Annotated in this window: 44 protein-coding genes and 1 tRNA gene (2 of these 45 cut by a window edge); 30 read left to right on the top strand and 15 right to left on the bottom strand. The window is 63.5% G+C overall.

Features of this window, described 5'->3' with window-relative positions:
* Window positions 1-709 carry the 5' portion of a DNA polymerase III subunit gamma/tau gene (gene dnaX / locus HAHE_RS21145; protein WP_338687313.1) on the bottom strand. Its footprint begins 755 nt before the window's first position, so the window shows 709 of its 1,464 coding nt (coding positions 1-709); its start codon is at window positions 707-709; its stop codon lies beyond the left edge, outside the window.
* 56 nt (window positions 710-765) lie between these two features.
* Here dnaX and HAHE_RS21140 point away from each other — a divergent pair, with 56 nt between their 5' ends.
* Window positions 766-1,260 carry a GAF domain-containing protein gene (locus tag HAHE_RS21140; RefSeq protein ID WP_338687312.1) on the top strand — a complete coding sequence of 165 codons (495 nt, stop codon included), beginning with the start codon at window positions 766-768 and terminating at the stop codon, window positions 1,258-1,260.
* Window positions 1,261-1,312: 52 nt separating this feature from the next.
* On the top strand, window positions 1,313-2,767 hold the full coding sequence (locus HAHE_RS21135; protein WP_338687311.1) for a glycoside hydrolase family 75 protein: 1,455 nt from the start codon (window positions 1,313-1,315) through the stop codon (window positions 2,765-2,767).
* 39 nt (window positions 2,768-2,806) lie between these two features.
* On the opposite strand, the gene HAHE_RS21130 is transcribed toward HAHE_RS21135, so the two are convergent.
* Together HAHE_RS21130 and HAHE_RS21125 are read right to left on the bottom strand one after the other, a co-directional pair.
* Window positions 2,807-4,456 carry a transglycosylase domain-containing protein gene (locus HAHE_RS21130; protein WP_338687309.1) on the bottom strand — a complete coding sequence of 550 codons (1,650 nt, stop codon included), beginning with the start codon at window positions 4,454-4,456 and terminating at the stop codon, window positions 2,807-2,809.
* Between the two features lie 111 nt (window positions 4,457-4,567).
* Entirely contained in the window at window positions 4,568-6,925 is a 2,358-nt protein-coding gene (locus HAHE_RS21125) for a PBP1A family penicillin-binding protein (RefSeq protein ID WP_338687308.1), read from the bottom strand.
* A 101-nt stretch (window positions 6,926-7,026) separates the two neighbouring features.
* Here HAHE_RS21125 and HAHE_RS21120 point away from each other — a divergent pair, with 101 nt between their 5' ends.
* Together HAHE_RS21120 and HAHE_RS21115 are read left to right on the top strand one after the other, a co-directional pair.
* Window positions 7,027-8,025, top strand: coding sequence for a S1C family serine protease (locus tag HAHE_RS21120; RefSeq protein WP_338687307.1), 999 nt, complete (start codon window positions 7,027-7,029; stop codon window positions 8,023-8,025).
* Complete coding sequence (locus HAHE_RS21115) at window positions 8,022-9,218, top strand: S1C family serine protease (protein ID WP_338687305.1); 1,197 nt, start codon at window positions 8,022-8,024, stop codon at window positions 9,216-9,218. The genes HAHE_RS21120 and HAHE_RS21115 overlap by 4 nt, the downstream gene beginning before the upstream one ends.
* A gap of 463 nt (window positions 9,219-9,681) precedes the next feature.
* On the opposite strand, the gene hemQ is transcribed toward HAHE_RS21115, so the two are convergent.
* Window positions 9,682-10,512 carry a hydrogen peroxide-dependent heme synthase gene (hemQ, locus tag HAHE_RS21110; RefSeq protein WP_338687304.1) on the bottom strand — a complete coding sequence of 277 codons (831 nt, stop codon included), beginning with the start codon at window positions 10,510-10,512 and terminating at the stop codon, window positions 9,682-9,684.
* Window positions 10,513-10,515: 3 nt separating this feature from the next.
* The gene (locus HAHE_RS21105) at window positions 10,516-11,430 is read right to left on the bottom strand and encodes a hypothetical protein (RefSeq protein WP_338687303.1); all 915 of its coding nucleotides are present in this window, start codon (window positions 11,428-11,430) and stop codon (window positions 10,516-10,518) included.
* Between the two features lie 180 nt (window positions 11,431-11,610).
* On the opposite strand from HAHE_RS21105, the gene HAHE_RS21100 reads away from it, so the two are divergent.
* The 9 genes from HAHE_RS21100 (at window position 11,611) to HAHE_RS21060 (ending at window position 20,215) form a co-directional block, all read left to right on the top strand.
* Complete coding sequence (locus tag HAHE_RS21100; protein WP_338687301.1) at window positions 11,611-11,847, top strand: ferredoxin; 237 nt, start codon at window positions 11,611-11,613, stop codon at window positions 11,845-11,847.
* Between the two features lies 1 nt (window position 11,848).
* Complete coding sequence (locus tag HAHE_RS21095) at window positions 11,849-12,220, top strand: DUF721 domain-containing protein (protein WP_338687298.1); 372 nt, start codon at window positions 11,849-11,851, stop codon at window positions 12,218-12,220.
* A gap of 6 nt (window positions 12,221-12,226) precedes the next feature.
* A complete protein-coding gene (locus tag HAHE_RS21090) occupies window positions 12,227-13,267 on the top strand; it encodes an HAD hydrolase-like protein (RefSeq protein ID WP_338687296.1) in 1,041 nt (346 codons plus the stop codon).
* Entirely contained in the window at window positions 13,264-13,620 is a 357-nt protein-coding gene (locus HAHE_RS21085; protein WP_338687294.1) for a dihydroneopterin aldolase, read from the top strand. The genes HAHE_RS21090 and HAHE_RS21085 overlap by 4 nt, the downstream gene beginning before the upstream one ends.
* Window positions 13,621-13,712: 92 nt before the next feature.
* The gene (locus HAHE_RS21080) at window positions 13,713-14,252 is read left to right on the top strand and encodes a sigma-70 family RNA polymerase sigma factor (protein ID WP_338687292.1); all 540 of its coding nucleotides are present in this window, start codon (window positions 13,713-13,715) and stop codon (window positions 14,250-14,252) included.
* Window positions 14,249-15,745, top strand: coding sequence for a LamG-like jellyroll fold domain-containing protein (locus HAHE_RS21075; protein WP_338687290.1), 1,497 nt, complete (start codon window positions 14,249-14,251; stop codon window positions 15,743-15,745). Before HAHE_RS21080 ends, HAHE_RS21075 begins: the two co-directional genes overlap by 4 nt.
* An 82-nt stretch (window positions 15,746-15,827) precedes the next feature.
* Window positions 15,828-18,893: a LamG-like jellyroll fold domain-containing protein gene (locus HAHE_RS21070; protein WP_338687288.1), complete on the top strand. Its 3,066-nt coding sequence runs from the start codon at window positions 15,828-15,830 to the stop codon at window positions 18,891-18,893.
* Window positions 18,894-19,100: 207 nt separating this feature from the next.
* Window positions 19,101-19,994, top strand: coding sequence for a mechanosensitive ion channel family protein (locus HAHE_RS21065; RefSeq protein WP_338687286.1), 894 nt, complete (start codon window positions 19,101-19,103; stop codon window positions 19,992-19,994).
* 32 nt (window positions 19,995-20,026) lie between these two features.
* A complete protein-coding gene (locus HAHE_RS21060; RefSeq protein ID WP_338687284.1) occupies window positions 20,027-20,215 on the top strand; it encodes a hypothetical protein in 189 nt (62 codons plus the stop codon).
* Window positions 20,216-20,224: 9 nt separating this feature from the next.
* On the opposite strand, the gene HAHE_RS21055 is transcribed toward HAHE_RS21060, so the two are convergent.
* The 4 genes from HAHE_RS21055 to HAHE_RS21040 form a co-directional block, all read right to left on the bottom strand.
* Window positions 20,225-21,295 (bottom strand): glycoside hydrolase family 3 N-terminal domain-containing protein, encoded by a 1,071-nt coding sequence (locus HAHE_RS21055; RefSeq protein ID WP_338687282.1) that lies wholly within the window; start codon window positions 21,293-21,295, stop codon window positions 20,225-20,227.
* Window positions 21,296-21,302: 7 nt separating this feature from the next.
* On the bottom strand, window positions 21,303-21,599 hold the full coding sequence (locus HAHE_RS21050) for a KH domain-containing protein (RefSeq protein ID WP_338687280.1): 297 nt from the start codon (window positions 21,597-21,599) through the stop codon (window positions 21,303-21,305).
* Window positions 21,600-21,725: 126 nt separating this feature from the next.
* Window positions 21,726-22,136, bottom strand: a complete 411-nt coding sequence (locus HAHE_RS21045; protein WP_338687278.1) for an Hsp20/alpha crystallin family protein — start codon at window positions 22,134-22,136, stop codon at window positions 21,726-21,728.
* A gap of 13 nt (window positions 22,137-22,149) precedes the next feature.
* Complete coding sequence (locus tag HAHE_RS21040; RefSeq protein WP_338687276.1) at window positions 22,150-22,506, bottom strand: Hsp20/alpha crystallin family protein; 357 nt, start codon at window positions 22,504-22,506, stop codon at window positions 22,150-22,152.
* Window positions 22,507-22,727: 221 nt separating this feature from the next.
* Here HAHE_RS21040 and HAHE_RS21035 point away from each other — a divergent pair, with 221 nt between their 5' ends.
* From HAHE_RS21035 to HAHE_RS20970, 14 genes are all read left to right on the top strand, one after another.
* A complete protein-coding gene (locus HAHE_RS21035) occupies window positions 22,728-23,198 on the top strand; it encodes a GNAT family N-acetyltransferase (RefSeq protein WP_338687274.1) in 471 nt (156 codons plus the stop codon).
* Between the two features lie 4 nt (window positions 23,199-23,202).
* Window positions 23,203-23,895, top strand: a complete 693-nt coding sequence (locus HAHE_RS21030) for a ubiquinone/menaquinone biosynthesis methyltransferase (RefSeq protein WP_338687272.1) — start codon at window positions 23,203-23,205, stop codon at window positions 23,893-23,895.
* A 130-nt stretch (window positions 23,896-24,025) separates the two neighbouring features.
* Entirely contained in the window at window positions 24,026-25,072 is a 1,047-nt protein-coding gene (locus tag HAHE_RS21025; RefSeq protein WP_425510996.1) for an AAA family ATPase, read from the top strand.
* Between the two features lie 15 nt (window positions 25,073-25,087).
* Entirely contained in the window at window positions 25,088-26,014 is a 927-nt protein-coding gene (locus HAHE_RS21020) for a DUF58 domain-containing protein (RefSeq protein WP_338687268.1), read from the top strand.
* Window positions 26,015-28,834 (top strand): PA14 domain-containing protein, encoded by a 2,820-nt coding sequence (locus HAHE_RS21015; protein WP_338687266.1) that lies wholly within the window; start codon window positions 26,015-26,017, stop codon window positions 28,832-28,834.
* The gene (locus HAHE_RS21010; RefSeq protein WP_338687264.1) at window positions 28,831-31,236 is read left to right on the top strand and encodes a hypothetical protein; all 2,406 of its coding nucleotides are present in this window, start codon (window positions 28,831-28,833) and stop codon (window positions 31,234-31,236) included. Before HAHE_RS21015 ends, HAHE_RS21010 begins: the two co-directional genes overlap by 4 nt.
* Window positions 31,237-31,290: 54 nt before the next feature.
* Window positions 31,291-35,430: a hypothetical protein gene (locus tag HAHE_RS21005; RefSeq protein WP_338687262.1), complete on the top strand. Its 4,140-nt coding sequence runs from the start codon at window positions 31,291-31,293 to the stop codon at window positions 35,428-35,430.
* Complete coding sequence (locus HAHE_RS21000) at window positions 35,427-36,491, top strand: prenyltransferase/squalene oxidase repeat-containing protein (protein WP_338687260.1); 1,065 nt, start codon at window positions 35,427-35,429, stop codon at window positions 36,489-36,491. Before HAHE_RS21005 ends, HAHE_RS21000 begins: the two co-directional genes overlap by 4 nt.
* Before the next feature lie 153 nt (window positions 36,492-36,644).
* Entirely contained in the window at window positions 36,645-37,901 is a 1,257-nt protein-coding gene (purD, locus tag HAHE_RS20995) for a phosphoribosylamine--glycine ligase (protein WP_338687259.1), read from the top strand.
* Window positions 37,898-38,422 (top strand): bifunctional pyr operon transcriptional regulator/uracil phosphoribosyltransferase PyrR, encoded by a 525-nt coding sequence (gene pyrR / locus HAHE_RS20990; RefSeq protein ID WP_338687258.1) that lies wholly within the window; start codon window positions 37,898-37,900, stop codon window positions 38,420-38,422. The genes purD and pyrR overlap by 4 nt, the downstream gene beginning before the upstream one ends.
* Window positions 38,419-39,279, top strand: a complete 861-nt coding sequence (locus tag HAHE_RS20985; RefSeq protein WP_338687256.1) for a hypothetical protein — start codon at window positions 38,419-38,421, stop codon at window positions 39,277-39,279. Before pyrR ends, HAHE_RS20985 begins: the two co-directional genes overlap by 4 nt.
* Window positions 39,269-40,192, top strand: a complete 924-nt coding sequence (locus tag HAHE_RS20980; RefSeq protein ID WP_338687255.1) for an aspartate carbamoyltransferase catalytic subunit — start codon at window positions 39,269-39,271, stop codon at window positions 40,190-40,192. Before HAHE_RS20985 ends, HAHE_RS20980 begins: the two co-directional genes overlap by 11 nt.
* A 237-nt stretch (window positions 40,193-40,429) precedes the next feature.
* Window positions 40,430-46,423 carry an alpha-2-macroglobulin family protein gene (locus HAHE_RS20975; RefSeq protein WP_338687254.1) on the top strand — a complete coding sequence of 1,998 codons (5,994 nt, stop codon included), beginning with the start codon at window positions 40,430-40,432 and terminating at the stop codon, window positions 46,421-46,423.
* A 61-nt stretch (window positions 46,424-46,484) separates the two neighbouring features.
* Window positions 46,485-49,016 carry a cytochrome c gene (locus HAHE_RS20970; RefSeq protein ID WP_338687253.1) on the top strand — a complete coding sequence of 844 codons (2,532 nt, stop codon included), beginning with the start codon at window positions 46,485-46,487 and terminating at the stop codon, window positions 49,014-49,016.
* A gap of 34 nt (window positions 49,017-49,050) precedes the next feature.
* On the opposite strand, the gene HAHE_RS20965 is transcribed toward HAHE_RS20970, so the two are convergent.
* The 5 genes from HAHE_RS20965 to HAHE_RS20945 form a co-directional block, all read right to left on the bottom strand.
* On the bottom strand, window positions 49,051-49,305 hold the full coding sequence (locus HAHE_RS20965; protein ID WP_338687252.1) for a GIY-YIG nuclease family protein: 255 nt from the start codon (window positions 49,303-49,305) through the stop codon (window positions 49,051-49,053).
* Window positions 49,306-49,461: 156 nt separating this feature from the next.
* Window positions 49,462-49,536, bottom strand: a tRNA-Arg gene (locus tag HAHE_RS20960).
* An 81-nt stretch (window positions 49,537-49,617) separates the two neighbouring features.
* Window positions 49,618-51,249: a CTP synthase gene (locus HAHE_RS20955; RefSeq protein WP_338687251.1), complete on the bottom strand. Its 1,632-nt coding sequence runs from the start codon at window positions 51,247-51,249 to the stop codon at window positions 49,618-49,620.
* Between the two features lie 21 nt (window positions 51,250-51,270).
* A complete protein-coding gene (gene kdsB / locus HAHE_RS20950) occupies window positions 51,271-52,011 on the bottom strand; it encodes a 3-deoxy-manno-octulosonate cytidylyltransferase (RefSeq protein ID WP_343218225.1) in 741 nt (246 codons plus the stop codon).
* Window positions 52,012-52,108: 97 nt separating this feature from the next.
* Window positions 52,109-52,354, bottom strand: a complete 246-nt coding sequence (locus HAHE_RS20945) for a hypothetical protein (protein ID WP_338687249.1) — start codon at window positions 52,352-52,354, stop codon at window positions 52,109-52,111.
* Window positions 52,355-52,432: 78 nt separating this feature from the next.
* Between HAHE_RS20945 and HAHE_RS20940 the strand changes: the two genes are divergently transcribed.
* The 3 genes from HAHE_RS20940 (at window position 52,433) to dnaN (ending at window position 57,140) form a co-directional block, all read left to right on the top strand.
* Complete coding sequence (locus HAHE_RS20940) at window positions 52,433-54,019, top strand: sodium:solute symporter family transporter (RefSeq protein WP_338687248.1); 1,587 nt, start codon at window positions 52,433-52,435, stop codon at window positions 54,017-54,019.
* A gap of 453 nt (window positions 54,020-54,472) precedes the next feature.
* Entirely contained in the window at window positions 54,473-55,900 is a 1,428-nt protein-coding gene (gene dnaA / locus HAHE_RS20935) for a chromosomal replication initiator protein DnaA (protein ID WP_338687247.1), read from the top strand.
* A gap of 142 nt (window positions 55,901-56,042) precedes the next feature.
* Window positions 56,043-57,140 (top strand): DNA polymerase III subunit beta, encoded by a 1,098-nt coding sequence (gene dnaN, locus HAHE_RS20930; protein WP_338687245.1) that lies wholly within the window; start codon window positions 56,043-56,045, stop codon window positions 57,138-57,140.
* A gap of 75 nt (window positions 57,141-57,215) precedes the next feature.
* On the opposite strand, the gene HAHE_RS20925 is transcribed toward dnaN, so the two are convergent.
* Window positions 57,216-57,671: the 3' portion of an ABC transporter ATP-binding protein gene (locus HAHE_RS20925; RefSeq protein WP_338687244.1), read on the bottom strand. Its footprint extends 519 nt past the window's final position; only the last 456 of its 975 coding nucleotides appear in the window; the start codon falls outside the window, past its right edge; it ends in the stop codon at window positions 57,216-57,218.

The raw sequence follows: 57,671 nt of genomic DNA, 5'->3' as shown, positions 1-57,671 counted from the left end.
CGTTGGCCTCACTGATCGACTCACCGCAGAAGGCCACGAGCTGGTCGAGCATCGACTGGGCGTCGCGCATGCCGCCATCGGCGCCTTTGGCGATCGCCCAGGCCGCGGACTCGTCGAGCGCGATGCCTTCCTCGGTCGCGATGTGCTGGAGATGGCTGGCGATGATGTCGGCCGGAATCGGCCGCAGGTCGAAGCGCTGGCAACGGGAAAGGATGGTGGCGAGGATCTTGTGCGGCTCGGTGGTCGCGAAGATGAACTTCACGTGCTCCGGCGGCTCCTCGAGGGTCTTCAGCAGCGCGTTGAAGGCCGCGTTCGAGAGCATGTGCACCTCGTCGATGTAGTAGATCTTGAATTGTCCGCTGGCGGGGGCGAAGCGGACGGTTTCGCGAAGCGCCCGGACTTCCTCGACTCCGTTGTTCGAGGCACCGTCGATCTCGAGCACGTCGAGCGAGCGCCCTTCCGCGATCTCGACGCACATCGGTTCGTCCGGATCGAAGTCGGCCTTCGGGCCGCCCGAGCAGTTCAGAGCCTTGGCGAGGATCCGCGCTGTGGTCGTTTTGCCGGTGCCGCGCGGGCCGACGAAGAGATAGGCGTGGGCAAGGCGGTTCTGGTCGATCGCGTTCCTCAGCGTGCGGACGACATGGTCCTGACCGAGGATGTCGTTGAAGGTTCGGGGTCGGTATTTCCGGGCGAAGACCTGATAGCTCACGGGCGCGACTGTATTGGAGTTTGCAGCTTTGTCAGGTTTCGGTTTTCACAAGTGCCGTGAGTGGCGAAACACCAACGATTTTGAGCCAGGCGGAGAAGCGCGAGCGCTATGCCGAGGCGGGGCTGCGGATTGCGGGACTGGTTGAAAATGAACCGGATCGGATCGCGCGGATGGCGGGGCTGGTGGCCGTATTGCATGGCGCCATGCCTCACTATTTCTGGACCGGATTCTATCGGGTCGTGGGTGACTCGCTGGTAATCGGCCCGTATCAGGGGACACCGGGATGCAACCGGATCGGCTGGGGCAGGGGCGTCTGCGGAACCGCTTGGAGAACGGGCGAGACGCAGGTGGTCGCCGACGTCCACGCGTTTCCCGGGCACATCGCCTGCGATGCCCGCTCGGCGAGCGAGATCGTGGTACCGGTGAAGGACCGCAACGGGCGGGTGATCGCGGTGCTTGATGTCGATTCGACCGAGGCGGGCGCCTTCGATGAAGTCGATGCCGAAGCGCTCGAACGCCTTGTGAACCAATGTGTCGCGGGCGCCGTGTGATCGGCGTTTTACCGATCCGAGGGATGTGCTAGGGAACTCGGGTATGGATCGCATGGACCCCCACGAGATCGAAGGCTTGGAACGGCGCGAGCGGCGGCGGCGCGGCTTCCCGTTTTTCCGCCTGGCGTTTCTGATTCTTGTGCTGGCCGGGATCGCGATTCCTTTCACTCCCCAAGGCAGGGATTTGCTGCGCGGAGTGAAGCGCTATCTCGATGCCAGGAACACGCCGGTTGTTCAGGAGCCGGACATTGGTGACATCGAGCGTCAGGTCGAGGCACGGCTGATGGAGCAGTATGAGCAGGATCTGGCGAAGCTCCGCGAAGACTTGGCGGCGGCCCGCAAGCAGGCGGCCGACGACAGGAAGAAGCCCGATGACGAGATCCTGCCCCCGATCAACGAACACACCGCTGCGACTGGAGGTGACGTCCGGAAGCTGAGGTCGGAGATCACCCTGAAAACCGAGGTCAAGGTCACCGAGGGAGGGCTGGCGTCCGACGAGCGGGTCGACGCCGATGCGTATGCCGCCAGCTACACGCTCAACGTGCGGGTGCCGAAGGCATCCAAGAGCCTCGCCGAACTCCAGAAGGTGAATCCCGATTTGGGCACACTGCTGCCGGGGCTCGGGACCATGCTTGAGAAGGCGCAGGTTTCGAGGTGGTTCTACCAGCTCTACGAGAACAAGACGGACCGGTTGAAGCGCAATGCGACACAGCTCAGCGAGCTGCTGACCCGCCACAATTTCTACGACTGCGAGACCATCCTGAACCTGACCCATCCGCAGTCGAAGCGGAAGGTGTTCCTGATGCAGGCCGAGATGGACGTGGTTTCCGACGGTTCCGACGGCGACCGGCTGCCGACGATGCCCGACGAGATCGTCAACTCGACCTACTACCAACCCTTCACCAGCTACGGGTGGCCGAAGAAAACCAAGACGCCGAATCCGATGGTGGCCGGTTGGGAGAAGCGGATCGGCAATGCCAAGCGCGAGCTTGCGGATCCGAATACGACCGCCGCCCGCAAGGCATGGCTGAAGGACCGGATGGAGTATCTGAAGCGGGGCATCCAGGACATGAAGTACCGCAGCTTCCTCGTCGCGGAGTACGATCCCTTCATCGTGATTCCGGTGAACCTGCTCACCGCATCGGGCGATCCATTTGCGCCGCGTGTCGGTGACTACGCGGTCGTGGTTCACGGCAAGACGGTTTATCCGGCGATTGTCGGTGACGGCGGACCGACCTTCAAAGTCGGTGAGGCGTCGTTGCGGATGGCGAAGCAGCTCAACAAGAACGCATCGCCTTACAGTCGTCCGGTGTCCGACCTCAAGGTGACCTACGTGGTGTTCCCGAACAGCCGCGAGAAGAAGAAGGACGCTCCGGACTACGGCAAGTGGCGTAGCAAATGCGCCGAACTGGTGAAGGAAATCGGCGGGCTGGGCGAGGGCGTGGAATTGTTCGAGTGGCCGAACCTCCTGCCCGACCCGCCGAAGACGGAGGAAGGGGAAGAGTAGCCCATTGCCAGTCTCGCCGTTGGCGTATGGCGGACTTGGTTACTTCCCGAGCCGGTTCTCCAGGTCGACCAGGACGCTCTCGAGTTTGGCGTCGCTGGTGATCGGGGCCGGGTTGTCGAAGCCGATCCAGACGACGGTCGAGCCGCTGGGGCCGATTCGGAGCATCCATGCGTCGCGGTCCGAACCGGTGGAGCCGTTGTAGCATCGGCTGCCGCCGATGGTGCGGAACAGCGCCTTCGCCTGATCGGCTGCGTGCTTGGTGATCGCCTGCGAGACTTCCGGCTTGCGCGTGAAGAGGGTTTCGCCGGCGGCGTCGGTGATCCGGGTTACGAAGTGCGGGTTCGGTCGCTTGCCGCCGTTCGCAAGGGTGGCGAGCCCGACCGCGGTTTCCATCGGCGTGGACGCCGCGCTGCCGCGGAACAGATCCTCGGTATCGAGAAACGGGCCGCCCAGCCCGCAACGCTTCGCGATTCTGGCGGTCTCGGTCGGTCCGATCTGGCGCCCGGTCATCAACGGGTTGCCGGGAATCACCCGCTTGCCGCGCTCCGCGGCGGCGGCGGCGATCCACGGTTCGAAGAGAGTCCCGAGATCCCGGCGGGCTCCGGTGCTGCGGTCGAAGCGCGAATCGAGGAAATCCCGTCCGCCGATCATCGCGAGCACTTCACCGGTATCGGAGTCGAGGGTCACGGCCGAGCATTGGACATACGCCGGTGTCGTGCCCGGATCGTGCCGGGCGTGGGTCGGATGTTCCCAGCCGCGGCCTTTTTCCAGTCCGAGTAGAACCTTCGAGAGCTCGGTCTCAAGCCGCAGCTGCCACCCGCTATCGAGGGTGGTGTGGACAATCAACCCGTCGGCCCGGATGTCGGCGGCTTCCAGAATCTTCGAAAGCTCGTCCCGCACCGCGCGGATGGCATATGAGCGCTCGTTCGTCCGTTGCTCTTCGGGTACCAGCTTGATCGGCAACGCCTGGATGCGTTCCTTTTCCGCTTGGTCGATTCGTTCCATTGCGATGAGCCGGTCGAGGACCTCGCTCTGTTGGTCACGTGCACCATCGATGTTGCGAATCGGCGAGAAGATATGGGGGCCGCGGATGATCCCGATAAGCATCGAGCATTCCCCCTCGTGGAGTTCCGAGACGGTCTTGCCGAAGTAGGTGCGTGCCGCTTCCTCGATGCCGTGGCAGCCCGAGCCGAAGTAGATCCGGTTCAGATAGTGGGTGAGGATCTCGTCCTTCGAGTAGCGATGCTCGATGCGCAGCGTGAGCGCGATTTCCAACAGCTTGCGGTGGATCGACTTCGCCCGCATCTCGTAGGTGTTGCGCGCGAGTTGCATCGTCAGGGTTGAGGCGCCCTGGGTGAAATCGCGGTCCTTGATATTGCGCAGAGTCGCCCGCGCCAAGCCACGGAAGTCGACGCCGGAGTGCTCGAAGAAGCGCGCGTCTTCCCGCGCTTCGAGGCAGCTGACGAGAAAGTCGGGCAGATCGGCGCGACGGGCGAGGTGGCGTGCCGATCCCCAGCTCACCTCGACCTGGACCCCGTCGCGGTCGAGGAAAGTCGTGCGTGCGGGGAGCTGCGCGACCTCGTCGAGATCGTACTTCGCCGCCTGCATCAGATAGAAAAACGCGACCGCCGCGACGATGAGGGTGGCGATCAGCGTCAGGCGGAATGCCCAGCGCAAGGGCGTGTGCATCCACTGGGGAAGCCAGGCCAACCATTTCGGTAGCCTTGAGATCGGACGCCAGGTGGACACGCGGGATTGACGAATGAAATCGGGCGATTGTCGATGGAGAAGCCTCTCGGGCTATTCCACCGGCAGCGCGCGGGGGACCGGTTCCTCCACGGGGACGGCGCGGGGCACGTCATTCGACGGCGATACCGGCACGGCCTTCGGTGCGGATTCGGATTCCGGGTCGACAGGTCTCGCCTTCGGCACGTTGTCTCCCGCGATCGATGGATCGCCTTGGTGGATCTGACAGAACGATCCCGGACCCGGAACGAGATCGAGCGGAACGCTGTCGGTGTAGGCCTCACCCGCCTCCTCGCAGCCTTCGGTGGCCCGTTGTCCGGAGGTCCGGCACAGCCTGCAGTCGGTAAAGGACAGCTTCGATCGGAGTCCCTCCGCTTTATAGCCGAGACGATCGGCGGTTTTCATGACCTCGGCCCAGACCGGCAACGCGAGGACGGATCCGTAGCCGCGGTTGATCGTCGTTTTCGGTTGGTCGAGGCCTACCCAGACCGCGCAGGTGAGACTCGAGGTGTAGCCGACGAACCACGCGTCCTTGTAGTCGTTGGTGGTGCCCGTCTTGCCACCGCAGGGCTTGTGGAAACCGAGCCGCTTCACCGAGGCGCCGGTGCCGCGTTCCATCACCTCGTGGAGGATCTGCGAGGTCGTCCATGCCGAGCCGTTGCCTACCGCCTGGTAGGACAACTGCGGATTACTGAACTGGACCTCACCGTTGCGGTCGCGGATCTCCGCGATGATTCTCGGCGGATAGCGTTCGCCGCCGTTCGGGAAGACGGTGAATGCCGAAGCGAGTTCCTCCGGCGACGCCTCAAGGGTGCCGAGGAACGCGGTCGGGTCTTTCTGCAGAGGTTGCTCGAAGCCGACCGCCTCGGCGACTTCGGCCACCTTGGCGTTGCCCGCGTAGTTGCCGACACGGACCGACATCGTGTTGCGCGAGCGGATCAGGCCGTAGGACGCGGGTTGCCAGCCGTTGAACTTGCCGTCGGAGTTGGAAGGCGACCAGCGGCCGGCTCCCTTGACCTCACCGGGCTTCAACGGGTCGTCGCTGATCATCGTGTCCGGGCGCAGGCCGCGCTCGAAGGCGGAGAGGTAAACGAAGGGTTTGAAGGTCGATCCAACCTGACGGCGGGCCTGCGTCGAGCGGTTGAATTTCGACTCGTCGGCGTCGCGACCTCCCACGGTGGCGACGATCGACCCGGTGAGGTTCTCGATGACCACCACGCTTCCTTGGATGTACTTCGGATTCGGCTTCGGTTCGGGCAGGTCCTGCCACGCCGCGCGCGTCTGGTGGGGATAGCCGGCCGATCGCTCGAAGCTGCGCAAGTGGCTGTTGAGTGATTCCTCCGCCTTCTGCTGCACAAGGCTGTCGATGGTGGTCGTGATCTGCAGTCCGCCAAACTCGATGTCCTCTTCCTCGAGGATGCGCTCGAGTTCGCGGCGCACGGCGTCCATCGCCCATGAGTCGTGGAAGACACGGCGCCATTCGGGACGCACCTTGACCTCCTCCGCTTTGGCGGCGTCGGCCTGCTCCTTGGTGATGAATTCGGCATCGACCATCCGGTCTAGAGTCGCGTCCCGCTCCTTGATCGCGTCGGGGATGTCGCGGAAAGGGGAGAAGGCATTCGGTCCGCGGACAATCCCGGCGAGCAGGGCGGACTCGGAGAGGGTCAGGTCTTTCGCGTGCTTCTCGAAGTAGGTGCGCGACGCTTCCTCGATGCCCCGGATCGTGTGGCCCCAGAAGATGCGGTTCACGTAGTGCTCAAGGATCTCCTGCTTCTCATAGTTGCCCTCGATCCTGTAAGAAACCGCGATCTCGAGGAACTTGCGGTCGAGGTCCTGGAGCGGATCCGAGAATGACAGCCAGTCGGCGTTCAGATTGTAGCTGTTTCGCGCCAGCTGCATCGTCAGGGTCGAGGCACCCTGCGTCATGCCCATGTCCTTGACGTTGCGCAGCGTCGCCCGGCCGAAGCCGATCCAGTCGACGCCGCGGTGCTTGTAGAAGCGCTCGTCCTCACGGGCGAGGATGGCGAAAATGAAGTCCTGCGAGATCTTCGAGATGTCGATGATGTCGCGCTTCTCGCCGTGGATCCTTCCGAGTTCCTTGCCGCGGCGGTCGAGGACGACACTGCGTTCGGGCATTTCCTCGACCTTCGCCATGTCGTAGTTACGTGCTCTTGCGTAATAGAACAGGACGAGCGGGATCAGGAAATAGATCGCCAGCAGGGCCGGATGACCGACCAGACGGATCAGGAATCGCTGGAAGCCCGGAAGCGGGGCGGTAATGCGCTGGAGGAGGATCAGCGGCCAGAAAAGCACCAACGTTCCGAACCCGACGCGCTTTCGGGCCGGCTTGCGACGGCGGTTGGAAGAGGAATTCTGGCCATTTCCCTGGGCCTTCGAATTGCGTTTCGGCATCGACGTGGTAGAGGCTAAAGCGAGACGGGCGAAAGTGCCACGGTCAACTTCGGGTGAAGACGAAGCGGCGGAAATGCGTCGCTATCACGAGTGACAAAGCGATGAAGAAATCCGGAATTTTGCATGCGATTGGCCTTTTGGTGCTGCTGGGCTTGCCCTTGGCGGCGCGCGAGCCGGTGGGTTCGCTGAAGGACTTGGTGGAATTGGAGCGCAAGACGCAGACGGTGGCGGAGCGTGTGATGCCCGCCACGGTGGCGCTGATTTCACCCTCGACCGGCGCCTCGGGCTCCGGGGTGATCGTGGAAAAGGACGGCCTGATCCTGACGGCGGCCCACGTGACCGACGGCGCCGAGGAGGTGGAGGTTGTTTTCCCCAACGGCAAGCAGACCAAGGCCAAGGTGCTGGGGTCGAATTTCTCGAAGGACATCGGCATGGCCCGGATCACCGAGGAGGGCGACTGGCCGACGGTCGAACTGGGCAAGTCGAAGATTCTCGAGGCCGGCGACTGGGTCGTGGCGATGGGGCACAGCGAGGGCTACGATCCGGCCCGCACGCCTCCGGTCCGGTTCGGGCGGGTCGTTTCCGAGGGTCCCGGGAACTTTCTCACTACCGATTGCACGCTGATTGGCGGTGATTCGGGCGGACCGCTGTTCGATCTCGACGGCAACCTGGTTGGGATCAACTCGTCGATCGGCGAGTCGCTCGATAACAACAACCACGCGGGGATCGATGGTTTCCGCGAGGACTGGAAGCGCCTGCTCGAAGGGGAGAGCTGGGGCGAACTCCAACTCAACCCCTTGGCCAATCCGGAACGCCCGGTGGTGGGTATCGTGATGGGGCGCGAGCTGCGCGACGGCGGCGTGCCGGTCGACCAGGTCACGGCCCGTTCGCCGGCGGCCAAGGCCGGGATTCGGCAGGGCGACATCATCCGCAAGGTGGACGGAACCCGTGTGCGGGGCGGACGCAGTCTCGGGCTCCTGCTGGCGAAGTATTCGGCGGGCGATACCGTCACTCTCGCCATTCAGCGTGGCCGGGAGCAGATTGAAATCGACGTGGAACTGATGCGTCGCGACCAACTTTTCGAAGAACTCAAACGATGAAGATAGCAGCAACCCTTGGATTGACGGCGGTGCTGGTGGCACAAGCCGTCGCGCAGGATGTGCCGCTCCAGCGGCCGGAAGAGCGGCAGGCGACGCGACAACAGTCGCAGGAGATTTTCGATGTCATCAAACCGCTGGCCCGCGAGGTCTCCAAGTCGACCGTTTGGATCTGGGCGAATCGCCGTCAGGTGGCGATGGGCACGGTTGTCGGTGACGGCAGCCAAGTACTGACAAAGTGGAGCGAGATCGCCTTGGCCCGCACGCCGATCCAGGCGGTCGGTGGCGACGGACGCACGGCGACGGCTTCGATTCTCGGCGTCTATCGCGATGAGGATCTGGCGCTGCTTCAGCTCACCGGTGAAAAGTTCAAGCCGGTCACGTGGAGCGAGGGTGAGACTCCCGGAATCGGACGGTTCCTTGTCGCTCCCGGTCCGGATGACAATCCGCTGGGCCTTGGTGTGGTCGCGGTGGCTGAGCGTCCGCTTCGCGAGTCGGATCAGGCATTCATCGGGATCAGTCTCGACCCGGAGTTCGAGGGTGACGGCGTGAGGATCCGTGAGGTCGATGATCGTGGGGGTGCCGACGAGGCCGGAGTGCTTGCGGGCGATGTCCTGACGGCGATCGGAGAGCGCGAGATCACCAGTGCTTTCGAGCTTCGGAACATCCTTCTCGATTACTCACCCGGCGATGAGATCACGGCCAAGCTGCAGCGCGACGGCAAGCCGCTCGAAGTGCAGATCACGCTCGGCGGCCGGCCCGAGTTTCCCGGTGTCCCGGAAAGTCGTCTGCGCCTGATGCGCCAGATGGGCGGGCCGATCAGTCTGGTCGGCAGCGGATTCCCGCTGGCCCTTCAGACCGACATGCAGTTGAAGCCGCAGCAATGTGGGGGTCCGGTGATCGGTTTGGATGGCGAGGTGGTCGGTGTGACGGTCGCAAGAACCGACAGGACCCGCAGCTTCGTGATCCCGGCATCCCAGATCCAACTCATGCTGGGTCAGAATCCCGTGAGCCCCGCGATGGCCCAATTGCCGACCGAGACCGAGAGGGTTCCCGGCGGCGGTGCCGATCGTCCGCGGCGTCAGGCGGTGCCGATGAATCCACGCGCCGCGGGCCGCCTCCGTCGTCACCTCGAGGAGATGTCCGAACTGCTCGAGCGAATGGAGCGGGAGATGGAGGAAGTCGGCGAGGAGTGATCGCCCGGGAACGGTGGTTGCGGCTTAGTAGTCCGTGGAGTGCTTCCCCCGCCGGATTTCGAGAAGAAATCCAGCCAGCGAAAGAGTCGCTGCCGCAGCAGCAGGCGCTCTGATGAATTGAGCATTGTCCAGCAGGCCTGAAATGAGCGGCGCCCAAGTGGCGATCGCCAGATGCCAGACCATTGCGAAGAGCCAGCCAGCGACAAACCACGGCTTCGAATGCTTACTTAGGACTCTCAAGCCGAAGAACACCCAAATCGCGAAGCCGGGTAGCAAAACGAGGACTCCTATCGGAAAGGCAAGCCACGATGATAGCGTGATCGCCCAATAACCCCCGGCGAGAGCAAGTACACCTGCAACGACTCTAGGAGCGGTCATCGTGACAGGGCAATCTAGGCGAGCCGGTCAAGCATGGGAACTGAGGCATCGAACTCCACGCCCCTCGCTCCAAGCTTCCGCCCTCCTACAGGCAGACCCGTCGGAACAATTCGTCCAGCGGGAGCTGCATGCCGATGTAGAAGTCTCCGAAGTCGGCGTAGCGGGCGGATACTTCGTCGAAGCGCATCTCGTAGACGATCGCCTTGATTTCGATCGTGTCCTTGGCGAGGAGGGTCACGCCCCACTCGTATTCATCGAGTCCGGTCGAGCCGGTGATGAGTTGGAGGATGCGACCCGCGTAGGTCCGTCCGACCCGTGCGTGGCCGCCCATCAGACGTTTCCGTTCCTCGAACGACAGGCTGTACCAGTTGTCGTTGCCTTGGCGGCGTTTCGACATCGGGTAGAAGCAGACGACCGGCCAGTCGGGGAGGACCGGGTAGAGGCGGTGCTGGAGGTAGTGCTCCATTCGCTCATCGAACTCCTTCATCGCGGCGGCGAACTCGGGGCTGTCTTCGGACAGACCTTTCTCGCCCTTGAGTGTCTCTTCGGCGTATTGCTCCGAGGTGGTCGTGTATTCGGATCGCTCGGTCTGTGAGAGATACGAGTAGACCGGACTCAGGATCTCGGGTCCGAGGGAAAGCGTGAGCTGCTTCTCATAGGCGTTGGCCACCTGGAGATCGGGCGTCAGCAGCATGAAGCCGATGTCGGCCTTCGGGGTCGCGATGGAAAAGGTCAGCAGGTGGGTGTCGGGCGTGCTGCGGATCTCCTGGACGAGCTCGGCGAGCTTCGTCTTCGCGGCGCGTTGCTCTTCCTTGTCGAGGAGTGACCACTGGGCGTGGTCGATTTGATAAAACAGGTGCATCACGTGCCAACCTTCGCGGGGCACAAGCGACGGAACGGGGGTGCTATCGGACATGAATCAGTGTCGGTTCGACGAAATCGGTGCGGTGAACAGTGTCTTGAACTCGCTGCCCCGGGCATTGAGTGAAGGTCCCTCCAGGACTTCAGCGGTCCAGCGGCCTTCGCCTACGCGGTAGCCGTTGAACTCGCCGTTCGTTTCAAAGCCGTCGGTGGAGGCGAACTCGAGCGTGTCGGAGCCGTTCTTTACAAAGCGTCCGCCCTCGAACCGGCGCGTCACGCTGTCGCCGACAAACTCGCCGCTGTCATTCTTGTACCACACGCGGAGGACGCCGCTGCCACCGGAGAGGCGGATCGAAATCGCGGGGATGAACGAGACCTCGGGGCGGGTGATGTCGGGGTTGTCGCCGGTCCGAACCGGTTGTCGCCAATAGGTTTCGGCGTCCGTGACTTCGGCGTAGTTGCCCTCGATCGGGAGATCCGGTTGATCGCTCCCGATGCGTTTGGTCGGGACGTCGGAGAACTGGCCGACGATCCACCACACGGCGAGCGCGAGGAACACGGCGGCGAGTGCTCCAAGGCCGATCCACTCCTTCCGGTTCGGAGGAGGGAGGTCATCGAGAAGGGAAGCGGACTTCGTGGCGGCTTCGGGTTCGTCCGGTTCCTCCTCGGGCTCCGGTTCGACCTCGGCAGCGGCCGGAGGCACTTCGGCAGGGCTTTCGGGTGCCGGTTTGGGCTCGGGCTTGGGAATCAGCTCGCGCTCCGGCTTGTGCGGTCTCCGCAGCACGGGGGTGGGGTCTTCCTCCGGTTCCGGAGTCGCCTCGGCTTCCCGTGGTTCGACCGGTGTCGAAGCGATCGGGGCGGGTTCGTCATCGAGATTCCAGAGGTCCTCCTCCGTGGTTTCACGGGACAGTTCCGTCAGCCTCGGCCGGTGTCGGCGCGGCTGGGATGAGGGCGGCTTGGATTCCTCGGACATGGGCGTCGGGGCTGTCTTAGGAATCGCCCGGGGGCTTGGCCAGTGGAAAGCACGGCTGTGGTGGCCGTGTCGACCGCGCCGCCTGCCTGCCGCCGGGGCCGTCTACGGGGGACGAAAAGGTTTGCATGACCGGCGCTACGGCGCGATTTCAGGCACGCAAACCTTTCACCGCACCCCACGATGGCCGACCGCGAAGACAAGAATGAAGAGAACGTCGACGGCAAGTTCTACGTCGACAGCCAGTGCATTGACTGCGACCTCTGCCGGGAGACGGCGCCGAACAACTTCACCCGCTCCGACGACGAGGGCTACTCGTACGTTTTCAAGCAACCGGAGAATGACGAGGAAGTCGGCCAGTGCCGCGAGGCGATGGAGGGCTGCCCGGTCGAGGCGATCGGCGAAGACGGGGACGAGTGAGATGGCCCGGGAAGACCGGCTCGCACGCATCCGCCGCGCGATCCTTCGCGAGTGGCGGGGTGGCGATGAGCCGGATCATCCGGACTCGCGGGTCCACCAACCCACGGACTTCCTCGCCGCGATCCTCAAGCAGGCGAACGCGTCCGAGGGGATCGATGAGGAACGGCTCCGCGAAATGTGGGTCGAGATCGCCGGCGAGTTCGTTGCCCGGCATGCGGCACCGGACTCGCTCAAGGGCGGCTGCCTGACCCTCAAGGTTCTGCAGCCGGCAATGCGGTTCCAACTGGAGCAGATGAAGCCCCGCCTGCTCGCGAATTTGAAGCGGGCAGCCGGTGAAGGCGTCGTCCGCTCGATCCGATTCTCGCTCGGTTGATCCGCCATGTTTCGCGCTCTCATATTCGACTGGTCGGGGACCTTGGTGGATGATCTGCCGCCGGTTCTGGATGCCACGAACCATGTTCTCGGCGTTTACGGGAAACCGCCGATGGACCGTGAGGAGTTCCGTGTCCGCTTCCGCCTGCCTTACCGGGAGTTTTACGAGGAAGTGCTCCCGGGTGTCCCGCTTGAGGAGCTCGAGACGCATTTCAGAAGCGCGTTTTCGGCATCGTCGGCGCCGGTCACCGTCCTGCCCCACGCGAGGGAGAAGCTCGAGTGGTGCCGTCGGCACGGGATCCGGTGCTTCGTGTTGACCAGCATGGATGCCGATGCCTTCCGCGGGCAGCTCGAGGAATTCGGACTGGCTCCGTATTTCGAGGCGACCTACGCCGGGGTTCTCGACAAGCGCGAGCGGATCCTCGGGATCATCGAGAGTCATGGGATCGATCCCGCCGACTGCGCGTTCGTCGGCGACATGGTCCACGATATCGATACCGCCCGGCACGCCCGCATCACCTCGGTGGCGGTTCTCACGGGCTACACCCATCCGGCGCCCCTCGCCGATGCCTTGCCCGACATCACCGTGCAGGATCTCGATGGACTGCGGCGGTTGCTCGAACGGCCGCTCGCACGCAAGGCGCCGGTTGCGACGGTTGGCGCGTTGATCGAGGACGAAGCCGGCCGCTACCTGATGGTGAAGACCCACAAGTGGAGTCATCGATGGGGGATCCCCGGCGGAAAGATCAAGCGGGGTGAAAGCTCGGAGGACGCGCTCCGGCGGGAGATCCGCGAGGAGACCAATCTCGAGATTGATGAGCCGAGGTTCGTGATGGTGCAGGACTGTATCGATTCCGAGGAGTTCCAGCGTCCCGAGCATTTCCTGCTGCTCAACTACGTCGCTCGCCGTATTTCCGGTGAAGTGGTTCTCAATGAAGAGGCGGAGGAATTCCGCTGGGCGGATGCCGAGGAGGCACTCCGGATGGATCTCAACCAACCGACACGTGTGCTTCTCACGGAAGTGATGCGTTCCACCCAGCAGGCATGAACAGCGGCGTGATCAAGATCCGGGGATTGGAGGTGGAAACGAGGATCGGTGTCCCTGAAGAGGAGCGTGCCGAGTTCCAGAAGCTCCTGATCGACATCGACATGGTTCCGGGCGCGGCTTTCTTCGCGATGGGTGACGATGTTGCCCGCACCATCGATTACCATGCGGTTGCGGTGGAAGTGGTGTCCCTCGCAGCAACCGGTGAGCGGCGGTTGATCGAAACGCTGGCCGACGAGATTGCGGATCACGTGCTCGAGCGCCATGCGGCCCGCGAGGTGAAGGTGAGGATCCGCAAGTTCATCCTTCCGCAGACCGAATGGGTCGGAGTGGTGCTGAGCAAGGCCGCCGAATAGGTGGTGTTCGGCGCCTCAAAGGAGAAATTGCGGAGTTTTTTGACCTGCCATGCTAATCAACGGGGCGGGACGCCTATGTTCCAGCAGCTTCCGTGAATCCCGAGTCCAACATCGACGCCGAATTCGTCACGCTCCTGACGGATCACCAGTCCGTGATCCGGGGGTTCGTGATCTCGCTTCTGCCCGGTGCGCCGGACCTCGATGACGTGATTCAGAAGACCAATCTCGTCCTCTGGAACAAGCGGGGTGACTTCGAGATGGGGAGCAATTTCTGCGCGTGGGCGCTCACGGTCGCGCGATTCCAGGTGCTCGCCCATCAGCAGGCGCTCCGCAAGAGGCACTGGATGACCCTCGATGACGATGTGGCTTCGATGCTGGCGGAAGACTTCGCAGGGAACATCGGTCGCGATTTCTACAACGAGCGGGTCGACGCGCTCCGAACCTGCCTCGGTGAGGCGAGGGAGAGCGACAGGGAGCTGCTGATGGCCCGCTACTGGAGAAAGACGCGCCTTCAGGACTTCGCGGTGACCCACGGGCGGTCGTTGAGCGGACTGCGGGTCCAATTGTTCCGGCTTAGGGCGGCGCTGAAGGTTTGCATCGAGAACCGTTTGGGAGGGGAGGGAGCGGCATGAACTCCAGGCATCCCGGCAGGCGGAAACTCGAACAACTCCTCCAGGACTTCGAGGACAGCAACATCTCGTCGGCCGATCACCGGCAGTTGATGGATCTGTTGCGCGGCGAGCCGGAACTGCGGCTTGCCTACCTGAAGCACATGGCCGTGGCGACGGGCTTGCACGAGGTCGCCGAATCGTGGGCCGCGACTCACGGACCTCCGGCACCCGAAACCCACGAGGCCCGCGAACGGCGGATCCTGAAGCGCTCGTTCCTTGCTGCGGCTGCGGTGCTTTTCCTGCTGCTGGCGATCGGCAGCGTGATCGCGATCCGCGAGCGACTGCAGCCGCCGGTGCGGATCGTTGAAGGTCAGGGCAGCCTCTGGATGTTCGAGTCCGGGGGTGTTGGAGAAGATGGGGAGTTCGTGCCGGGAACGATGCTGCTGGTTGACAATGGCTCGCTCGAGATCACGACCCGGACCAAGAGCCGCATCGTGCTCGAAGGGCCGGCGAAGCTTGAGCTGCGGGGTGAGAAGTTGGCGAGGTTGCACGAGGGCAAAGCGTGGTTCGACATCTCCGAGCGCGACACGGGCTTCACCGTCACGACCGCCCGTGTCCGGGTGGTCGATCTCGGAACGCGTTTCGGAGTGGTATCGTCTGACGGGTCGGATCTGGTGCAGGTGGACTCGGGGCGGGTAAGGATCGAATCGCTTAGCGAAGGCCCGGCACCCCTTGAACTCCATGGCGGACAGGCAGCACGAGCGAACGTCGTGGGGCGGAGTGCTCCGGAAGCCTACGACCCAGATCTATTCCTCTCGACTCCTGCGCCAGCCGAGGATCCGGCAGTGTGGGCCTATTATCCATTCGATCACGATTGCTCAGATCAGTCCGGATCGGGGCGTGATGGCGCTTTGGTCGACAACAAACCGCACGGCAGTTCCAAGATCTCGAGGACCGGCAATGACTTCCGTTTCGGAGGAGGCGCGTTGGATCTGGGGTCTGACCGTGACTTCGTGTCCGTCCCTTCGAAGACTTTCAGTTCGGGTTCTCCTTACGCTGTATCTTTCTGGGCCCGCAAGGCGCCCGGCGATCAGGGGCAGGCGTCATGGTGGGACATGGTCATCGGAGTGCGTGGATCCAAGGACTTCTTCATCGCGCTTGGGGATGCCAACGGTGATGACGGGCGGACAGGGTTGCGCTGGCGTGGGAATACGGAAGCGCCCGGAGCCCGTCAGGCGGATTTCGACGCACCGGACGACAGCTCATGGCATCACCATGTGATCATCGCGGACGGGGCAGGCTCGCTTTCGTACTACCTCGATGGGATTCAGAGGGAGACCGCCGAGAATGTTGAGACCGGCTTCGGCTTCGATTCGATTGGCGATGCCTATGGCACAGGACTCGATGTCGATTTTCACGGACAAATCGACGAGGTGTGGATTTTCGAGGATTCGATCGGTCCCGGGGTGGTGCGGTCGCTGTTCCGCGGATCTCACCGGCCGGGGGATCACTGAAAAAAAGTCACGATGGAGGCTAATCATCGGGCACCTGTGCTTATTCCACAGGTAGAGTGACCAAAACCCATGTGTCCGCCTGATGAAAACCCATTGTCTTCCCACACTTGTAATTCCGTTCCTTGTCCAGTCCGCCATCGCCGGGGTCTGGGCCCACTTTCCCTTCGATAGCGACTACGCCGACGTCTCGGGCAACAGCCAGAACGGCGCTCTGATCGACGTCGATACCATTGGCAACTCCGGCATCACCACCTCCGCCGGAGACTTCAAGTTCGGTAGCGGGGGGCTCGACCTGAGTGCTGACCGCGACTACGTCTCGTTTCCCTCCAAGACCTTCAGCTCGGGAACGGCCTATTCGATCGCCTTCTGGGCCCGCAAGGCCGGGGGCGATACCGGCGGCGCCGCCCAATGGGACATGGCGATCGGCCAGCGGGACGGAACGAACTTCTTCGTCGCCCTCAACGATGCCAGCGGCAGCGGCGGCAGGACGGGGCTGCGGTGGCGCAGCAGCGACGGCACGACCGGGCGCAATGCGGACTTCGCGGCGGCTGACGACACCGATTGGCACCACTATGCGATCGTCGCGAGCGGCACCACCATCACCTGCTATGTCGATGGTGGTCCGGCACAGGTCGCGACCGGGAAGAGCACCGGAATCATTCTCGATACGATTGGCGAGGCCTACACGGCCGGCAACGACTTCGATTTCCACGGCCAGATCGACGAGGTGTGGATCTTCGACCACGCGCTTGGCGAACTGGAAGTCGAGGGGCTCTTCACCGCCAACGACACCACTGCGGCCTTGCCCGAGCGGAGCCTGCATCATCGCTACGATGGCGACTTCACCGATTCAGGTCCGGAGGGGCGCGACGGTACTGCGGCCGGTACCGCGGCGCTGACCTCGGATGTGGGCGAAGTGGTGTTCGGAACCGGAGCGCTCGAACTGGACGGGGTTTATGGATCCCAGGTGGATGTCGACGAGTTCTACTTCCTGGACAGCGAGGCCTGGAGCATCTCGTTCTGGGCACAACGCGCTGAGAACGGGGCGAACAAAGGAATGGTGATCGGTGCCGCGACCGACACGCAGAATTTCCTTTGGCTCAACGACAACTTCACCGGCCTCCGTTTCCGGTCCGATGGCAATGTGACCTACAACTTCACGGTTCCGCAGGACACCGCCCTCCATCATTACGCTTTGGTTGCGGACGGAACCGGAAACCTGAGCCTGTTCCGTGACGGTGAGTTTGTTGAAACTGTCAATCAGGGTGACTCGTCATTCAGGATCAACAGCATCGGTCAGGGATACACCTCCGGTCTCGACTACACCTTCCAAGGGATCCTTGATGAGGTGCGGGTGTTCGAAGGGGCGATCACCCCGACCCAGATCGACGGACTCTATGCGAGCAACGATCCGGACGCGGTGCAGCCCCGGACCCTGCACCATCGTTACGACGGCGACTACACGGATGCGTCCGCGGGCGGCCGTGACGGAACGCCTGTGTGGGATGCCCTGATCACAGCCGATCCGCTCAAGGTCGTGGCGGGATCCGGAGCGCTGGAGGTCGACGGTCTCTATGGAAGCCAGGTCAATTTCGACCCGATGGTATTCCTTCCGTCGGAGCCGTGGAGCGTCACGTTCTGGGCGCAACGGGCAGAGCTTGGCGGTCAAAAGGGAATGGTGATGGGCACGAGCACGGACACCCGAAATTTCATCTGGCTTAACGACAACTTCACAGGCCTCCGCTTCCGTTCGGAAAGTGGTTCGACCTATGACTTTACTGCCACACAGGACCTCGGTCTCCACCACTACGGCCTCGTCGCGGATGGAACCGGCAACCTCACCTTCTATCGCGACGGCCAGTTCGTTGAGACGCTGAATTCGGGAGACACCGACTTTAAGATCGAGTGCATCGCCCAAGGATATACCTCGGGGCTGGATTACACCTTCCAGGGAGTCCTCGATGAGGTCCGGGTTTTCGATAGCGCGCTCATCGCGCAAGACGTCATTGACATCTATGATGCGGAGAATCCGGGGGGTGGATCCCCGGTCACGAAGGTGAATGTGTTCCTCTTGGGCGGTCAGTCGAATGCCGACGGGCGAGCCGATCCGGCGTCGCTTCCCGCCGGTCTTCAGACGCCCCAGTCGGACGTTGACTTCTACTACAAGGTGGATGGAGGCGGGAGCGCCCTGACGACCCTCCAGCCGGGTCTCTCGGAGACGAGCCAGTTCGGTCCCGAGGTCACCTTGGGCCGCCGTCTTGCCGACCTCTTCGGCAACGGGCCCGAAACGCGCACCGCGCTGGTGAAGTATGCCAACGGCGGAACCAACCTCGAGGTCCAATGGGCCGGGGGAGGTGACAACACGACCACCGGCGATGGGCCGGAGTACGTGACGTTCCAGCAAACGGTGACCGACGGATTGGCGGCACTCGCTGCAGCCTACCCGGGGGCATCCATCGAGATCTGCGGCATGGTCTGGCTGCAGGGTGAAAGCGACATCAACGGAGGATTCCACAACAACTACGAAACCAACCTGACGAACTTCATCGCCGACGTCCGCGCCACCTATGGTAGTGACCTTCCGTTCGTGATCATTCGTTTGTCCGACGGCCAGAGCTCGCTCGATGCCGGTCGGCTTGCGACGGTCCAGGCGGCAATGGATGCGGTGGCGGCCGCCGACCCGCTGACGAGTGTTGTCAATACGGATAGCTTCGGTGTGAAGGGAGACAACCTGCACTTCGATGCCGCCGGTCAGCAGTCGATCGGTACGGCTGCCGGTGAGGATCTGGTCTACTTCAAGTGGATGTTCGACACCTTCTCCCCGGCCCAGATCGGTGCCGGTGCCGCGACCATGTCCGGAGATGGGGACGGCGACGGCCAGAGCAACGAAGACGAGTGGGTCGCCGGAACCGATGGGGCCGATCCGTTCTCGTTCTTCGCGGCACAGATCGCACCTGCCACAGGTGGCTTTGATCTCAGCTATCCGACCGCCGCCGATCGAAACTACTCGGTGGAGGAATTCGATCCGGTGCTCGAAACGTGGTCCGAGATTCTCGCCCCGCAAACCGGGTCGGGTGGAACCGATACCCGCACGGTGCTGACCGGTGATCCGCTGCATATCTACCGGATCCGGGCGACCCTCCCGTAGCGGATTGGTGGCCTCCGATTGAAAGATCGCAACGGTTCGCCGGCCGTTGCGGTCTGCACGGCTCTGGGCGGAATGCACGGTGATGGAAGGGCCGGTGCGAATCTCCGCCATTCCGCTTCATCGGCTGCAGCCCTGTCGGGACGGGGTATCCCGGGCCACCACATTAAGGGGCCGGTAACTGGCTCGGGATCCGCTGGAGATCTCGGCATGATTTCTTTCGAGAAGACGCTATCCACCCTGAAGGAGACGCTCTCCGAGCAGTGGACCGGGTTGGTGAGTCAGGTGCCCAATCTGGTGGCGGGGCTGGTTGTCCTGCTCGCGACATGGATTGCGGTCTTCGCGTATCGGAAGTTGGTCCGTCGTGCCCTTCGTGGTCGGTCGATGAGGGACTCGCTGAAGGAACTGATCGTCACCTTCGGTAAGGTCGCCATTTGGACGCTCGGGGTGCTGATCGCCGCGATGATCGTCTTCCCCGATCTCACACCTTCGAAGGCGCTCGGCGCGGCCGGCTTGGCGTCGGTTGCGGTCGGACTCGCGTTCAAGGACATCTTCCAGAACTTCTTCGCCGGCATTCTTCTGCTATGGCGCTTTCCCTTCGAACCCGGCGACTTCATCGAGTGCGGCGACGTGTGCGGGCGGGTCGAAGACACCCGATTGCGGATGACGACGGTCCGCAGTCTCACAGGAGAACTCGTGGTGGTTCCGAACTCCCAGCTGATCGGCAACCCGCTCGAAGTTCTGAATGACCAGTCGCTCCGGCGGACAACGGTGGAGACCGGAGTTGCTTACAAGGAGGACCTCGACCGGGCACTCGAGTTGATCGAGGGCGTGCTCAACCGCTGCGACAGCGTCGACAAGGACCGGCCACACGACGTCTTTGCTTCCGGTTTCGGCGACAGCAGCATGAACATCGATGTGATCTATTGGACGGATGCCCGGCCCTATGAGCAGCGGCGCAGCAGGTCTGAAGTGATCACGGCGATCAAGTCGGCCCTCGACGAGGAAGGTATCGAGATCCCGTTCCCGTATCGCACGCTGACCTTCGACGAGCCGCTGCCGATACTCAGCAAGCGGCCGAGGAAGGAAAGGGTCCCGGCCTGAGGCGGATCGGAACGAGCAGCGTGATCAAACCTATGCAGGCGAGTCTGTTCTGGAGATGGTCGGAGGCCGATCCGAGCAAGGGTGAAACCCTCTACATTCGCGGTGGTGCCAAGTCCGCCAAGGGCGAGAGTCGCACTGCCGAGAGGAAATCGATTGCGCCCCGTGACGGCGAAACCTTCGGAGGTGCCGACGGACGGGGCGAGCGGAAGCGGCCCGCCTAGGTCTCCGGCTCAGTAGTCCGCAACCGGGGAGTTGGCCACGGCCTCATCACCAGTGGCGGGGACCTCCGCCGCGAGTTCGGCGATCTTCTCGCAGGTCTTGCTCCACTTGTCCTCGTCCCAGACGAGCGGGGCGTGGAGCTTCTTGCGGAACTTCTCGACCCGCTTTTCGGCGTCGGCCGCGACGTTGCCGGGGAGTTCGGAGATCAGGTGGGCGGCTTCGTCGGCGCGCTCCATCCGGTGGCAGATCATCGCAAGATCATTGCCGGCATGGATGGCTGCGGGGACGTCGGAATTGTCCGGGAAGCGGTCGGCGATTGCGCCCATGTCGAGGTCGTCGGTGAGCACGAGATGGCGATCGAATCCGAGTTGCCCGCGCAGGAAGCCGTTGATGATCTTGGGCGACAGGGAGGCCGGAAGCTCGGGGTCGATGGCCGGGAAGCTGACGTGGCCGACCATGATCGCATCGAGTTCGGGCATGAGCGCCGTGTAGGGGATGATGTCCTCGGCGAGCAGATCCTTGATGGTCGCATTGGAGGATGGCAGATCGTGGTGGGGGTCCACCTTGGCCCGACCGCAGGCGGGGAAGTGCTTGGCGCAGGAGCGGAGCGAGCGTTTGCGCATCCAGCGGTTCCACATGCCGGCGTGGTCGATCACACGTTGCGGGTCGCGACCCCAGCACCGGCCGCGAAGCGCGTTCGAGGCGCCGACATGGTGATCGAGGTCGAGCACCGGCGCGAAGTTCAGGTTGAATCCGAGCAAGCGCAGGAGGTCGGCGGTGTAAGCGCCCGCATTGGCGATGTTCACCGGGTTCCCTTGGGCGGCGAGGTCGTTGGCGGACGGAACGACCGGGGCGATCTCCTTGGTGCGGGTGACCCGGCCGCCCTCCTGGTCGATGGCGATGATCGGGTCGAGGGTGTGGAGAGAACGCAGCGAGTCCGTGAGCTCCCGGGTTTGCTCGGGGCTGACGATGTTGCGCGAAAAGAGGATGTAGCCGGCCGGTTGGAGCCGCTCAAAGCGCTTGCGCTCGGTGTCGCTCAGTTCCGGCCCCTCGATGCCGAGGAGGAGTAGGTTGCCGTTCATGGACGTCTCAGTGTTCGCCTTCGCGGGCGAGCATTTCCTCTTCTTCCTCGTGGGAGTGAATCTGCAGGTTGACCTGGACGTCGGCGCGCTCGGCGGCTGCCTTCACCACACCGCGGATCGACGAGGCGCTGAAGCCGTTGCGTCCGATCAGGAGGGCGACGTCCGAGCGCTCCAGGACCAGCTTGAACCGGAGACGCTTGGGGCCGAGTTCGGCGACCTTCAACTGCGCCCGCTGGGGGTGCTCGATGAACTGGACGGCGATGTATTGGAGAAAGTTCCGGATCTGGTCCGTGACAACCTGCATGGATCGAACATGGACCCTCCCGGAGCGAGTAGCAACGGTGGAGGCGATTTGTCGGAAAAATGGGAACGCCCCTCGCGAACCGCCCCGATGAGGGGCCGATCGGAGGGGCGCTGCCGAAGGACGAAATCAGAGAATCTCGATCTTCTTCGGTTGGGCCGCTTCGACGAGCGGGACCGAAGCCCTGAGAATTCCCGCTTCGAGGGTCGCGCGGAGTCCGGATCCGTCAAGCGATTCGCCAAGCCGGAGCTTCAGGCGGTAGCCGTCGGGCGCGGGTTGTCCGTGGATCAGACGCCCGTCGTTTGCTGAACCCGGACGACGCGCTTCGAGCACCAGGTGGGAGCCTCGGACTTCGAGTTCCAGCGCCTCCTTGGTGACGCCCGGAAGGGTGACCTCAAGTTCGACGCCATGGTCGGTCCGGCGGGCATGCCACACGGGGGTGACGTAGGAGTTCGAGGACCCGTCGCGAGTCGCTACGGTGGTTTCGACGGTCGATGCCTCCGGTGCGGAAGCTTGGCAGCAAGTGGTTTCGTGATTCATGGATGATTCGGGGTTAGTGGATTTCGATGCGTTGGACCTCGGTCTTGGTCTCTGCCTTCGGGAGACGCAGGGAGAGGACGCCGAGGTCGAGTTTGGCGGTGATGTTCGCGGTATCGACCAGCTTGCCGACCGGCAGCTGGTAGGTGGCCGAGTCCTTCACCCTGAGTTGCAGTTTGCCTTCCTTCGCCTCGAGTTCGATGTCCTCGCGGGCGATGCCCGGAAGGTCGACCTCGAGGGTCCAGCCGTTGTCGTCCTCAAGGACGCGGAGGTCATTCGGCGCGCTTTCGAACCGACGGAAGGCCGAGTCGAAGAGACGTCCGAATTCGTTGAGCCATGGGCTTGTGTTGCGAAGATGTTGTGCAAGGATCATGGTAGTAGTGATGTTCGCCGAAAGGGATCGCAGTCGAGGTGCCAAGTGGGTTCCTGGGAGGAGAAGTGGCCTATTATCAGGGAGTTGGAAAAAGGCGGGCGAGCCAAACATATGCAACTAGATGAAACAAATTGTCGCAGTTGTGACAGGATGTCGGGTTGGAATGTCACGGGCCGGAATTTGGCATTTGGGCCGGGCTGGAGGATGGGCTAGGAAAGCGCATGATCGACATGCTGGTGCGGCTCTATGCGCTTCCGGAAAGCGCGGAGCTCTATGCGAACGTGGACGCTCAGGGGATCAACCTGCGGCGGGCGCGGGCTTTCGAGTTGCACACCGTCCGGGACTTCGTGCGGGAGCACTTTTCCGCCAAGTGGGTCAGTGAGGTGGAGGTAGCCATGACCCGCCAGCCGATTGCCTGCTTCATTGCCACGAAGGACAAGGAAGTGCTCGGCTTCGCGTGCTACGACACGACGATGCGCGGCTTCTTCGGGCCGACCGGAGTCAGCGAGGCTGCACGGGGTACGGGCATCGGCAAGGCGCTTCTGTTCAAGTCGCTTGAGGCGCTTCGCGAAACCGGCTATGCCTATGCGGTGATCGGTGGCGTCGGTCCCCGCGAGTTCTATGAGAAGGCATGTGGGGCGATCGAGATCCCCGGCAGCGACCCCGGGACTTACACCGACCTGCTACCCTGACGAGATGGGGGAGGGAACGATCCAGGATCCGGGTTACGTGCGCGATGCCTTCGCGCGGATTGCCGACCGATACGTGACGACGAATCACGTGTTGAGTCTCGGCACCGACATCCTGTGGCGGCGCAAGGTCGCCCGGATTGTCCGGGGCTGGAAACCTGACCGCGTTCTCGATGTCGCGACGGGCACCGGCGACCTCGCGCTTGAGATTCAGGATGCCTGCCCGACGGCGGAGGTGGTTGGCAGCGACTTCTGCGCGGAGATGCTCGAGCATGCCAAGGAGAGGGGGCTGGCAAAGACGCTGGTTGCCGATGCGTTGGCCCTGCCATTCGAGGATGCGTCATTTGATGTGGTCACCGTCGCCTTCGGGCTGCGCAATATGGCCGACTATGCCGCCGCGCTGCGGGAAATGGGGCGCGTCCTGCGGCCGGGCGGGCATCTGCTCGTTCTCGATTTCTCGCTTCCGGAAGGGCCGCTCCGGCGACCCTACCGCTGGTATCTTCACAAGGTGCTTCCGAAGCTCGCCGGCTGGCTGACTCGCCAAGCCGATGCCTATGAGTACCTCGCCGGATCGATCGAGGAGTTCCCGATGGCGGGCGAGATGTGCGGGCTGATCGAGACCTGCGGATATCAGGATGCCGAAGCGGTCCCGCTAACCTTCGGGGTGGCGAGCATTTATACGGCGGAGTCGATCGGGTAAGGGGCGATCTTGCAGGTGGGAAGATGCGCGATCGGAGTCGCGCGGTCCGGTGTGGGGTGGTTCGGCCGGCGGCTGACCGGGGGCGGTCAGGCCTACCTTTGGAGTGGGATCGCGTTCTATCCGAAAGGAAATGCAAGGTGCTGTTGGAGGGAGGCGTATGCCCCGGGATATGAGCACTGACGACAAGGCGGCGGTGGAGAAGCTCCACAAGGTTTACGGTTCGATGAAGGAGCAGGTCGGGCGGGTGATCGTCGGCCAGGAGGAGGTCGTCGAGCAGGCCCTGATGGCGATCTTCTGCAAGGGGCACGCGCTGCTGGTCGGCGTGCCGGGGCTGGCCAAGACCTTGCTCGTTTCCACGCTTTCGAAGGCGCTCGACCTGAGCTTCAAGCGGGTCCAGTTCACGCCGGACCTGATGCCGGCCGACATCACCGGCACCGACGTGCTCGAGGTCAATCCGGAGACCGGCCACCGCGGCTTCCGGTTCGTCCACGGCCCGATCTTCGCCAACCTGATCCTCGCCGACGAGATCAACCGGACGCCGCCCAAAACGCAGGCCGCCCTGCTTGAGGCGATGCAGGAACGGCACGTGACGGTGGGCGAGCATACGCTCGATCTTCCCAAGCCGTTCTTCGTGCTGGCGACCCAGAACCCGATCGAGCAGGAGGGCACCTACCCGCTGCCGGAAGCGCAGCTCGACCGGTTCCTTTTCAACATCGTGGTCGACTATCCGACCGACGAGGAGGAGCGCGAGATCATCCGCCGCGTGACCAGTCCCGGTGGCGAGGAACTCGGGCCGATGATGAATGCCGAGGAGATCGTCCACCTGCAGGAGGTCGTGAAACGGGTGCCGGTCGGCGACCACGTGATCGACTTCGCGGCCAAGCTGACCCGCGCGACACGGCCGAAGGAAGCTTCCGCTCCGGAGTTCGTGAAGGAGATGGTCGGCTGGGGTGCCGGACCGCGGGCGGGCATCAGCCTGATCTCCGCGGCCAAGGCCCACGCGGTGCTGCGCGGACGTTTCCATGCGACGACCGGGGATGTAGCGGCTGTGGCGAAACCGGTGCTGAGACACCGGGTGCTGACGACCTTCAACGCCGAGGCCGCGGGCGTGACCAGCGACCAGGTGGTCGAGCGGTTGCTCGAAACCCTTTCGCCGAAGGAAGAGATCGCGGTCTGACCGGAATCGACGCTCATGAGCGATCTGAAGTTGCCCGAGTGCATGCGCTTGCTGCCCGTCGAGACGATGGGCGTGATGCGCCGTCTCGAGTGGTATGCCCGGAAACGGAAGCAGGGAACCCTGACCGGACGGCACACGTCGCCCGACAAAGGGTTCTCGGTCGAGTTCGCCGAACACCGCGAGTATGCGCCGGGCGACGACCCGAAGAATCTCGACTGGCGGGTGATGGCGAAGAGCGATCGCAATGTCATCCGTCAGTACATCGAGGAGACCAACCTGCGGGCGATGCTGGCGGTCGATGTCTCCGGTTCGATGCGCTACACCGGAGACCATGCGGCCCAGTCGGGAGGTGTCGCGCTTTCGAAACTCGCCTACGCCAAACACCTCGCCGCGGCCCTGGCCTATCTCTTCGTCAAACAGGGCGACGCGGCGGGTCTGGTGACCTTTGACAAGGCGGTGAAAGGCTTCATCCGCGCGGGCAGCCGGCCAAGCCAGGTCCGGCGGATCCTCGAGGAACTTCACGAGGTGAAGGCGGGCGAGGACACCGACGTTGGCGAGGTCCTGCATGGGGTGGCGGAGCGGATCCCGCGACGTGGCCTCGTGATCCTGATCAGCGACCTGTTCGACGATCCGGACAAGATCATCGAGTCGCTTCACCACTTCGACTTCCGCCAGCACGAGCTCGTCATTTTCCACCTGATGGCGGAAGAGGAGCTGACCTTCCCGTTCCAGCGCTTCCAGAGGTTCCGGGACCTTGAAGGGATCGAGGAAATGCTGCGGATCGACCCGCGAGCGGTGCGGGCGGCTTATCTGGAGAAGATCCGGGATTTCGTGAAGCGGATCGATGCGGCCTGCGGGCGTCTGCGTGCCGATTATGTGGCGGTGAACACGAAGGTGCCCTTGAGGGACACGCTTCTCAGATACGTGGGAGGGCGGAAATAGATGCTGTTTCTGAACGCATGGTTGCTGGCCGGGTTGGCGGGGGTGGGGATTCCCATCCTGATCCACCTCGTGCGCAAGCAGGCGGCGAAGCCGATCGACTGGGGCGCGATGCGTTTCCTTTTCGACACGCTCGTCGTGCGGCGTCGCAAGATGGAGTGGGAGGACCTGCTCCTGATGGCGGCGCGTTGCCTGCTCCTCGCACTGGTCGCCCTTGCGGTGGCCCGGCCGTTCGTGCCGCCGGACTCGAGCGTGCCGTGGATGTTCGTCTTGCCGGCCAGCCTGCTCGGGATCGCGCTCTTCGGCGGCTCGTTCGTGCTCTCCAATGCCAAGTGGCGCTGGCTGATCCGCGGCGGGGCGATGCTGCTCTTGCTCGCGGTGGCGGGGATGATCTGGCTGGAAAAGCAGCTCAACCTGAAGCGCTTCGAGGCCAGCGGTCGGCGTGACGTGGCTTTGGTGATCGATGCTTCCGACTCGATGACGATTGCCGATGCAGGCGGCAGGACGATCTTCGAAAGGGCTGTGTCCGAAGCAAGGGATCTGGTCAATGAGGCGCCGAGAGGTACGGCGTTTACCGTGGTTCTCGGCGGGCCGGCGCCGCAGGCGGTGACCGCCGCGCCCCTGACCCATAGGGCCGATGTGCTCGGGGTGCTCGAGGGATTGAAGCCGGTTGGCGGAACCTTCCGCGCCCACGACGCGCTGGGGATGGCCACGGTTGCCCTCAACGAAGGGCTGAATGCCTCCAAGGAGATCATCGTTTTCACCGACGACCAACGCCACGGCTGGAGGCTGGACAATCCGGGCTCCTGGGACGGTCTCGGCGAGGCTTGGGAAGGCATGACGGCCAAGCCGAAGCTCCTGCTGCGGAGCTTCGGAGAGCCGGAGTTGTATCGCAACGTCGCGCTGGGGAATTTCGAGCTCTCGCGAACGGTGGTCGGCACCGATCGCGAGGTCGGCATCTTCGTGACAGTCACCAATGCCGGCGAGGAGCCCGTGACGCCTGGGCCGGTGGAACTGGAGATCGAAGGCAAGATCGCCGGAGAACAACCGGTCGGCCTGCTGGTTCCGGGGCAGAGCGAAACGGTCGGCTTCCGTCACAAGTTCGCGAAAGCCGGTCCGGCGATCATCCGGGCGCGGATCGCGGCGAAGGATGATCTTGGGGCTGATGACCGGCTTGAGCGGGTCGTGGCGGTACGCGAGCGGCTGCCGGTCCTGATTGTTGACGGCAATCCGACGGGCGGCTTCTTCGAGCGGGCGTCGGGCTACACCGCGCTCGCACTCGCTCCGGGGCAGGCACTCGCGGGCGGGAGTGGCGGCAAGTATCTGATGGATCCCGAGGTGATCTCGGCGGCGAGCCTGCGGGCGGACGATCTGGAAGGGCGCGACGTGGTCGTGCTGGCCGACGTGGCCCGCTTGCCCAAGCCGGTGGCGGAGCGCCTGGCGACGGAGGTCGCCAATGGAGCCGGGCTGGTGACGATCGCCGGTCCCCGTGCCGAGGGAGCGTTTTACAACACGTGGCGGGGTGCCGCCGGTCCGGTGATGCCGATGCCGGTGGGTGAGGAGTCGGTGGAGGTCGACGGCTTGCGGTTGGCGCCTTCGACCTATGTCCATGAGGCGCTCGAGATGTTCAAGGAGTCGGGCGATCTCGACGAGGCGTTGGTCCGCCGGTGGCGGAAGCTGGGCGACCCGGTCGATGGTGCCGCCCAAGGTGCTGCGTTCGCGAACGGCGACGCCTTTCTCGGTTCCCGTGTCTACGGCAAAGGTCGTAGCTTGATGGTTTCATGCGCCTTCGACGCCCGTGCCGGAAACCTGCCGGCCAAGCGGGCCTTCGTGCCGTTGGTTCACGAGCTGGTGACGTGGGCGGCGGGCGGCGGGATCTCGCTGAATCTCAAGTCGAACTGGAGCCCCAGCGTGGTCGTCGGGCAGGGTGGCGGCGGGCTTTCCGCTAGGTATTTCAGGAGGCGGGGCGACAAGGCGGTCCTCGAAAGGATCGATCCGGGGATCGACTTCCGCTGGATGAACGAGAAGGCCGGCAAGCAGTTGCCGCTCGATGACTTCCGGGTCGAGTGGGAGGCGACATTGGTGCCGCCGGTGAGCGGGACCTATGTGTTCGCCGTCGAGGTGGATGATGAGTTCGGTCTGAAGATCGGTGACGGTCCCCGGATGCGTGCCGGTGTGGGGAAGAACGAACTGGGGCGGGTGACGCTCGAGGCCGGTGTGCCGGTTGAGTTCAAGGCCGACTACCGTGAGGATTCCGGCGAGGCGTATGTGCGGCTTTTCTGGACGCCGCCCGGAAAGGCGGAGCAGATCGTGCCGGCCAATGTGTTCGTCCCGGTTCGGGATGCGACGGGCGAGATTCTGAAAGTGATCGACCCCGAGGGTCTTGCGCGGGAGGCGAAGGTTTCGGCAGGCCGCCGGGGCGAGGAACTGGCCATCGGTGGTCCGGCGGTGCCCGGGATCTACGAGGTGGAGGTTGGGGACATCGGTGCGACGTGGCTCAACGGTTGGAAAGGAGGAACGCTCCCGGTGGCGGTCGTCCGTGACGAGGTGGAGAGCCGGTTTGAGTCGATGGATAAGGATGATCTTGAGGTGATGCGTTCGAAGCTGGTCGTCGTCGAACCCCGATCGGTGGACGACATGCTGGGGGTGCTTCAGGGCAAGGGCTTCGGGCGGGAGATTTGGAAGGTTGTGGCGATCGCTGCCTTTGTCCTTTTCCTGCTCGAGAGCATGCTGTCGCGATGGGTTTCGAAGTCCCGCCGGATGGCGGAGGACGTGAGGGTTGAGTTTGGTGATCAGCCTGCTTGGGAAGGAGGCCGGCGATGAAGCGGGTCTTGCGTTTTCTTGCGGTTGCCGCGCTGGCGTGGGGTGTGCTGTTCGGAGCCAGCCAGTTTGTCCGGCTCGCGCCGGGTTGGCCGTTGCTCGCGGTCGCGCTGAGCATCGCGTTGGCGGTCGAACTGATCCTCGATCTCGGCCGCTACGAACGCGCCGCGGTTTCGCCCCAGCGGGCGCGCTGGATTACGGCCTTGCGGCTCGCCGCGCTCGGAGTGCTGGCGTGGATTCTCCTCGAGCCGACCTGGGTGCGCACCGTGACCCGCGAGAACGAGCGGGAACTCGTGGTGGTGTTCGATGATTCCGCATCAATGCACCTGAAAGACGACGGCGAGACCTTGAGCCGGATCGAGCAGGGTGAGCAGGCGGTCGCGGATGCCGAACTGGTCGAGCAGCTTTCCGAGCTGATGCGGGTCCGGACCGTGAGGGCGGCCCGGAGCGTTCGCGACGACTCCGAAGTCGATGCCGGCTGGAACCAGTCGACCGATTTGGCCGCGGCATTGAATACCGTGCTCGAACAAGTGCCGCCCGACGAACTTGCCGGTGTGGTGCTGGTCACCGACGGCCGCCACAACCGGCCGGCCCGGGTCGAGGAGGTCGCGCGTCGCTTCGGGATTCTTGATGCGCCCGTCGGAGTGCTCGCGACAGGCAGTCCGAAGCCTCCGAAAGACGCCGCGGTGCTTTCCGTTCGGGCGCCCGAGGCAGTCCATCTCGGTGACCGGATGCGGGTCACGGCCGAGCTGAAGTTTGACGGCTACAAGGGCAAGACCGCCAAGGTCCGGCTGCTGCGTGAGGGCCAGATGCTTGAGGAGCGCGACGTCAGAATTCCCCAGGAGAATCACCGGGAAGAGGTGCGCTTCGCCCAAATTCCGGAAGCGGGCGGTGTCGGCGATTTCCGGGTCGAGATCGAAGGGCTGGAAGGCGAGCGTTTCGACGACAACAACGGCTGGGATTTCGAGACCTCGATCACCGACGCGCGGACCAACGTGCTCGTCGTCGATGGCCATCCGCGTTGGGAATTCCGCTATCTCCGGAACCTGTTCTACGGCCGCGACAAGTCGGTGCACCTGCAGTGGGTGCTGACGCATCCGGACGGCATTCTCGGTGCGTCGAACGACAGCGTGGCGGCGTCCGCATCCCGGCCGTTCGGCGAAGCCCAGGCGACCGAGTTGCCGAAGAGCGCGGAGGAGTGGAAGAAGTTCGATGTGATCATCCTTGGCGACGTCTCCGACGAGGTGATCGATGACGACACGTGGAGGGTGATCCGGGACTGCGTGAACGAGCGGGCAGCGCTACTGGTGATGGTATCGGGGCCCGAGCACATGCCGCACGGAATCATCTCGGAGGTCGGAAGGGGGCTTGTGCCGGTGGACGTCGAGTGGGGCGCGCGAACCTACTTCAGCACCGGCGGCGAGCCGTTCCGGATCGGAATGACCGGTGCGGGGGTGCGACATCCGGTGACGCAGCAGGCCGATGGCGCGATCGGCAACGAGGCGCTGTGGGCCGGGTTCCCGGAAATGCGTTGGCGGCATCCGGTGCGTGGCGTGAAGGAAGGCGCGGAGGTTTTGTTGTATGCCGAAGAAGGCTCCTCGGACTCCGCAGCCGGCGAGGCCGGGCTATCGGCGCGGCTCGATGCTTTGGCGCGCCGACGTGAACGCGAGGCCGAGCAGGCATTGCTGGTCACCCGGCAGACCGGCAAGGGCAAGGTGGCCATGCTGCTGACCGACCGGACGTGGCGCCTGCGGGTGGGATCCGGCGACGTTTATCACCATCGGTTTTGGGGCAATCTGGTCCGCTGGGGCGCGGGGCCGACTTTGAGGTCCGGCGGCGCGCGGGTCCGGCTTGGCACCGACCAGCTCACCTATACCCCGGACGACAAAGTGAGGCTGACCGTGCGGCTGCGCGATGCCGATCTGAACCCGGTCTTCGAGGAGGATCTGGAAGCTGAGGTGCTGCGCGACGGCGAGCAAGTAGCGACCGTTCCCTTGCGGCCCGTCGAGGGCTCGAACGGGCTGCACGAGGCCGAGGCGGGTCCGTTTGACGAGTCCGGCAAATACGAAGTCCGGATCCGTGGTGGCCGGGCGGATGATCTGATGCGGGAGGATGAGGTCACGGAGTTCGGCGCCGGATTTCGGGTCGTCGGAGCCCGCGGGCCGGTGGAACTTGCCGACACCACCCTGAACCTGCCGCTCCTGCAGACGGTGGCCGACCTGTCGGGTGGCAAGGTTTGCGCGCTTGAGACCGCCAAGGAACTGCCGGCGCTTTTCCTCGGTGAAGCGGAGGAAAAGGAGGAAGTCCGCGAGACCTCGCTTTGGGACCACTGGGTCGTTCTTTCGCTGTTTGCGGGCCTGTTGACGGTCGAGTGGCTGCTCCGGCGAGGCGGCGGATTGCCCTGACGACCGAAACCGTAGACAATTTCTTTTGTTCCAATGCCAAATGAGGAGGAAGCCATGCGTAACACCGAAATGAGCGGATCGAGTCGTCAACGGATCGAAAGCCGCCTCGCGGGAGTGCGGGCGCGCATCCGGCGGGCCCAGCTGACCCGCGGGCTGCTGGTCGTCGGGTGTGTGCTTTTGGGCGGTCTGATCGTCGCGATGGCGATCGACCTGATTTTCGCCCCGTTGCCAATGGCGGCCCGTTGGTGCGTCTTCGGCGTCTGGGTTGTGGCCGTCCTGATCGCCGCCCAGCGGGGATTCTCGCCGCTGCTGAGGAAGATCGGCCTGGTCAAGATCGCGCGCTGGCTGGAAGGCCGTCATCCGGAGATCGAGGAACGCCTGAGCACGGCGCTCGAGCTCGCCGGTGACGGACGCGTCTCGCCGGAACTCATGGACGCCTTGCTTGAGGCGGCGGAGACCGACGCGGGAGCGGTGGATGCCGGTGCCGAGGTCGATGCGGTGAAGACGACCCGCAAGTGGCGGTGGCCGGTCGTGGCTTGCCTCGTTGTAATCATTGCGGCGTTGGTCCTGCGACCCGCCGAGACCATGCGTCTGATGGCGCGTGCGGTGGCTCCGTTCTCCGATGCCGGAACGGTCGGCGCGGCGAAGTTCGAAATGGCGCCGGGTGACATCGAGGTGATCGAGGGCGATCCCGTGGAGATTTCCGCGAAGTACGACGGTGATGGTAGCGAGGTCGAGCTGATGATGGAGCTTGAGCGGGGAGAACTGCTCACGCAGCCGATGGAGCCGGTGGACGGCGTATGGGTGTACCGGCTGGATCCTGCCCGCGAGTCATTCCGTTACCGGGCACGGTCGGGTAGGATCGAGAGCGATGCGTTCAACGTGACCGTATGGCCGCAGCCGCGCCTCGTGGATCCGGTCATCCGGCTCGAGTATCCGGAATACACGGGCTTGTTGCCCAAAGAGCGTCCGGTTGCGGGTTCGGTCGAAGCCGTGGTTGGCACGAAAGTCCGGGTGGTTGCCGGAACCAACACTCCGGTGGAGTCGGCATGGTTGGAGATCGATGGCGAGAAGAAGGTCGAAGGAGAGGTCGAGACGACCGCATCGACCGGGAGGGTGGCATTTGAATGGGATCTTGCCGCGAGCGACAGCGGGCAGGCGGCGATCTGGCTGCGGCACCGGCTGGGGCGCGAGGTCGGGGCTCTGGGTTTCGAGATCAAGGCGTTCGAGGATCTTGCCCCAGTGGTGAAAATCCTCAGTCCGACGCGACGGGAGCTGAAGGTGCGGCCCGACGAACGGATCGATTTCCGCTATGAGGTCACCGAGGACTTCGGGCTCGCGAGCGTGATGGTGGAGACGGAGGCCGGCCGCAAGGGCCGGATCGAATTGGCGCAGGAATTGCCGGAGCGGTTTGGTGCGCCGGAGACGATGCGTTTCCGCGGCAGCGCGAAGGTGTCGGTCGGCGAGCTTCGCTCGAAGCTCGACGACGCCCGTGAAATCCATGTGCGTGTCAAAGTGGCGGATGCCCGACCCGAGGAGCTGGGAGGTCCCGGCCGCGGTGAGTCGGAGTGGATCATTCTCCGGGTCAACGAACGTGCCGAGTCACTTGCGAGGCAGGAGCTCGATGCCGAGCATGAGGATGCCAAGAAGACGATCGAGGAGGCGATCAAGGCGACCCGCGAGGCACGCGAGCGGATGGATTGGAAGCGGGAAGAGTTGCTGAACAATGAGCAACGGCCGGATGTGGACAACATCCGTGAGCAGGTGGCCGAGCGTCTTGCGGAGGCGAAGGAGCAACTTGAGGAGCTGGCCGACCGGATGGAGGAAGGGATTCATGCCGCAAAGGCGGATGAAGTACGGGAAGCATCGGAGATGGTTGAGCAGGCGCAGGAGGATTTCGAGGAGGTCGCGTTGCAGGATGACCGCGAGGCGAGGCAGGAGAAACTCGATGCGGCGAAGGAAGAGGCCGAGGAGGCGATCAAGAAGATGGAGGAGGTCCGGGATGCGGTGGAGCAGGACAAGCCGAAGGTCGACGATCTCGCCAAGGTCGAGGAGCTCGCGCAGCAGCAGCAGGAGCTTGCCAGGCAGGCGGCGGAACAGGCCCAGAGTCCGGAGGCGGCTCCTTCCGAAGAGTGGCAGCGGGAGCAGGAACAGATGCAGGCGTCCTTGCAGCAGGAGGTTCAGCAGCGGCCCGAGGCGCTGAGTGAGGCGCTTGAAGCTCAGGCGGAGGCATCCGAGTCACTGGCCGATCAGGCACGCGATCAAGCGGCCGCCCAAGAGGAGCTCGAACAACTCGCGGAGGCGGCTGCCGAGGCTTTGAAACCCGATGCCGAAAGCTTGCGGGAGCAGTTGGCGCAGGCGCAGGCGGAGTTGGCGCAGGAGGCCAGCGAACAGGCGGCGGAGGCCGGTCAGGAGCAGAGTGCCGCAGCCGAGAATTTGCCGCAGGCGGCCGAGCAGGCTCAGGAAGCCGCCGAGGAAGTGGCGTCCAACGATCTGAAGGAGGCGGCGGAGTCCGGGAAGCAGGCGGCCGAGGAGATGAGACAGGCAGCGGAGGCCGCAGCTGAGGCGTCCTCGGAGCAAGGGGACATGTCGCAGGAGCAGGCCTCGAATGAGGGTGAGAGTGCGGGCGAGGAAGGCGCGCAGGAGCAGGCTTCGAATGAAGGTGAGACTGCCGGTGAAGAAGGCGCGCAGGAGCAGGCTTCAAATGAAGGTGAAAGTGCGGGCGAGGAGGGCGCGCAGGAGCAGGCTTCAAATGAAGGTGAAAGTGCGGGCGAGGAGGGCGCGCAGGAGCAGGCTTCGAATGAGGGTGAAAGTGCGGGCGAGGAAGGCTCGCAAGAGCAGGCTTCGAATGAAGGTGAGAGTGCGGGCGAGGAAGGCTCGCAAGAGCAGGCATCCAATGAAGGTGCGGATTCCGGCGCACCGGAGGAGGGCAGTGCCGCCGCCGAAGAGCAGGCGCGGGGTGAGGCCTTGGCGGAGATGGCCGAGCGTCAGGAGCATTTGGCGGAGGCGGCCGAAGCGCTCGCTGAGGGGAACCTGGAAGAAGCGGCCGAACATTTGCAGGCAGCCAATCCGGAGCCTGAGCAAAGTCCGCTGGCCGAAGCGGTTCGCGAGGCTTTGGCCAACGAGCAGGCTGCGATTGCCCACAAGGCCCGTGAGCAGGTGGCCGAGGCCCGTGAGGCGATGAGTGAGCTGGCGGATACCCTACCGGAGTCCGCAGCGGCCGCGCAGGAAGCGAGCGAGGCTCTTGCGGGTGAGGAGTCGATCGGCGAAGCGGCCGAGCAGGCGGCGGAGGCGGGCGAGTCCCTTCAGCAGGCAACCGCCGACGCGGCCCAGGCGGCTCTTGAGCAGGCGACATCGGAAGGAGTCGGCGAGGCGATGGAAGCTCTTCAACAAGTCGCCGAATTGGCCGAGCTCGCGGAGCGGCAGCAGCAGGTAGCGGAAGCGGCAGAGGCATTGGCCAATGGCGATGTCGGCGAAGCCTTGGAGCAGTTGCAGGAAATGGCGGCAGCGGAAGCGGCCGAGCTCGCGCAGGATATCGGCAGTCTTCCAGAGATGTCGGGCAGCCCGCTCGGTGAAGCCCAGCAGCAGTCGGAGCAAGCGAGCCAGGCGGCGCAGGCAGCCGCCCAGCAGGGTGCGGAAGGTCAGCAAGGCCAGGCTGCGGCCCAGCACGGTCAGGCGTCGGAGCAGATGGCGCAAACGGCCGAGGCACTCGATCAAGCTGCCGAGCAGTTGGCGCAACAGGCGTCGGAAGCAGCAGGGCAGCAGGGGAATCCGAATCAGGCGCCGATCGGCAGCGCAGAGATGGCCGAGGCGATGAGCCAAGCCTCGCAGGCGGCATCGAGTCCGAGCGCCGCACAGGCTGCCCAGCATGCCGCTCAGGCCGCGCAGGCCCTTTCCCAAGCGGCGCAGGCCGGTCGCTCGAGCATGCAGGGTCGGCCGCCCTCGCAACCGGGCCAGCCAGGGCAACCCGGACAGCCGGGTCAGGAGCCCGGTCAGGACCCGATGGAAGGACCGAGGCCGGAAGAAGCGGATCCCGGAGTGCCGCCGGAGTTGGCGAAGCTCGGGATCAGCGCCGAGGACTGGGAGAAGATCCAGGCCAGCCTGAAGTCCGATGTCGGCGTCGGTGGCGCGGCCGGTCTACCCGAGGACTACCGGTTGCTGGTGAAGGAGTACTTCGAAGGAATGACGAAATGAGTTTTGCGAAGCGGATGATCGGATGCGCAGCCGCGGTCGTGCTGGCCGGGGCGTCGTCGATGGCGCAGGGACCGGCTGACCCGGTCTTCGCCGAGTGGCAGGACCGCGTGGAACCCGCGATCGAGGATGCGCTTGAATTCCTTTCGCGGATGCAGCGTGAGGACGGATCGTTTCCGGAGAATTACGGCGATTCCACCGGAGTTCCGGCATTGGTCGGAATGGCGTACCTCTCGATGGGTCATCTGCCCACCGAAGGGCCGTACGCCGAGCCGTTGAACCGGTGCATCGACTTTGTGCTCGCGAACCAAACGCGGGAGGGGCTTTTCGAGAAGGGACACGCGGGAAGCGGCCCGATGTACGCGCACAACATCGCGACCCTGTTCCTTTCCGAAGTCAGCGGCATGGTGGATCCGGAGCGGCAGCGGAAGATCCAGAAGGCGCTGCCGGCAGCTCTGAAGCTGATCCTCCGGGCCCAGCAGGTCCCGAAGAACGAGAGGAACCAGGGCGGCTGGCGTTACCATCCGGGTTCCCGCGACAGCGATACCTCGTGCAGTGGCTGGGCGTTGATGGCTTTGCGTTCGGCCAAGCTGAATGGTGCGCCGGTGCCGGACAAGGCGATCGCGGATGCGGTGGCGTATCTCGAAAGGCATCAGGACGAACGGCAGGGATGCTTCGGCTATACCGGTCGCGAGGATCATGCCAAGACGCTGACCGGGATGGGGCTGCTGTGTCTGGAATTGTGCGGGCGTCACGGAACGCCGGAGACGCAGAAAGCGGCCGACTATGTTCTTCGTACTTTCCGGGGGTTGCCCGGAGGCCAGTTCGAGACCTACGGCATCTACTACAACGCCCAGGCGATGTTCCAGGTCGGCGGGCGGTATTGGGCGGAATTCGCGCCCTGGCTCTACGAAACCTATCTGCCGCAGCAGCGGGAAGACGGTGCGTGGGAGAGTCGCGAGGCCGGCAGGATCTACGGCACCTCGATGATGGTGCTCGCCTTCAGCGTGCCATGGCGCCAGCTGCCGATCTACCAGCGCGACGAGACGGTGGACGAGGAATGAGGCGGCGGACCGCGCGAGCCCACTCGCGCCCTGCTTCAGAGGACCGGGCTTGAATGATTGCGCGACTGGGGTCGCGCGGTCCACGGGCGTTGACCTTTCGACCTTTCGATTCGGGGTTGATGCGGGCAGCGGGATCGGGGAGAAAGGGCGCGGATGAAGATTCTGGTGGTCGGAAAGGGCGGGCGCGAACACGCGCTGGTGCGGGCATTGGTGGAGTCCCCGGGGGAGCACGAGGTGTTCTGTTTTCCGGGGAGTGACGCGATTTTCGAGCTGGCGAAGCCCGTCGAGGCCGACGGGCTGGAGTCGCTGGTCGGGTGGATGAAGGCGAACGCGGTCGAGCTCTGCGTGGCCGGGGAGGAGAGCTATCTGGTGAAGGGTGAGGGACTGGCGGATCTCTGCGAAGGGGCCGGCATTCCCTGCTGGGGACCGCACAAGCAGTCGGCGCAACTCGAGGCGTCCAAGGAGTTTGCGAAAGGTTTCCTCGAGCGGCATACGATCCCGACCGGCAAGGCTTCGGCGGTCGCCAGTCTGGAGGAGGCCCGGGCCGCGATCGGCGGCGGATATCCGGTGGTACTCAAGTTCGACGGTCTCGCTGCCGGGAAGGGCGTCGCCGTTTGTCTGGAGGAGTCCGAGGGCGAGGCGTTTCTCGACGAGGTATTCGTGCAGAAGCGATTCGGCGAGGGCCGGGTGCTGGTGGAGGAATTCCTGACAGGCCCGGAAGTTTCGATTTTCGCGGCTGTCGTCGACGACGGCTATCTCGTCTTCACCCCGGCCCGCGACTACAAGCGGATCGGCGAGGGAGATGCCGGAGCGAATACCGGAGGCATGGGGGCGGTCGCGAGCCGACAGCTGATTCCTGCGGAGGCATTGGAGCGCATCGAGAAAGAGATCGTCGCGCCCACCGTGGCGGGTCTGGTTTCTGAAGGTTTGCCGTACCGGGGCTTCCTCTACTTCGGACTGATGATGACACCCGACGGTCCGAAGGTGATCGAGTACAACTGTCGCTTCGGTGACCCCGAGTGCCAGGCGGTGATGCCGTTGGTGAAGGGGGATCTCGCGGGCTTCTGCCTGGCGGGCGCAAAGGGTGACCTGGATCTGTCGAAGATCGCGTTCGATGAAGGCTGGAGCGTCTGCGTGGTATTGGCATCCGCAGGCTATCCGGAGAGTTCGCACAGCGGTGATGTGATCTCGGGCCTGGACACCGTCGGTGGCGCCCGGGTTTACCATGCGGGAACGAAGCTCGGGCCGGAAGGCTGGGAAACCAACGGCGGTCGGGTGCTTGCGGTTGTTGCCGGTGGAACCGATCGCGAATCGGCGGTAAGTTCGGCCCACTCGGCGGCGGACCATGTGCGGTTCGACGGCATGCAACGGCGCCGCGATATCGGAATCCTCCACTTTGAGACACCATGAGCGGAACCCTCGGCCCCAGTGAGATCGCGGACGGAGTCGAAGCCTTGGCGGATGCGATTTTCCAGCGTACGGGCGATGACAACGTCGCTCTGGTCGGGATCCGCAGCCGCGGTGACGAAGTGGCCGAAAGGATCCGGGAATTGCTGAAGTCGAAGGGCCGCGAGGTGGACTTCGGAACCCTCGACATTTCCCTCTATCGTGACGACTACGAGCACCTGCACCAGAACCCGAAGCTGCAGGGCAGCGACATCGAGTTCGAGGTCGACGGAGCCCGGGTGATCCTGGTCGACGACGTGCTTTTCACCGGGCGGACGATCCGCGCCGCACTCGATGCGCTCTCCGACTACGGCAGGCCCGCCCGGGTCGAACTGGCGACTCTGATCGATCGGGGCCATCGTGAGATGCCGATCCAGCCGGACTACGTCGGCATTCCGCTCGAGACCGCCCGCCATGACCACGTTTACGTGTCGCTCGTGAAAACCGACGGCGAAGACAAGATTGAGATCAAGCCCGCGACGTGAGTCCGCTTCCCGAACGCCGCAAGACCCCGGAGGAACTCGCGGCCCTGCGGGAGTCGCTGGGCATTTCGGCGGACGGACCGCCGCCAGGCGCCCCGGGAGTGCGCCGGGAGGAACCGGCTGAGGAGGAGGGCGCGGCCGATGAGTTGAAGGCCGCGGTGTTTGAGAAGGCACCGGTTCCGTCTGCGGAGGAGCAGCAAATCGAATTGGCGCGTGAGTCTCTTCCCGCCAAGCAGGAGAAGCCGGTCGAGGAGCCGACGCCAGAGCCGGAAGCGGTCGAAGAACCGCCTGCATCCGAGGCCGTCACCGAACGGTCGGCGAAGGAGCCCACCGTGCCGCTGAAGGCGCCGAAAGCGGTGGGAACGCATTCTTTGAGGAAGTCTCGCGGGCTGGTGGTCGATCAGCCCAAGCAGGTCCGGCATCGCGAGGACGGGTCGCTACCCGTCCGGCGCCATACCGATGAGGAACTGACACGACTGCGTCGGATCGAAGCGCCTGCCAACGAGGCGCCGGCGATGTATCTGGCGAAGCAGACCGCACCGTTGCCGGTGGTTTTGCTGCTCTACGGACTCGCGTTGATCGGGGTTTCTGTCGGGGTTCTCGACCTGCTCTGGATTTCCAAGTCTCCGATCATGGACCTGCCATTCGGGTGGCTGCAGGAGTTTGCCGCGGCGGAGTGGCGGACGAGGGCGGTATTCATCACGTTGGCTGCCACCGCGGGCATCCTGCTGCTGGGAGCGGCGTGGATCTCGCTGCTGAAGAAACTCTCGATGCACCACGCCGGATTCCTGACGATCATCGCGGTGCTTGTCCTTGTATTCGGAACCCTCTACTTCTTCCCCGAACTCCATGGCGCGTAAGGATCTTCTCGAACTGGCCAGCCTCTCCCGCGAGGAGATCGATCGGATTCTCGATCAGGCGGTGCCTTTCAAGGATCTGTTCACCCGCTCGGTGAAGAAGGTTCCCGCACTGAAGGGTAAGTCGGTGCTGATGCTCTTCTACGAGCCCTCAACCCGAACCCACTCGTCCTTCGAGGTCGCGGCGAAGCGGCTGTCGGCCGACGTGACGAACTTCGACGTGTTCCAATCCTCCGTGGTGAAGGGAGAGTCGGTTCGGGAGACGGTTGAGACCCTGCAGGCGATGCGGACCGATTTCATCGTCGTCCGGCACAAGCGCAGCGGACTGCCGGGAATGATCGCGCGCCAGACCAAGGCGAGCGTGATCAATGCGGGCGATGGTGCCCATGCACACCCGACGCAGGGATTGCTGGATGCCTTTACGGTCAAGGAAGTCATTCCGGCACCGGCGGGAAGGAAGGTGCTGATTGTCGGTGACATCCTCCACAGCCGGGTCGCGCGTTCGACGAGCAGCGTGTTGAGACGCTTGGGAATGGAGGTCGCGTATCTCGGTCCCGGTTCGCTCGTGCCGAAAGCCTGCCCTGATGGAGTGAGACGCTTCACGGACTACAACGAGGCGATGGCATGGAAGCCGGACGTCGTCTACCTGCTGCGGGTCCAGATGGAACGGCAGGACGTGCAGTATTTTCCCAGCCTCCGGGAGTATCACCGGGTCTACGGAGTGACGCCGGAGCGTCTCAAGCGTCTCGATGATGAAGGAATCTGGCTGATGCATCCCGGTCCGGTGAACCGCGGTGTCGAGCTGTGCGACGAGGCCCTCGACTACGGGCGCAGCCTGATCAATCGCCAGGTGGAGAACGGGATCGCGGTCCGGATGTCGGTGCTCTATTCGCTGAAGCCGGGCGGCGAGGAGTAGGCGGGCGGTCAAGGTAGGGACAAGCGCCCTCGCTTGTCCGTAGTGAGGTGGAAACCAGGGTAATCTGGATGGACCGCGAGCTTCAGCTCGCCCCGTCGGTCCGGCTCCCCGGGGTTCCGGGGCGAGCTGAAGCTCGCGGTCCATGGAGAGGAGTTTTCCCTAATCTTTTCCCGATTCAGGTGTCACAACCTTTGTGTTTGCTGCCAATGTGGCAGGGAGACCATTCCCAGAGAATCGATGAAGAGCAGAGTGTTTCGTTGGATCGTATGTGTCGGGTGCCTCGCTTTTCCGCTGATGGCGGCGGATCGGGAGAAGGAATGGAAGGCGGTCGAGAAGGCCTTGGAAAATGACCAGCCGAAGACGGTGGTCCAGCTGCTGGAGCCGATCGAGAAGGCGGCCATGGCGGAGAAGAAGTGGGGCGAGGCCGGCAAAGCGATGGTGATGCGGATGCTGCAGCAGGCGCGGATCGACGGCGGCACCGCGAAGGCGGTGAAGGCGATCGACGAGGCGATGGCGACCGCTCCCGGGGAGCTCCAGCCGGTCCTGCGGGTGCTCTCGGCGGAGTGGCTCTTTCGCCACTATCAGCAAAACCGCTGGCGCTACATGGGGCGCAGCGAGGCGGACGACGAGGGTGATGACATCGAGGCATGGAGTCTGGCGCGAATCCTGACCGAGATCGATACCCGGCTGCAATCGGCGCTCAAGGATGCGGAGGCTCTGAAGCAGATGCCAGCTGCGGAGCTCGAAGGTTTGCTCAGCAAGTCAACGCTCGGTGACGGGCTCAGGCCGACAGTCTTCGACTTCTTGTCCTATGAAGCGGCCAAGTTCTACTCGCTCGGGGAAACCGCGGCAGCGAAGCCGGAGGATTCGTTTGAGATTCTGGAGGACTCGCCAGCCCTTGGTGCAGTCGAGGACTTCCTCGCATGGAAGCCCGAACCGGAAGACTCACCGGCGGTCCGGGCGATCACGCTCTATCAGAACCTGTTGACCTTCCATCAAGAGGATGAGGATCCCTCGGCCTTTCTGCATGCCGATCTCGAGCGTCTCTCCGCAGCCGGAAGCGCGATGGTGGGTGAGAAGTCGGACGAGCTCTACCGCAAGGCTTTGGAGGGATTTGCCACGGCCCACGCCGAGCACCCCGAAAGCTCCCGCGCCCGCTGGATGCTGGCACAAAGTCTCCTCGGTGAGGACGAAACGAAGGCGGCACACGACACGACGGTGGCCGGTCGGGATGCGTTTCCCGAGCATCCGTTCGGAAAGCTTTGCGGGAACGTCGCGGCCCAGCTGGAGCGCAAGGAGATCTCGCTCCAGACCCAGACGCAGTGGTCGCCGGCTGGCGAGGAGATCCGGGTGAGCCATCGCAATCTGGACCGGGTTTGGTTCCGGCTCTACTCGCTCAATTTCGAACCGAACGAGCGGACGATCAGCGGGGATCCGATGCCGAACAGCAAACGGTTTGAGGAGATCCTGAAGGCCAAGCCGGTTCTGGAGTGGGATTCGGAGCTGCCTGATGGTGGAGACTACGCCACCCGGACGACATGGCTGAAGGCTCCGGAGGAGTTTCCCACCGGATACCACATGCTGGTCGCAAGCTCGGAGGAGGGGTTCGAGATGGGGAAGAACGCGATCGCCCGCGTTCCTCTCCACATATCGCCGCTCGCGCTGGTCGTTCGTCGGGGTGCCGGTGCCGGAGTTGATGGCTTCGTGACCGATGCCGTGACCGGAACGCCGATCAAGGGAATCGAGGTCGGGGCCTGGAGTGTCCGCGACAACGGAAAGGGGACCGTTTCGAGTAAGGCAGTCACGGGTGAGGACGGGTATTTTCGGTTCAAGAACGCCAATCGCCAGGTGCTCGTCATGGCGAAGAGGGATCTCGAGCGGGCGGTTGCCCGCGCTTGGAGCGGGGGCGGCGAGCGTTCCAAGACCCGGCCCTACGAGCGGATCGTGTTCTTCACGGACCGGTCGATCTACCGCCCCGGCCAGACGGTTCACTTCAAGGGAGTGTGGTGCAAATCGGATCCGGCCAACGGGAAGTATGGAGCCGTCGCCGGCCGAAGCGGGGATGCCGTGATGCGCGATCCCAACGGTGAGGAAGTGGCGAAGCTGAAGTTCAAGACGAACGGCAACGGTTCGTTTTCCGGAAGCTTCACGGCTCCGGAAGGAAGGGTATTGGGATACTACCAGATCCGGGCCGCGAACGGCAGCGGAGTGGCGAGGTTCCGGATCGAGGAATACAAGCGGCCGAAATTCTTCTCCGAAATCGAGCCTGCGAAGAACGAGGCGAAACTTGGCGGAGAAGTCGAGGTGGTGGCGAAGGCCGAGGCCTACACCGGCGCGGTGGTCGATGGCGCGAAGGTGACGTGGCGTGTGACCCGCCAGGCCCGCTGGCCCGACTGGATCCGCTGGTGCTGGTGGTATCAGCCGCCAAGCAGTGGGGCGGAGGAGATCGCTCATGGCGAAGGCGAAACCGATGCGGAGGGTCGCTTCGAAATCAAGTTCACCGCGAAGCCCGACCTGACGGTGCCCGAGGACACCGAGCCGGTCTTCGACTACCGGGTCACGGTGGATATCACCGATGGAGCCGGCGAGACCCGGAGCGCGACCCGCACCATCTCGGTCGCCTACACCACGCTACGCGCCTCGATTCGGGCAAAGGACTGGCTGGTCAGTGATGAGGACATCGAGTTCACCCTGCGCACCGAGTCCCATGACGGAGTCGCGAGGGCCGCGGAAGGGGGGGTCAAGATCCACCGTCTGGAAGAACCGGAAGTCTGCCCGCGCCCGGAGTATTCGGGATACGGCCCGAGGGGTGAGGAGGAGTCCCCTCATCCATCGATCGATCCCGACGACTGGAAGCTTGGCGAAGTGGTCGCCGAAGTGCCTCTCAAGACGGAGGCGGGAGAAGGCGAGAAAGCGGGCACCGCCACCTTCAAGCGGAAACTCGAGCCGGGCGCCTATCGTCTCGTGTTCGAGACCAAGGATGCGAATGGCCGAGACGTTAAAGCGTTCCGGGGTATCCGGGTGTTCGATCCGGAGGGTGACGACTATCCGACCATGCAGCCATTTGTCGTGACCGCTCCGACTTGGACGGTTGAACCCGGAAAAGAGTTCCAACTGCTCTGGGGAAGCGGGCACGAGAAGGCCCGCGCGTTGGTCGAGTTCTACTCGGATGGTAATCTTCTCAAGCGTGAGTGGTCCGCGCCGGGACGCACCCAGCAGACCTTCGGCTTCCCGATCGAGGAGTCGCTCCGTGGTGGGCTGACGGTGGTGATCCAGCAGGTGACGATGAACCGCTTCCACGAAGAGACCCATCCGATCGAGGTGCCGTGGACCAACAAGCGGCTGAAGCTCAGTTGGGAGCGGATCGTGTCCAAGCTGGAACCCGGCGTGAAGGAGACATGGACCGCGGTGATCGAGGGCGCCGATGGCGAGGCGGCTGCCGCGGAGATGGTCGCGACACTCTACGACGCCTCCTTGGATGCGTTCGCTCCGCATGGGTTCGGAAACCTGAGCGGGTTGCTTCGTCGGGAGAGCGGGGTGTGGCTCGGAAACCAGTTCAGCTCCAGCTCGCGCGGGTTCGACATGATTTCCCAGTACCCGGGCATCGAATGGTATCGTCTGAAGGATCCCTATCGGGAGTTCGCTGTGGGCGGCGGAGGGTTCCAGAGTCGTCGGAGAAACGCATGGGCGTTTGGCGATGGCGGTGGAGGAGGTGGAGCGGTGTTTGCCCGTGGAGGTGCGGTTGACGCCACCATGCTCAGTGAGGAGATGGCCTTTGAGGCCGCGCCGATGGCGGCCATGGACATGGAGGGTGCCGACGGATTGGCGAACGCGGCTCCCGGTGCGGCGCAGGGTGGGATGGCGAAAGCGAAGCGCGAAGGTGGTGCGTCCGACGACGGAGGTGGTGGCGATGCGGATGCTCCCGTTCCGGTTCGAACGAACCTCAACGAGACCGCGTTCTTCTTTCCGGATCTCGTCAGCGGCGAGGATGGCAAGGTAAGAATAAGCTTCACCATGCCGGAGGCTCTCACGACCTGGCGTTTCCTTGGCATGGCGCATGACAAGGACTTGCGGAGCGGCCTGCTCGACGGGGAGACGGTGACGGCGAAGGATCTGATGGTTCAGCCGAATCCGCCGCGCTTCCTCCGGGAAGGGGACGAACTGGAATTCACGGTCAAGATCAGCAATCTGAGCGATGCCGTGCAGAAAGGGACCGCACGCCTCGCGATCGACGATGCTGCTACCGAGGCGAGCAGGAATGAGGCTCTCGGGATCGACGCGGAGACCCGGGACTTCGAGGTGGCGGCCAAGCAAAGCAAGACCCTGAGCTGGCGGGTCAAGGTGCCGGATGGCGAAGGGTTTCTCCGCTACCGCGCGACCGCTTCGACCGGAAACCTGAGCGACGGTGAGGAGGGCTGGCTGCCGGTGCTTTCACGGCGGATCCTGGTGACCGAGTCGATGTCGCTGCCGATTCGCGATGCCGTCACGAAGGATTTCAGGTTCGACAAGCTCCTCGACAGTGGGAATTCGGACTCGCTGGAGAACCGGTTTGTCCATCTGCAGGTCGTCTCGCAACCCGCATGGTATGCGGTGATGGCGCTGCCTTACCTGATGGAGTTCCCCCACGAGTGCTCCGAGCAAACCTTCAACCGCTACTATGCCAATGCCCTTGGCCAACACATCGCCGATTCGGATCCCAAGATCCGGCGGATTTTCGACCTGTGGAAGGGCACCGACACCCTCGACAGTCCTCTGCTGAAAAACGAGGACCTGAAGGGGATCATGATCGAGGAGACTCCGTGGCTCGCGGACGCGAAGAACGAATCGGAGGCAAGGCGGAGGGTCGGCCTGCTCTTCGACGAGAACCACATGTCGAACGAGTTGGAGAAGGCGATGCGCAAGCTGAACGCCATGCAGTTGCCCAACGGTCTCTGGCCATGGTTTCCCGGCGGCAGTGGCAGCGAGTATATCACGCTCTATATCACGACCGGCTTCGGCCGACTGCGGGATCTCGGCGTGCCGACAGACATCACTCCGGCATTGAAATCATTGGGAGCCCTCGATGCGGAGCTGACGCGAGTTTACCATCGGATTTCGAAGGAGGATCTGGAGAAGAACCATCTTTCCCCGTGGGTCGCCCACCATCTCTACACACGGACACTTTTCCTCAAGGACAAGGCCCTGTCGAAGCGGGATCAGGTGGCTTTCGACTACTTCGCAGGCCAAGCGAGGGAGAACTGGACGACCCTTGGCAGCAGAATGTCTCGGGGACATGTCGCGATGGCGCTCCATCGTCTGGGCGAGAAGCAGGTGCCGGGTCTGATCACCCGCTCACTCAAGGAGAACGCGACCGTCGATGAGGAGCAGGGGATGTTCTGGAAGGATGCCGAAGGCGATGGCTGGTGGTGGTGGCAGGCGCCGATCGAAACGCAGGCGATGATGATCGAGGTGTTCCGCGAGGTGGATGGCGACGACAAGGCGGTCGATGACTGCCAGGTCTGGCTGATCAAGCAGAAGCAGGTTGCCGACTGGAAGACGACCAAGGCGACATCGGATGCGGTCTACGCCTTGCTGATGGGTGGACGGGACCTGCTTTCCTCGGATGCTTTGCTCCAGGTCAGCCTTGGTGGTGAGAAGGTCGAGCCGGGCAAGGTGGAGCCGGGAACCGGCTTCTATGAGCAGCGGTTCGTGGCGGATCAGGTGAAGCCGGCGCTGGGTGAGATCGAGCTGGTCAAAACAGACAAGGGGGTGAGCTGGGCGAGCCTGCACTGGCAGTATCTCGAGGACATGGCGAAGGTGACGAGCCATGAGGGCAAGCAGCTCCGGCTTGAGAAGCAATTGTTCGTCCGCCGCAATACGGAGAAAGGGCCGGTCCTTGAGCCGGTGAAGGGAGTGCTCGAGGTCGGCGATGAATTGGTCACGCGCCTGGTCCTTCGTAACGATCGTGCGATGGAGTTTGTCCACCTGAAGGACCAGCGGGGCAGCGGCACCGAACCGGTCAACGTGCTGAGCGGCTACCGCTGGCAGGACGGGTTCGGCTACTATGAGATGACCCGGGACACGGCGAGTCACTTCTTCATCGATCGTCTGCCGCCGGGCACTCACGTCTTCGAGACCAGCGTGCGCATCCAGCACCGCGGTAGCTATCAGACCGGGATCGCCGAGATTCGCTGCATGTATGCACCCGAGTTCGCCGCCCACAGCGCGAGCCTGCAGGTTGAGGTGAAGTAGGAGTCGCCTATGCGGGCGCTGCTGAAGGATGCCAGGCATCGCAGGCGTAGAACGGATGTTCGTGAAGCCTGCCTGCCTGTCCTTCTTCCTTTCGCTCCTGTGCCCGGTGTTCGGGGAGTTCGGTCCGTTTGTCGAACCACAGACGCCCTTTCTGCGCTCGGCCCTTGTCACGGAGGAAGGCAAGGAGGTGAACCGGACCCGCCGGGGGGTGTTGGTGCCGATGGGTGAAGGTGTCTGGGGTTGTTTTGATCCCGACCTGTTGCGCTGGGCGTTGTTCTGGAAGGTGCCGGAGGGTGAGCCGCCGATCACCATGGATTCGATGGCGGCGATCTCGTATCCCGATCAGAAAGCCAAGGCTGGCCGGCCACCGAAACCGGTTGGGAAGCCCCTGATGCACTCGCCGGAGCTGCCGGGGGTGTCGTCCGGCGCCCGGCCTTCGCCCGATCCGCGGACCCGCCACCTCGTCGGTCGAGACGATCCGGTGGGGCCGCTGCCGCGAAACTTCGGACGCTGGATGGGAATCAGTCTCAGCGGTTCGACCCCGGTGTTGCACTACACGGCCGGCGGGCGTGAGGTCAGCGAGATCGTAAGGTTTGAGAAAGGATCGATCGACCGATTGATCCAGGTCGGTCCGGGGAGGGGAGAGCTTTGCTTCAGGCTCGAGGCTGATGTCGCCGGAGCCGATGGGCCGACGCGGGGAGTCCTCAGGAAGGGGTCGTTGCCGGTCGTTCAAATCGCGGGTGAGGGTGTCCGTCTGTCGGCCGGGCGGGAGATCGGGACTTGTCTCATTGTGGGGCCCTCCGAGGAGGCTCAGACCGCCAGAGTGGTGCGGTCGCGACAGGCCGTCGATCTGGCGGAAGTCGAGTTTCCGACTCTGCAAGTGGCACGGCCGATGTTTCCCGAGGCGATCGAAGTCGAGGCGTCGGCGAGCCGGGCGGATGGTCCTTTCGATCTTCGGCCGATTTCGATTCCGATGGAAAATGTCCAGCGTCGCGGGATCCGGCCGATGGATCTCGCGTTCCTTTCGGACGGAACCGCCCTGCTGTGCGGCTTCGATGGAGACATCTGGCGGATCTCCGGAATCGATCAACCCGTGGCCCGCTGGATGCGGGTCGCGACAGGGCTGTTCGAGCCGACGAACATCGAGGTGAACGTCGATGACGAGGTGTTTGTGTTGGGGCGAGACCAGATCACCCAACTCGTCGACACCGATGGTGACGGTCACTACGACGTTTTCCGTAATCGCTCGGATGCCTTCGAGCAGACCCTGCATACCCGGGACTACGCGATGTCCATGGACCTCGGTCCCGGCGGATCGTTCTATGTTGCCAAGGGAGGGATTGTCGAAATGGGGAATGGAGCATTCAACGAGCAGTCCCTTCACCGGAGTTCGGTGCTTCGGATCGACCCGTCAGGGGATCGGGCGGAGGTTCTTGCCGACGGATTGCGCCTTCCGTATGTGGGCGTGAGAAGCGACGGATCCGTCTTCGCTTCAGACCAGCAGGGGCACCACGTTCCCAGTACGCCGCTGTATCGCATCGGCTTCGACAATCCGTCTTTTGGCTATGATCCCGGTCGCTTCGAGAAGTCGAAGCCTATCGTTGAGCCGTTGCTCTGGTTTCCCTATCAGGTGAATCGTTCGGGGGCGGGGTTCGCGACCCTTTCCGGGAGAGGTTTTCCCGACATGGACGGTGTGTTTGCGCAGGTCTCGTGGAACGGGCGGCTGTTTCCCGTGGAGACTCCGGAAGTCGGGGTGCCGTTCGGCTGGAATCTGCCGGTCCAGTTCTCCTTTCCGACCCTCAATGGCGCGAGTCATCCGGAGACCGGCGAGTTGTTCGTGGTCGGGCTCGGGATCTCCGGATACAAGCCGACCACTCCCGGCCTCGAAGGGATCGCCGGCTTGCGCCAACGCGACCCGGTCGCGGTACCCTCGTCGCTCGAAGTCGCGGAGACAGCGATCCGTGTCGGGTTTCGCAAGCCAATGAGAGAGGACCGTCTGCCGACGGTCGCATCACTACGGTTCTGGAACATCCAACGGACCGGGAAGTATGGATCGGGACACTTCCGTTGGGACGGGAAGGCGGGGGAGCATGAGTTGACTCCTCAAGCGGTGCGGTTGAGTGACGACCGGCGCTTCCTGACGATCGAGGTTCCGCCGGTGTTTCGGTCCGACATCATGAGCCTGACCTTGCAGTTGATGGAGACCGGGAGTGCCAAGGTCCGCACCATTGATCTCTACGCCCGACCGATCCATTTGCCGAAACCCGACGGCGGTGATCTGGCCGCGATCGTGAAACGGGAGCGCACCGACGCGAAGCTTCAACCGGGCGATGCGGGAAGAGGCAAGGAAGTCTTCGCTCGCTATGGATGTGTCGGCTGCCATTCGCTAACGGGCGAGAAACTTACGGGTCCGGCCCTGAACGGGATCGCGAGCCGACAGGCCGACGGCTTGGACGGATATCTCCGGGAATCGATTCTCGATCCCAGCAAACAAGTAACCGAGGGCTTCGAGCCCGCGATGCCATCCTTCGAGGGAGTGATCCGGCCGCAGGAACTCGAGGATCTGGTCGCCTACCTGACGGAATTGAAATAGGGCTTCGGGAGTTCGTAAGCCGAGGTGCTGGTCGTCAGTCCGCAGATTCCCAGAGTCTGCGCGAGGCGGAGGCACGTCCGGAGCCGGTTTTGAGGTAGAATTCGAACTGGATGGCTTGATCCTTCGTCGAAAAGGCGAGGTAGGTGACGAGCTTCCACGGGCGGTAGTGAGAGGTGTGCTTGGCCCCACCTTCTTTGTGTCGTTTGAGACGTGTTTTCAGGTCTGCGGTAGAGCCGATGTAGGTTCGAGCTTCATCTCTCTCGGACCGAAGGAAGTAGACATAGTCCATGGGCGATCCGAACCGAGAAGCCCTCCTCCGCCAAGGCTACGGCGGGCAGCCTTCGCCAAGACTTCGGGTCATGAAGTGTCTCAGCGCCGTGGCGATTCCATACTCAGCTCCCGCAAACGAGGGGGGCTGGCTTGCCAGCTGAAGCCTGGCGTAGGCTGGCGGACCCGGCAGGAATCGAACCTGCATCTGCGGCTTCGGAGGCCGCCATTCTATCCGTTGAAATACGGGTCCTTTTCTGCGGGGAGCCATGTCCCGCGCGGGCGGGATTGGTAAGGTCCGTCCCGGTTCTTGGCAAGGAGAACCGTCCGGGTCCTATTTCGAGGCCGCCAGCTCGGCGTTGGCCCGCTCGAGGGCGGCCGCGATGAATCCTGAGAACAGCGGATGGGCCTTGTTCGGCTTCGACTGGAACTCCGGATGGAACTGGGCGCCGATGTAGTAGGGATGGTCCGCGATCTCGACAATTTCCACCAGCCCTTCGGCTGCGGAGACCGAGGAGATCACCAGACCCGCTTCCTGGAGGCGGTCCTGGAAGTCCGAGTTGAACTCGTAGCGATGACGGTGCCGTTCGTGGATCCGCTCCGCTCCGCCATACAGGTCGGACGCCTTCGTGCCGGCGAAGAGAATGCTTTCACAGGAGCCCAGTCGCATGGTCGCTCCCATGTCATCGACACCCTTCTGCTCCTCTTGGAGGCAGATCACGGGATACTTCGTTTCCTTGTCGAACTCGGTCGAGTTGGCACCGCGCAGCTTGCAGACATTTCGCGCGAACTCGATCGTCGCGATCTGCATGCCAAGGCAGATACCAAAGTAGGGGATCTTGGTCTCGCGCGCATACCGCGCCGCGAGGATCTTGCCCTCGATGCCGCGGTCGCCGAATCCGCCGGGAACGAGGATGCCGTCGACATCGCCGATCACCGACTTCGCGCCATGGTCCTCGATCGCCTCGGCCTCGACACGGACGATGTTGACCTTGGTGTCGTGCTTGGCACCGGCGTGAATGAGCGATTCGTAGATCGATTTGTAGGCGTCCTGCAGCTCGATGTACTTGCCGACCACCGCGATGGTGATCCGGTTGCGCGGGTGGATGACCTTCTGGACGAAGGACTCCCAATCCTCGATCGCGGGAGCGGGCGTGTGACCAAGCCCGATCTTGTCGACGACGAGTCGGTCGATCTTGTCGCGCCGCAGATCGAGCGGGCACTCGTAGATCGTGTGCGCGACGTCGCGGAACGCGACCACGTTCTTCTTCTCCACGTTGCAGAACATCGCGATCTTCCGCCGGTTGTCCTCGTCGAGATCGGCCTCGGTGCGGCAGATGATGATGTCCGGCTGGATACCGATTTCGCGCAACTTGGCGACCGACTGTTGGGTCGGTTTCGTCTTCACCTCGCCGGCCGCCTTGATGAACGGGAGCAGGGTGACGTGGATGAAGCAGACGTTCTCCTTGCCCACCTCCAGGGCAAACTGTCTCAGGGCCTCGAGGAAGAGCAGGCCTTCCATGTCCCCGACGGTTCCGCCGATCTCGGTGATCAGCACGTCGACTTCCGGATTGTCGTCGGTGACCTTGTGCAGGCGCGCCTTGATCTCGTCGGTGACGTGCGGGATGAACTGGACCGTCTTGCCGAGGTATTCGCCCTTGCGCTCCTTGCGGATGACCGAGTCGAAGACCTGTCCGGACGTGAGGTTGTTCATCCGCGAGAGGACGCCGGAGGTGAACCGCTCGTAGTGGCCGAGGTCGAGGTCAGTCTCGGCACCGTCGTCGAGGACGTAGACCTCACCGTGCTGGTAAGGCGACATGGTGCCCGGGTCGACATTCAGGTAGGGGTCGAACTTCTGCATCAGCACCTTGAGGCCGCGGTGTTCAAGCAGGGTGCCGATCGAGGCGGCGGCCAGCCCTTTCCCGAGGGAGGACACGACGCCGCCGGTGACAAAGATGTATTTCATGGAATGCCGGGTGAGCTGGGATCAGTGGGTAGCGGAAGAAAGGAGGCGTTCGATGTGGTCCGCCTGTTCGGGAGTGTCAACGCCCGGGGAGGTGTCGTCGGTCGGAAGCACCTTGATGGAAGCGCCGTTCTCGAGGGCGCGGAGCTGTTCGAGCGACTCGGCGCGTTCAAGGGGGGACGGCGGCCATGTAACGAAGCGTTCGAGGAAACTACGGCGATAGGCGTAGATGCCCTTGTGACGGAGCACCGCTAGGCCGTCGACAGGATTCCGGAAGTAGGGAAGCGGGGAGCGGGAGAAGTAGAGGGCCCGGCCGGAAAGGCTGATGACGACCTTGACGACATTCGGGTCGGCGACGGCGGGATCGGCGGGGTCGAGAGGATTGGCGGCGGTCGCCATGTCGAGCTCTGGATCCCCGGCCATTGTCGCGGCGAGTTCGTCGACGAGTGCGGGATCGATCAGTGGCTCGTCACCCTGGATGTTGACGATATGGGTCGCGTCAGGGAGCCCGGCGACGGCCTCGGCGAGGCGGTCGGTGCCGGTCGGGTGGTCCGGGGAGGTCATGACGGCCCGCGCTCCGAATCCCTCGGCGGCGGCGAGAATGCGATCGTCGTCGGTCGCCACAAGCAGGTCATCGAGCCTCGAACATTGGCGGCAGCGTTCCCAGACGTGTTGGATCAGCGGCTTTCCGGCGATGACGTGGAGCGGCTTTCCGGGGAAGCGGGAGGACCCCCAGCGGGCTGGGAGAATACCGGTGATATGGATGCCGCTCGGGTTCGGTGTCACTGCGAATGCGGGAGACTAAGGGGACCGCTCGCGGCGGGGCAAGAGCCGGATGTCTAACGAGTGAGAAAGGTGCGGATCAGTGGCCCGACCAGCTCCCGTCCGACTCGATGAAGCGCAGGGCCTTGTCGAAAGAGCACCCGCTGAGGAAATGCTCAAGGCGCGGGTGGAGATGGCCGCGATGCCCCTCGTGCCAGCGGCTGATGTCTTCAGAAACGGACTGCAGCGCCGCGAGCTGGCCATCCGGGTCGCGGTCCCGGAAGTCGTGGTCGGCGATGAGTTCGAGCCGGTGGCGGAGGAGTTCGGCCAGTTCGGGATGGATCATCGGGCGAGGATGGCTGGAGGGCCGGCCGCTGGCAAATCGGACGTGGACGGATCCGCAGCCGAACCCGTAGCGTGCGCCATGCTGATTGGGGCGATCGAGACGCACTTCACGGGCTGGGACTGGGCGGTGGTGGCGTTCTACATGGTCTTCACCACGTGGATCGGCCACGTCATGAGCGGCAAGGCGGCGACGGTGAAGGATTTCTTCCTCGGGGGGCGCTCGATGCCTTGGTGGGCGGTTTCCGGTTCGATGATCGCCACCGAGATCAGCGCGCTCACCTTTATCGGAGTCCCCGGGGGCGTCTATGCGGCCCAAGGTGACTGGACCTACCTGCAGTGGGGCATCGGTTCGATCATCGCCCGCTTCATCGTCGGCTACTGGCTGGTCCCGCTCTACTATGCCCGGGAAATCTACAGCCCTTACGATTTCATGGGAAACCGGCTGGGCGAGCCGGTTCGCAAGCTGGTGACGCTGCTTTTCTCGCTCGGGGCGATTCTCGGCCAGAGCGTGCGGGTGCTGGTGACGGCGGTGATCCTCTACGCGGTGACCGGCTGGAGCATGACGTGGTGCATCGTCGCGATCGGCGTCTTCGCGCTGGCGTGGACCCTGATGGGCGGCATGCGGACGGTCATCTGGACCGACGTCATCCAGTTCGGCGTCTTCTTGCTCGGCGGGGTGCTGGCGCTCAGCTGGCTGGTCAGCCACCTGGGATGGGACGAGATCGTCGCGGTCAACCGCGGATTCACGACCCCCGAGGGCGTCGCGGTCGACAAGATGCGGATCTTCGATTTCACGCTGCCGTGGGAGAACTCGCTGCTGAACTACACGTTCTGGGTCGGGGTGATTGCCATGCCGTTCCAGAATCTCGCCGCCTTCGGGACCGACCAGCTCAACGCCCAGCGGATGTTCTGCTGCGGATCCCAGCACGAGGCCCGCAAGGCGATGCTTTGGAGCAGTGTCGCGATCGCCACCACACTCCTGATGCTCGCGGTCGGTTCCGGTCTGTTCGCGTGGTATCAGATCAAAGGCCTGACGCCGGATGAGGCAGCCAAGTTTGCCGAGGACCCGAACAACGTCTTTCCGGTCTGGATCGTCACCGTGCTTCCGCCGGGACTGACCGGTCTCATTCTCGCCGGTGCTTTCGCGGCGGCGATCTCGAGCCTCGACTCGGTGCTGGCCGCCCTTTCCCAGACCACGCTCTCGGCGGTGCTGGGGCGGGAGAAGGTCGAAGCAGAGGAGGGGAGTGCCCGGATGGTGAAGCTGTCCCGCTGGACGGTGGTGATCTGGGCGATCTTCCTCACCAGTTTTGCGGTCTGGATGGCGGCAAGCCGGAAGGATGCCGAGGACAAGAACCTGATCGATCTCGCCTTCGGTATGGTGGCTTACACTTACGGACCGCTGCTTGGCATCCTGCTGGCGGCCATCCTGCAGGGCCGGCGCAGCTTCATCGGGATCGTGATCGGTGTCGTGCTCTCGATGGCGCTGGTCGCGTGGGTGCGTCCCGAATTGCCCCGCTTGCTCGAGGCGCTGCAGATCTCTCCGGAAGCGCTGGTTCAGAGCCGTCCCCAAATTGCTTTCCCGTGGTTCTACCCGATCAATGCCATCCTGACGCTGGCATGCTCGATGCTGCCGATCGGTCGGATTGAGCGCGACACCGATTCGTGAAATTGCGGCTTTGATGGTCGCTCGTGACCCCAGTCTTGGCGCAAGACGTTGAGGAAGAGTCGGGTTTGGTTCGTCTTGCCCGGCTGAAGGCTGCGCAGAGCTTCCGATGATCAAACCTGTCTATCCGACTGTGACGGATTTGTAAGTTTTGGATCCACCGTAAAAACACCCGTAAAAACACGAAAACCAACTGGTTGATTTGTAGGTGTTCCGGTGGCTGGCGCGCATTTCATTCGGAGAAATGAAGCAAATCCAGCGTCAAGATTTTAAAAATCCGAAACCGTGGAACGCTTGTGGAAAGGCACCGAACTGCATCAATTGTTAGAGTGGGATCAAAAGGTTTTCCATCCGGGGTGCCCGTTCCTTTAAAGCTTTCACCCCGGTCGCCGCGGAGCATGTGGTCCGATGGTCAGACGCCGGGAAAGAACCCTTATTTTTAGAGCACGGAAACAGATGGACCAGGCGGGAGCGTTGGCAAGGTCGGATGACAACAACGGGTCGGAGCAGACGGCGGAGGATTGGCTCGGAGTCTGCGAGAGACTGAGTGGATTGGTCAGCAAGGATGCGTTCGAGCGTTGGTTTCGGGCGTCACGTTTGGGCAAGGTCGAGGACCGCACCGCTGAAATTCTTCTGCCGAACGAAATCCACCATGTGTGGATCGAAACGAACTACCTCAACGAGCTGACCGCGGCCGTTCGCGAACAGTTCCCCGACGTGGCCGAGGTGAAGCTGGTTGTCGCGCCGGTGAAGGAGGTTGTTGCCGAGGCGCCGCCTGAGGACGAGGCAGCCGAGCAGGACGATTGGTTCCCGGCCGTGGAGCCCTCGGCGGACGGCAAGGATCTGGATCGGAACCTCAAGCGGGCCGGTCTCAATCCCTCGTTCGCGTTCGAATCGTTCGTGGTCGGCAACAACAGCCAGTTCGCCCACGCCGCCTGTGAGGCGGTCGCGCAAGGCAGGGGCCGGGGCTATAACCCGCTCTTCATTCATGGCGGACCCGGACTCGGGAAGACCCACCTGATGCAGGCGGTCGGCCAGGAGTGGCTCCGACGCACCAAGGCGTCGAAGGTGGTCTACCTGACCTGCGAGAAGTTCACCAACGAGTTCATCGACGCGGTCCGCAAAGGGGACCTTGAGAAGTTCCGCCGCCGCTATCGCAGTGCCGAAGTGATGCTCATCGATGATGTCCAGTTCCTCGGCGGCAAGGAACGCTCGCAGGAGGAATTCTTCCACACCTTCAACACGCTTCTCGACGGTCGCTGCCAGGTGGTTCTCACCAGCGACCGGCCGGCGTCGGAGATCAAAAACCTCGAGCCGCGGCTGGTGTCGCGCTTCGAGTGCGGACTCACGGTCGAACTCCAGGCGCCTGCCTTCGAGACCCGGCTGGCGATTCTCCAGCGGAAGGTGGAGGAGTGGAAGGTACGCGTGGATGACGGCATCGTCCGCCTGCTCGCCGAGCGCATCCGGACCAACGTGCGGCGGCTCGAAGGCGGGCTCATGCGGGTCGGAACATTCGCGTCGCTCGCCGGGGAGCGGGTGACCTTGGAAAAGGTGGAGCACCTGCTGCGGGACCTCTTCCGCGAGGAGAACGGACGCCAAGTCACGATCGACTCGATCCAGCGGACCGTGGCCGAGCACTTCGACATGCGGCTGGCGGACATGACCAGCCGCCGTCGCCCGGCCAGCATCGCTGGGCCGCGCCAGATCGCGATGTATCTCAGCCGCCAGCTCACCAAATCGTCGCTGATCGAGATCGGCGAGGCCTTTGGCGGAAGGGACCACGGGACCGTGATTCACGCGGTGAAGAAGGTGAAATCGCAGATTGATGTCGATCGGGAGCTCCGGGACCGGATCCAGCAGATCGAGGCGGATCTCAGACGCTGAACAACTTGCAAAAGTTTTTGAAATTCAGGGATTGCCGTAACTTGTGAACAAGTGCCGGTAAGGCCAAACGAAGGCTTGCCAAGCCTTCGGGTCTGGGCAGAGCATTCGGCAGACGCACGATTGACCGGCGTCCGACCGAGCAATGAAGTTCACCGTTTCCAAAGAGGCTCTTCTCGACGGCTTGCAGAAGGTTCAGCATGTCGTCAGCACCCGCACCACACTTCCGATCCTGTCGAATGTTCTGCTTGTTGCCGAGAACGGCCGACTGCAGCTGACGACGACCGATCTCGATGTCGGGATCACCGGTTCGGTGGAGGCTCAGATTTCCAAGGATGGGGCGACGACCCTTCCCGCCAAGCGGCTGGTGAACATCATTCGCGAGCTGCCCGCGAGCGAGGTCGAGATCACCGTCGATGCCAAGAATGTGGCTTCGATCCAGTGCGGTCCTTCTTTCTTCAAGATCATCGGTCTGGGACAGGATGACTTTCCGCCGCTTCCGGACTTCGAGGGCGCCAAGGAATACCGGATTCCGCAGCAGCTGCTGCGTGACGGTCTGAAGAAGACGGCCTACGCGATTTCCACCGACGAGACGCGCTATGTGCTCAACGGCATCTACACCTCGTTCCGCGAGGGCAAGCTGACGCTTGTTGCGACCGACGGACGGCGTCTTGCCATGGTCGAAAACGATCTCGATTTCCCGGCCAGCCAGGAGGTCGACGTGATCGTGCCGACCAAGGCTGTGCAGGAACTCCAGCGCCTCCTCGGCAACGACGGTGAGGTGCTGGTGCGTCTCAGCGACAGCCAGATCTCTTTCGCCATCGGCGATCACCTGCTGGTGAGCAAGCTGATCGAGGGCAACTACCCGAACTACCGTCAGGTGATTCCGGGAGATTCGAGCGAGCGGGTCGAGTTGCCGCGCGAGGCGATGCTCGAGACCGTCCGCCGTGTCTCGCTGCTGTCCTCGGACAAGTCGAACTCCGTCAAGCTGGTGTTCTCGGCCAACAAGGTCGAAGTGACCGCCAACAGCCCGGATGTCGGTGAGGCCCGCGAAACCCTTGAGGTGCCGTACGACGGAAAGGACCTGCAGATTGCGTTCAACCCCGAGTTCCTGAAGGCGCCGCTGCAGAACCTCGATGAGGAGACGGTCTATCTCGATCTGATCGACGAGATGAGCCCGGGCGTGGTTCGCATCGACGGCAGCTTCCTTTATGTGATCATGCCGATGCGCGTGACGGGCTGAGGTACTCAGGAGAGCGGCTTTGTAAGCCGCAGCTTTCCACCTGCAACCCGGCAGCGGCTTCCAAAGCCGCGCTCCCTAGGCTAGGCAACCGGGGCAGTTCTGGGCGTAGTGCCCGGGCGTGATCTCGGTCAGTTCCGGCGGGTGGTCGGTGACGCAGAGCTCCGCATTGCCGATCCGGTTTCTCGGGGCGAACGCGCAGCCCGCGGGCGGATTCGACATGTTCGGCGGAAGTCCCGGAATGGTGTAGAGTTCCTCACCTTTCTGGTGGCGGGCCGGGATGCTCTGGAGCAGCGATCGGGTGTAGGCGTGGAGCGGCTTCCGGAAGAGTTCCTCGCGTGAGGCGCTTTCGACGATTCGGCCGGCATACATCACGTTGACGAAGTCGCAGACTTGCGAGACGACCTCGAGGTCGTGCGTGATGAAGATGACCGCGGTGCCCAGTTCGTTCTGACGCTCGCGGATCAGGTCGAGGACCTGCTTTTGCACTGTCACGTCGAGTGCCGTGGTCGGCTCATCACAGATGAGCAGCTC

This window comes from Haloferula helveola, from assembly GCF_037076345.1.
Classification (GTDB): Bacteria; Verrucomicrobiota; Verrucomicrobiia; order Verrucomicrobiales; family Akkermansiaceae; genus Haloferula; species Haloferula helveola.
This window is presented reverse-complemented; position numbering and strand designations above follow the sequence as displayed.

Excerpts from the sequence above, each read along its gene's own strand:
- HAHE_RS21105 (WP_338687303.1), bottom strand. The coding sequence starts at position 11,430 with ATGTCCGAGGAATCCAAGCCGCCCTCATCCCAGCCGCGCCGACACCGG.
- HAHE_RS21050 (WP_338687280.1), bottom strand. The coding sequence starts at position 21,599 with ATGCAGGTTGTCACGGACCAGATCCGGAACTTTCTCCAATACATCGCC.
- HAHE_RS21065 (WP_338687286.1), top strand. The coding sequence starts at position 19,101 with ATGATTTCTTTCGAGAAGACGCTATCCACCCTGAAGGAGACGCTCTCC.
- HAHE_RS21045 (WP_338687278.1), bottom strand. The coding sequence starts at position 22,136 with ATGAATCACGAAACCACTTGCTGCCAAGCTTCCGCACCGGAGGCATCG.
- purD (WP_338687259.1), top strand. The coding sequence starts at position 36,645 with ATGAAGATTCTGGTGGTCGGAAAGGGCGGGCGCGAACACGCGCTGGTG.
- HAHE_RS20955 (WP_338687251.1), bottom strand. The coding sequence starts at position 51,249 with ATGAAATACATCTTTGTCACCGGCGGCGTCGTGTCCTCCCTCGGGAAA.
- HAHE_RS21005 (WP_338687262.1), top strand. The coding sequence starts at position 31,291 with ATGCGTAACACCGAAATGAGCGGATCGAGTCGTCAACGGATCGAAAGC.
- HAHE_RS20975 (WP_338687254.1), top strand. The coding sequence starts at position 40,430 with ATGAAGAGCAGAGTGTTTCGTTGGATCGTATGTGTCGGGTGCCTCGCT.
- HAHE_RS20940 (WP_338687248.1), top strand. The coding sequence starts at position 52,433 with ATGCTGATTGGGGCGATCGAGACGCACTTCACGGGCTGGGACTGGGCG.
- HAHE_RS21100 (WP_338687301.1), top strand. The coding sequence starts at position 11,611 with ATGGCCGACCGCGAAGACAAGAATGAAGAGAACGTCGACGGCAAGTTC.
- HAHE_RS21010 (WP_338687264.1), top strand. The coding sequence starts at position 28,831 with ATGAAGCGGGTCTTGCGTTTTCTTGCGGTTGCCGCGCTGGCGTGGGGT.
- HAHE_RS21135 (WP_338687311.1), top strand. The coding sequence starts at position 1,313 with ATGGACCCCCACGAGATCGAAGGCTTGGAACGGCGCGAGCGGCGGCGG.
- HAHE_RS21125 (WP_338687308.1), bottom strand. The coding sequence starts at position 6,925 with ATGCCGAAACGCAATTCGAAGGCCCAGGGAAATGGCCAGAATTCCTCT.
- HAHE_RS20980 (WP_338687255.1), top strand. The coding sequence starts at position 39,269 with ATGGCGCGTAAGGATCTTCTCGAACTGGCCAGCCTCTCCCGCGAGGAG.
- HAHE_RS21035 (WP_338687274.1), top strand. The coding sequence starts at position 22,728 with ATGATCGACATGCTGGTGCGGCTCTATGCGCTTCCGGAAAGCGCGGAG.
- dnaA (WP_338687247.1), top strand. The coding sequence starts at position 54,473 with ATGGACCAGGCGGGAGCGTTGGCAAGGTCGGATGACAACAACGGGTCG.
- HAHE_RS21000 (WP_338687260.1), top strand. The coding sequence starts at position 35,427 with ATGAGTTTTGCGAAGCGGATGATCGGATGCGCAGCCGCGGTCGTGCTG.
- HAHE_RS21115 (WP_338687305.1), top strand. The coding sequence starts at position 8,022 with ATGAAGATAGCAGCAACCCTTGGATTGACGGCGGTGCTGGTGGCACAA.
- HAHE_RS21055 (WP_338687282.1), bottom strand. The coding sequence starts at position 21,295 with ATGAACGGCAACCTACTCCTCCTCGGCATCGAGGGGCCGGAACTGAGC.
- HAHE_RS21020 (WP_338687268.1), top strand. The coding sequence starts at position 25,088 with ATGAGCGATCTGAAGTTGCCCGAGTGCATGCGCTTGCTGCCCGTCGAG.
- HAHE_RS21075 (WP_338687290.1), top strand. The coding sequence starts at position 14,249 with ATGAACTCCAGGCATCCCGGCAGGCGGAAACTCGAACAACTCCTCCAG.
- HAHE_RS21095 (WP_338687298.1), top strand. The coding sequence starts at position 11,849 with ATGGCCCGGGAAGACCGGCTCGCACGCATCCGCCGCGCGATCCTTCGC.
- HAHE_RS21085 (WP_338687294.1), top strand. The coding sequence starts at position 13,264 with ATGAACAGCGGCGTGATCAAGATCCGGGGATTGGAGGTGGAAACGAGG.
- HAHE_RS20945 (WP_338687249.1), bottom strand. The coding sequence starts at position 52,354 with ATGATCCATCCCGAACTGGCCGAACTCCTCCGCCACCGGCTCGAACTC.
- HAHE_RS21120 (WP_338687307.1), top strand. The coding sequence starts at position 7,027 with ATGAAGAAATCCGGAATTTTGCATGCGATTGGCCTTTTGGTGCTGCTG.
- HAHE_RS21130 (WP_338687309.1), bottom strand. The coding sequence starts at position 4,456 with ATGCACACGCCCTTGCGCTGGGCATTCCGCCTGACGCTGATCGCCACC.
- HAHE_RS20965 (WP_338687252.1), bottom strand. The coding sequence starts at position 49,305 with ATGGACTATGTCTACTTCCTTCGGTCCGAGAGAGATGAAGCTCGAACC.
- HAHE_RS21040 (WP_338687276.1), bottom strand. The coding sequence starts at position 22,506 with ATGATCCTTGCACAACATCTTCGCAACACAAGCCCATGGCTCAACGAA.
- HAHE_RS21015 (WP_338687266.1), top strand. The coding sequence starts at position 26,015 with ATGCTGTTTCTGAACGCATGGTTGCTGGCCGGGTTGGCGGGGGTGGGG.
- HAHE_RS21060 (WP_338687284.1), top strand. The coding sequence starts at position 20,027 with ATGCAGGCGAGTCTGTTCTGGAGATGGTCGGAGGCCGATCCGAGCAAG.
- HAHE_RS21030 (WP_338687272.1), top strand. The coding sequence starts at position 23,203 with ATGGGGGAGGGAACGATCCAGGATCCGGGTTACGTGCGCGATGCCTTC.
- hemQ (WP_338687304.1), bottom strand. The coding sequence starts at position 10,512 with ATGTCCGATAGCACCCCCGTTCCGTCGCTTGTGCCCCGCGAAGGTTGG.
- pyrR (WP_338687258.1), top strand. The coding sequence starts at position 37,898 with ATGAGCGGAACCCTCGGCCCCAGTGAGATCGCGGACGGAGTCGAAGCC.
- HAHE_RS21070 (WP_338687288.1), top strand. The coding sequence starts at position 15,828 with ATGAAAACCCATTGTCTTCCCACACTTGTAATTCCGTTCCTTGTCCAG.
- dnaN (WP_338687245.1), top strand. The coding sequence starts at position 56,043 with ATGAAGTTCACCGTTTCCAAAGAGGCTCTTCTCGACGGCTTGCAGAAG.
- HAHE_RS21025 (WP_425510996.1), top strand. The coding sequence starts at position 24,026 with ATGCAAGGTGCTGTTGGAGGGAGGCGTATGCCCCGGGATATGAGCACT.
- HAHE_RS21090 (WP_338687296.1), top strand. The coding sequence starts at position 12,227 with ATGTTTCGCGCTCTCATATTCGACTGGTCGGGGACCTTGGTGGATGAT.